40 protein-coding genes and 1 pseudogene (2 of these 41 cut by a window edge) are annotated in these 57,671 nt (G+C 66.4%); 24 read left to right on the top strand and 17 right to left on the bottom strand.

All coding sequences use genetic code 11. The annotated features are described in order from the left end of the window. The 3 genes in view from ACFXKN_RS13240 to ACFXKN_RS13230 are tightly spaced (each overlapping or abutting the next) and all read left to right on the top strand, a layout consistent with a single transcriptional unit that may run on beyond the window. Window positions 1–14,727, top strand: the 3' portion of a protein-coding gene (locus tag ACFXKN_RS13240) for a non-ribosomal peptide synthase/polyketide synthase (protein WP_379433039.1). The gene continues 3,423 nt to the left of window position 1, outside the view; the window shows 14,727 of its 18,150 coding nt (coding positions 3,424–18,150); the start codon falls outside the window, past its left edge; the stop codon is at window positions 14,725–14,727. Beyond that, entirely contained in the window at window positions 14,727–16,853 is a 2,127-nt protein-coding gene (locus tag ACFXKN_RS13235; protein ID WP_379433038.1) for an AMP-binding protein, read from the top strand. Before ACFXKN_RS13240 ends, ACFXKN_RS13235 begins: the two co-directional genes overlap by 1 nt. Next, the gene (locus ACFXKN_RS13230; RefSeq protein ID WP_266293539.1) at window positions 16,850–17,065 is read left to right on the top strand and encodes an MbtH family protein; all 216 of its coding nucleotides are present in this window, start codon (window positions 16,850–16,852) and stop codon (window positions 17,063–17,065) included. Before ACFXKN_RS13235 ends, ACFXKN_RS13230 begins: the two co-directional genes overlap by 4 nt. A gap of 43 nt (window positions 17,066–17,108) precedes the next feature. Here the strand turns inward: ACFXKN_RS13230 and ACFXKN_RS13225 are convergent, their stop codons facing one another. The 8 genes from ACFXKN_RS13225 to ACFXKN_RS13190 form a co-directional block, all read right to left on the bottom strand. Further along, window positions 17,109–18,527, bottom strand: coding sequence for a DUF1254 domain-containing protein (locus tag ACFXKN_RS13225; protein WP_379433037.1), 1,419 nt, complete (start codon window positions 18,525–18,527; stop codon window positions 17,109–17,111). Between the two features lie 80 nt (window positions 18,528–18,607). Next, window positions 18,608–19,822, bottom strand: coding sequence for a TetR/AcrR family transcriptional regulator (locus ACFXKN_RS13220; RefSeq protein ID WP_378940977.1), 1,215 nt, complete (start codon window positions 19,820–19,822; stop codon window positions 18,608–18,610). Between the two features lie 12 nt (window positions 19,823–19,834). Further along, window positions 19,835–21,778, bottom strand: coding sequence for an acetoacetate--CoA ligase (locus ACFXKN_RS13215; RefSeq protein WP_379433036.1), 1,944 nt, complete (start codon window positions 21,776–21,778; stop codon window positions 19,835–19,837). A 57-nt stretch (window positions 21,779–21,835) separates the two neighbouring features. Further along, window positions 21,836–22,654, bottom strand: coding sequence for an HpcH/HpaI aldolase/citrate lyase family protein (locus ACFXKN_RS13210; protein ID WP_379433035.1), 819 nt, complete (start codon window positions 22,652–22,654; stop codon window positions 21,836–21,838). Window positions 22,655–22,751: 97 nt separating this feature from the next. Continuing rightward, the gene (locus ACFXKN_RS13205) at window positions 22,752–23,234 is read right to left on the bottom strand and encodes a MaoC family dehydratase (RefSeq protein WP_378940971.1); all 483 of its coding nucleotides are present in this window, start codon (window positions 23,232–23,234) and stop codon (window positions 22,752–22,754) included. After that, window positions 23,231–24,391, bottom strand: a complete 1,161-nt coding sequence (locus ACFXKN_RS13200; RefSeq protein ID WP_379433034.1) for an acyl-CoA dehydrogenase family protein — start codon at window positions 24,389–24,391, stop codon at window positions 23,231–23,233. The genes ACFXKN_RS13205 and ACFXKN_RS13200 overlap by 4 nt, the downstream gene beginning before the upstream one ends. Next, complete coding sequence (locus ACFXKN_RS13195; RefSeq protein WP_379433033.1) at window positions 24,388–26,493, bottom strand: acetyl/propionyl/methylcrotonyl-CoA carboxylase subunit alpha; 2,106 nt, start codon at window positions 26,491–26,493, stop codon at window positions 24,388–24,390. Before ACFXKN_RS13195 ends, ACFXKN_RS13200 begins: the two co-directional genes overlap by 4 nt. A 5-nt stretch (window positions 26,494–26,498) precedes the next feature. Further along, the gene (locus ACFXKN_RS13190; protein ID WP_379433032.1) at window positions 26,499–28,106 is read right to left on the bottom strand and encodes a carboxyl transferase domain-containing protein; all 1,608 of its coding nucleotides are present in this window, start codon (window positions 28,104–28,106) and stop codon (window positions 26,499–26,501) included. Between the two features lie 84 nt (window positions 28,107–28,190). Here ACFXKN_RS13190 and ACFXKN_RS13185 point away from each other — a divergent pair, with 84 nt between their 5' ends. Then, a complete protein-coding gene (locus ACFXKN_RS13185; RefSeq protein WP_379433031.1) occupies window positions 28,191–28,796 on the top strand; it encodes a TetR/AcrR family transcriptional regulator in 606 nt (201 codons plus the stop codon). Here the strand turns inward: ACFXKN_RS13185 and ACFXKN_RS13180 are convergent. The 3 genes from ACFXKN_RS13180 to ACFXKN_RS13170 all read right to left on the bottom strand — a co-directional run bounded on the left by ACFXKN_RS13180 (window position 28,793) and on the right by ACFXKN_RS13170 (window position 31,055). Next, window positions 28,793–29,182, bottom strand: coding sequence for an NYN domain-containing protein (locus ACFXKN_RS13180; RefSeq protein WP_379433030.1), 390 nt, complete (start codon window positions 29,180–29,182; stop codon window positions 28,793–28,795). The genes ACFXKN_RS13185 and ACFXKN_RS13180 overlap by 4 nt on opposite strands. A 98-nt stretch (window positions 29,183–29,280) precedes the next feature. Next, the gene (locus ACFXKN_RS13175) at window positions 29,281–29,991 is read right to left on the bottom strand and encodes an ABC transporter ATP-binding protein (protein WP_379433029.1); all 711 of its coding nucleotides are present in this window, start codon (window positions 29,989–29,991) and stop codon (window positions 29,281–29,283) included. An 11-nt stretch (window positions 29,992–30,002) separates the two neighbouring features. After that, window positions 30,003–31,055 (bottom strand): ABC transporter permease, encoded by a 1,053-nt coding sequence (locus tag ACFXKN_RS13170; protein WP_379433028.1) that lies wholly within the window; start codon window positions 31,053–31,055, stop codon window positions 30,003–30,005. Window positions 31,056–31,185: 130 nt separating this feature from the next. Between ACFXKN_RS13170 and ACFXKN_RS13165 the strand changes: the two genes are divergently transcribed. The 7 genes from ACFXKN_RS13165 (at window position 31,186) to ACFXKN_RS13135 (ending at window position 37,501) form a co-directional block, all read left to right on the top strand. After that, window positions 31,186–32,559: a sensor histidine kinase gene (locus ACFXKN_RS13165; RefSeq protein WP_379433027.1), complete on the top strand. Its 1,374-nt coding sequence runs from the start codon at window positions 31,186–31,188 to the stop codon at window positions 32,557–32,559. Next, a complete protein-coding gene (locus ACFXKN_RS13160; protein WP_378940953.1) occupies window positions 32,556–33,173 on the top strand; it encodes a LuxR C-terminal-related transcriptional regulator in 618 nt (205 codons plus the stop codon). The genes ACFXKN_RS13165 and ACFXKN_RS13160 overlap by 4 nt, the downstream gene beginning before the upstream one ends. A 253-nt stretch (window positions 33,174–33,426) precedes the next feature. Then, on the top strand, window positions 33,427–33,705 hold the full coding sequence (locus tag ACFXKN_RS13155) for a helix-turn-helix domain-containing protein (protein ID WP_378940951.1): 279 nt from the start codon (window positions 33,427–33,429) through the stop codon (window positions 33,703–33,705). Window positions 33,706–34,195: 490 nt separating this feature from the next. After that, window positions 34,196–35,080, top strand: a complete 885-nt coding sequence (locus ACFXKN_RS13150) for a DUF3558 family protein (RefSeq protein ID WP_378940949.1) — start codon at window positions 34,196–34,198, stop codon at window positions 35,078–35,080. A gap of 45 nt (window positions 35,081–35,125) precedes the next feature. Continuing rightward, window positions 35,126–36,328, top strand: coding sequence for a hypothetical protein (locus ACFXKN_RS13145; protein ID WP_378940947.1), 1,203 nt, complete (start codon window positions 35,126–35,128; stop codon window positions 36,326–36,328). After that, window positions 36,328–36,777 (top strand): hypothetical protein, encoded by a 450-nt coding sequence (locus ACFXKN_RS13140; RefSeq protein WP_378940945.1) that lies wholly within the window; start codon window positions 36,328–36,330, stop codon window positions 36,775–36,777. Before ACFXKN_RS13145 ends, ACFXKN_RS13140 begins: the two co-directional genes overlap by 1 nt. Window positions 36,778–37,033: 256 nt before the next feature. Beyond that, window positions 37,034–37,501 carry a hypothetical protein gene (locus ACFXKN_RS13135; protein ID WP_378940943.1) on the top strand — a complete coding sequence of 156 codons (468 nt, stop codon included), beginning with the start codon at window positions 37,034–37,036 and terminating at the stop codon, window positions 37,499–37,501. Window positions 37,502–37,839: 338 nt separating this feature from the next. On the opposite strand, the gene ACFXKN_RS13130 is transcribed toward ACFXKN_RS13135, so the two are convergent. Continuing rightward, entirely contained in the window at window positions 37,840–38,607 is a 768-nt protein-coding gene (locus ACFXKN_RS13130) for a DUF3558 domain-containing protein (protein WP_378940941.1), read from the bottom strand. Between the two features lie 573 nt (window positions 38,608–39,180). Here ACFXKN_RS13130 and ACFXKN_RS13125 point away from each other — a divergent pair. Together ACFXKN_RS13125 and ACFXKN_RS13120 are read left to right on the top strand one after the other, a co-directional pair. Further along, window positions 39,181–40,407 (top strand): hypothetical protein, encoded by a 1,227-nt coding sequence (locus ACFXKN_RS13125; protein ID WP_378940939.1) that lies wholly within the window; start codon window positions 39,181–39,183, stop codon window positions 40,405–40,407. After that, window positions 40,392–40,862, top strand: coding sequence for a hypothetical protein (locus tag ACFXKN_RS13120; RefSeq protein ID WP_378940937.1), 471 nt, complete (start codon window positions 40,392–40,394; stop codon window positions 40,860–40,862). The genes ACFXKN_RS13125 and ACFXKN_RS13120 overlap by 16 nt, the downstream gene beginning before the upstream one ends. Window positions 40,863–41,504: 642 nt before the next feature. Here the strand turns inward: ACFXKN_RS13120 and ACFXKN_RS13115 are convergent. Genes ACFXKN_RS13115 through ACFXKN_RS13100 form a run of 4 tightly spaced genes read right to left on the bottom strand, consistent with a single transcriptional unit; the run spans window position 41,505 to window position 44,527 of the window. Continuing rightward, window positions 41,505–42,284 carry an ESX secretion-associated protein EspG gene (locus tag ACFXKN_RS13115; protein WP_378940935.1) on the bottom strand — a complete coding sequence of 260 codons (780 nt, stop codon included), beginning with the start codon at window positions 42,282–42,284 and terminating at the stop codon, window positions 41,505–41,507. After that, window positions 42,281–43,486 carry a hypothetical protein gene (locus ACFXKN_RS13110; RefSeq protein WP_378940933.1) on the bottom strand — a complete coding sequence of 402 codons (1,206 nt, stop codon included), beginning with the start codon at window positions 43,484–43,486 and terminating at the stop codon, window positions 42,281–42,283. Before ACFXKN_RS13110 ends, ACFXKN_RS13115 begins: the two co-directional genes overlap by 4 nt. Next, window positions 43,486–43,911, bottom strand: a complete 426-nt coding sequence (locus ACFXKN_RS13105; protein ID WP_378940931.1) for a hypothetical protein — start codon at window positions 43,909–43,911, stop codon at window positions 43,486–43,488. The genes ACFXKN_RS13110 and ACFXKN_RS13105 overlap by 1 nt, the downstream gene beginning before the upstream one ends. Before the next feature lie 34 nt (window positions 43,912–43,945). Beyond that, window positions 43,946–44,527, bottom strand: a complete 582-nt coding sequence (locus tag ACFXKN_RS13100; protein ID WP_379433026.1) for a DUF3558 domain-containing protein — start codon at window positions 44,525–44,527, stop codon at window positions 43,946–43,948. Between the two features lie 204 nt (window positions 44,528–44,731). On the opposite strand from ACFXKN_RS13100, the gene ACFXKN_RS13095 reads away from it, so the two are divergent. From ACFXKN_RS13095 to ACFXKN_RS13065, 7 genes and pseudogenes are all read left to right on the top strand, one after another. Next, window positions 44,732–45,547 carry a DUF6159 family protein gene (locus ACFXKN_RS13095; protein WP_378940927.1) on the top strand — a complete coding sequence of 272 codons (816 nt, stop codon included), beginning with the start codon at window positions 44,732–44,734 and terminating at the stop codon, window positions 45,545–45,547. 221 nt (window positions 45,548–45,768) lie between these two features. Then, window positions 45,769–45,888, top strand: a pseudogene (locus ACFXKN_RS13090) (PPOX class F420-dependent oxidoreductase); the annotation flags it as partial. 419 nt (window positions 45,889–46,307) lie between these two features. After that, on the top strand, window positions 46,308–47,360 hold the full coding sequence (locus tag ACFXKN_RS13085) for a type IV toxin-antitoxin system AbiEi family antitoxin domain-containing protein (protein WP_378940925.1): 1,053 nt from the start codon (window positions 46,308–46,310) through the stop codon (window positions 47,358–47,360). Window positions 47,361–47,470: 110 nt separating this feature from the next. Further along, a complete protein-coding gene (locus ACFXKN_RS13080; RefSeq protein ID WP_378943121.1) occupies window positions 47,471–48,259 on the top strand; it encodes a nucleotidyl transferase AbiEii/AbiGii toxin family protein in 789 nt (262 codons plus the stop codon). A 335-nt stretch (window positions 48,260–48,594) separates the two neighbouring features. After that, window positions 48,595–49,056 (top strand): hypothetical protein, encoded by a 462-nt coding sequence (locus ACFXKN_RS13075; protein ID WP_378940923.1) that lies wholly within the window; start codon window positions 48,595–48,597, stop codon window positions 49,054–49,056. Window positions 49,057–49,113: 57 nt separating this feature from the next. After that, window positions 49,114–49,236, top strand: a complete 123-nt coding sequence (locus tag ACFXKN_RS13070) for an XRE family transcriptional regulator (protein WP_378943116.1) — start codon at window positions 49,114–49,116, stop codon at window positions 49,234–49,236. Between the two features lie 58 nt (window positions 49,237–49,294). Beyond that, window positions 49,295–49,720: a PPOX class F420-dependent oxidoreductase gene (locus tag ACFXKN_RS13065; protein WP_379433025.1), complete on the top strand. Its 426-nt coding sequence runs from the start codon at window positions 49,295–49,297 to the stop codon at window positions 49,718–49,720. Here the strand turns inward: ACFXKN_RS13065 and ACFXKN_RS13060 are convergent. After that, entirely contained in the window at window positions 49,717–50,346 is a 630-nt protein-coding gene (locus ACFXKN_RS13060) for a DUF3105 domain-containing protein (protein WP_379433024.1), read from the bottom strand. The two genes, ACFXKN_RS13065 and ACFXKN_RS13060, sit on opposite strands and share 4 nt — an antisense overlap. 239 nt (window positions 50,347–50,585) lie before the next feature. On the opposite strand from ACFXKN_RS13060, the gene ACFXKN_RS13055 reads away from it, so the two are divergent. From ACFXKN_RS13055 to ACFXKN_RS13040, 4 genes are all read left to right on the top strand, one after another. Next, a complete protein-coding gene (locus ACFXKN_RS13055) occupies window positions 50,586–50,840 on the top strand; it encodes a type II toxin-antitoxin system Phd/YefM family antitoxin (protein ID WP_378940917.1) in 255 nt (84 codons plus the stop codon). Further along, window positions 50,837–51,271: a type II toxin-antitoxin system VapC family toxin gene (locus tag ACFXKN_RS13050; RefSeq protein WP_379433023.1), complete on the top strand. Its 435-nt coding sequence runs from the start codon at window positions 50,837–50,839 to the stop codon at window positions 51,269–51,271. The genes ACFXKN_RS13055 and ACFXKN_RS13050 overlap by 4 nt, the downstream gene beginning before the upstream one ends. 31 nt (window positions 51,272–51,302) lie before the next feature. Next, the gene (cobM, locus tag ACFXKN_RS13045; RefSeq protein ID WP_379433022.1) at window positions 51,303–52,046 is read left to right on the top strand and encodes a precorrin-4 C(11)-methyltransferase; all 744 of its coding nucleotides are present in this window, start codon (window positions 51,303–51,305) and stop codon (window positions 52,044–52,046) included. A 420-nt stretch (window positions 52,047–52,466) separates the two neighbouring features. Continuing rightward, on the top strand, window positions 52,467–57,671 hold the 5' portion of the coding sequence (locus ACFXKN_RS13040) for a non-ribosomal peptide synthase/polyketide synthase (RefSeq protein ID WP_379433021.1). It continues 39,366 nt past the right edge of the window; 5,205 of the gene's 44,571 nt are visible here — the first part of the coding sequence; its start codon is at window positions 52,467–52,469; the stop codon falls past the right edge of the window.

Genomic DNA, 57,671 nt, shown 5'->3' with positions numbered 1-57,671 from the left:
ATCCGTATGCGTGGCACCGCCGATCTCCCCGCCCTGGTCGCCGCCTTGCACGCGGTTGTCGACCGCCACGAAGCCCTGCGCACCGTGTTCCCCGCGGTCGAAGCCCCTGGTGGTGAGGTTGCCCAGCAGGTCATCGGCGACGCGGGACTGGTCCGCATCGGCGATCCCACCGAAGTGCCTGCCGCCGACCTCGACGCCGAGCTGACGCGATTCGCGCGCGCCGGGTTCGATCTCGAACGCGAAGCGCCTTTCCGGGCGGGCATCTTCGTCGTTACCGAGACCGCCGACACGGCTGTGGATAACTCCGCACCACGCCGATCGGACGTCGTCGCTGCGCCCATCGGCAGCGACGGTGTGGCGTTTGTCGCGGACGCGCGGGAGTGCGTCCTCGCTGTCGTGCTGCATCACATCGCGGCAGACGGTGTTTCGCTGCAGGTGCTGGTGCGTGACGTGCTCACCGCCTACCGCGCCGCCACCGACGGCGTCGACCCCGGTTGGTCGCCGCTGAGTGTGCACTACGCCGACTATGCCCTCTGGCAGCGCGAACTCCTCGGCGCCGAAGCCGATCTGCAGTCGCTGGCCGCGCGCGAAATCGCGTTCTGGGAACGGACTCTCGCGGGTCTGCCCGACCAGCTCGAGCTGCCGTCGGCCCGTCAGCGGCCGATCGAGCCGAGCATGCGCGGCGCGCGCACCGCCTTCACCATCGATGCCGACCTGCACCGTCAGCTCGCCGACCTGGCGCAGCAGGCAGGCGCCTCGCTGTTCATGGTCCTGCACACCGCACTGGCCGTGCTCCTCGCGCGCCTGTCCGGGACCACCGACATCGCCATCGGTACCGGTGTCGCGGGCCGCGGCGACCGCGCCATCGACGAGCTGATCGGCATGTTCGTCAACACCCTGGTGCTGCGCACCGAGGTCGACCCGGCCGCGAGCTTCACCGCCGCGCTCGAGCACACCCGCGAGACCGACCTGGCCGCCTTCGCGCACGCCACCGTTCCCTTCGATCGCCTGGTCGACGTCGTCAACCCGGCTCGCTCGCAGTCTCGTCACCCGCTGTTCCAGGTGGCGCTCAACTTCCAGGCCGTGCTCGACACCACTGTCGAACTGGCGGGCGCGCCGGTCACGGTGCATGAGATCGAACTCGACATCACCAAGTTCGACCTACAGCTCACTCTCGCCGAACGACGCGGTGCCGCAGGTGAACCCGACGGCATCGACGCCGTCGTTCTGTATGCCACCGACCTGTTCGGCGAACTCGAGATGCACACTCTCGGTGCGCGCTTCGTACGACTACTGTCCGCGGCGGTCACCGCCCCGAACACCGCGGTCGGCGACCTATCGCTGCTGTCGGCGCCCGAATATTCCCAGCTCACCGGTATGCGCGGAGCACCGGTAACCGCCACCGGTCTGCTTCCCGATCTGCTGGCCACGGCCGTCGCGGCCGGCCCGGATCGCGATGCCGTGACCGACGGCGACCGCACCCTCACCTACCGCGAACTCGACCGGGCGTCCTCACGCCTGGCCAGGGTCCTCATCGACAGTGGCGTCGGTCCCGACGACGTGGTCGCCGTCGCCATCCCTCGCTCCATCGAATCGGTTCTCGCGGTATGGGCTGTCGCCAAATCCGGTGCCGCTTGGCTGCCGGTCGACCCGAGCTATCCGCTCGATCGGATCACCCATATGGTGACCGATTCCGGTGCGCGACTGGGTCTTACCGTGCACGAGTCGCAGCCCGCGCTGCCCGGTCCGATCGACTGGTTGGTCCTCGACGAACTGAAGCTGATGGCCGAATGCGCCTGGCGTTCCAGTGATCCCGTCACCGACGCCGACCGTGCCCGACCGCTGTGCACCCAGCACCTCGCCTACGTCATCTACACCTCCGGCTCCACCGGCCTGCCCAAGGGCGTGCTGGTCACCCAGGCGGGCATCGCCGGTTTCGCCGCCGAGGAAACCGCCCGCATGTTCGGCACCGCCGACGCTCGCGTGCTGCAGGTCGGTTCCCCGTCCTTCGACATCTCGGTGATGGAATTCCTGCTCGCCGTGAACTCCGCCGCGACGCTGGTGATCGCGCCCCTGGGTCGCCACGTGGGAGATGAACTGGCCCAGCTCCTTTCGGAGCAGCGCGTCACCCACGCCCTGATGACGCCGTCCGGTCTGGCCGTGCTCGACCCCACCCGGCTCGACGCCCTTCGGATGGTGATGGTCGGCGGCGAAGCCTGCCCGCCCGACCTGATCGCCCGCTGGACAACCGGACCTGTCCCGCGCGCGTTCGTGAATGCCTACGGACCCTCCGAGACCACCGTCGCCACCAACATCAGCGCCCCACTCACCGCTGATTCCCCGCTGACCCTCGGCACGCCACTGCGCGGCATCACCCAGTGGGTGCTCGACGCGCGCCTGCGACCGGTCCCCACCGGCGTCGCAGGCGAGCTGTACGTCGCGGGCGCCCAGGTCGCCCGTGGCTATCGCTCCCGCGCGGCCCTCACCGCGGCGCGCTTCGTCGCCTGCCCGTGGGCACCGTCCGAGCGCATGTACCGCACCGGCGACCTGGTTCGCTGGACCACCGAAGGCACCATCGAATACCTGGGCCGCAACGATGACCAGGTCAAAATCCGGGGTTTCCGGATCGAACTCGGCGAGATCGAAACCGCCCTGCTCGCGCTGCCGTCGATCCGCCAGGCCGTCGTGCTCGTCCGCGCCGACGCGCACCGAGGCGACCAGCTCATCGCCTACCTCGTGCCCGCTGCGGGCGGAGCAGCGCCTGCGGCGGAGACAGTCGGTACCGATGTCGACGCGATCACCGCTGCCCTGCGTGGCACCCTCGCCCCGCACATGGTGCCGTCCGCGTTCGTCGTGATCGACGCGCTGCCGCTCACCCCCAACGGCAAGCTCGACCGCAGGGCGCTGCCGGAGCCGGTGTTCACCGCGCATGCCTTCCGTGCACCCGCTGTGGGTACCGAGTCCGTGGTGGCTCAGGTGTTCGGCGAGGTGCTCGGGGTCGAGCGGGTCGGTGCCGACGATGACTTCTTCGCGCTCGGTGGTAACTCCCTCGTCGCTACCCAGGTGGTGTCCCGCCTCGGCACCGCGCTCGGCCGCGCGGTGTCGCTGAAGGTGCTGTTCGAGGCGCCGACCGTCACTGCTCTCGCCGCCCTGCTCGGCTCCGCGGATGTGGTCGCGCCCAGGCTCGCGCTGGTGGCAGGTGAACGGCCGCACCGGATTCCGCTGTCCTACGCCCAGCAGCGCATGTGGTTCCTCAATCAGTTCGACGCCGAATCGGTCGCCGACAATATCGCCGCCGCGATCCGTCTGACCGGCGCCATCGACTACGTCGCGATGAATGCGGCCGTTGCCGCGGTCTTCGCCAGGCACGAGGCCCTGCGGACCCGCTACCCCGCCGTCGACGGCGTCCCGTTCCAGCAGGTGCTCGACGCAGGCCGGCTGACCATCACCCTCGAACCGCACTCGATCGCCCCGGTCGACCTCGACAACCGGATCCGCGCACTGGCCGCCATCCCGTTCTCGGTCGACCAGGAACCCCCGGTCCGCCTGCACCTGCTGCACACCGCCACCGATGAGCACGTCCTCGTGCTCGTGCTGCACCACATCGCCGCCGACGGCTGGTCCGTCGCGCCGCTGACTCGCGACGTGATGGTCGCCTACGCCGCCCACCGGGCAGGCGCCGCACCCCAGTGGACACCACTGCCGGTGCAGTACGCCGACTTCGCGTGCTGGCAGCGCGATGCGCTCGGCGACGAGGACGACGCCGATTCCGTCATGTCGCGGCAGATCGATTTCTGGACAACGGAACTGGCCGACCTCCCAGACCTGCTTTCCCTGCCGAGCGACCGCCCCCGCCCGGCCGTGGCCTCGGGTCGCGGTGCGCGCCAGACCTTCACGGTCCCCGCCGCGATCACCGAACGACTGCGCGGCATCGGCGCGCGAGCCAACGCCTCGCTGTTCATGGTGTTGCACACCGCATTCGCCGTCACACTCGCCAAACTTTCCGGCCAGCAGGACATCTCGATCGGCACTCCGGTCGCCGGTCGCGGCGATCAGGCGCTCGACGACCTGGTCGGCATGTTCGTCAACACGCTCGTGCTGCGCACCCAGCTCCGGCCCGAAGCCACCTTCGCCGAACTCCTCGGCACGGTCCGCGACGGCGACCTGCGGGCCCTCGCCAACACCGACGTCACCTTCGACCGACTCGTCGAGGTGCTCAACCCCGAGCGTTCGACCGCCAGGCACCCGCTGTTCCAGGTGATGCTCGACTTCCAGAACAACTCCCGAACCGAACTCGAACTCGCGGGCCTGACCGCCTCGGAAATCGAGATCGACACCCACACCGCCAAATTCGATCTGCAACTGACCCTGCGCGAGACCACCGACCGCCTGCACGGCCGCTTCGAGTACGCCACCGATCTCTTCGACGCGCAGACCATCACAGATTTCGGCACCCGCTTGCTGCGGATGCTGGATACGGTGACCGCCGATCCCAACGTCGTGATCGGCGACATCGACCTGCTCGACACCGCGCAGCGCACCCAGCTGCTCGACACCTGGAACGCCACCGCGTACCCGGTCGACGAGCGGATGACACTGGCCTCGCTGTTCACCGCGCAGGCCCAGCGCACCCCGGATGCGATCGCGGTGACCTTCGAGGGCGAATCGCTCGGCTACGCCGAGTTCGCCGCTGAGGTGAATCGGCTTGCTCGTCTGTTGATCTCGATCGGCGTCCGCCCCGATCGCACCGTGGCTCTCGGCATGCGCCGCTCGACCGACCTGGTCGTCGCGATGTACGCGGTCCTCGCCGCGGGTGGCGCCTATGTGCCGCTCGACCCCGACCATCCGGCCGAGCGCATCGCCCAGGTGATCGCCGCCGCCGACCCGATCTGTGTCCTGACCCGCGCGATCGACGACATCGATCTCTCCGCGGTGAACTCCGAAGCCGCGCCCGCCGTTCGGCCCGCGATTCTCGATCTCGAGCAACTCGACACCACGGACTACCCGTCCGAACCGATCACCGACGCCGACCGCCTCGCCACCCTGACCCCAGCGAACGCCGCCTACCTGATCTTCACCTCCGGCTCCACCGGTCAGCCCAAGGGCGTCGTCGTTTCCCACGCCGCCATCGTCAACCGCCTGGTGTGGATGCAGGACGCCTACCGCCTCACCCCCGACGACGCCGTATTGCAGAAGACCCCCGCTACTTTCGACGTGTCGGTGTGGGAGTTCCTCTGGCCCTTGCAGATCGGGGCCCGCCTCGTCCTGGCCCGCTCCGACGGTCACCGCGACCCGGCCTACCTGGCCCAGTTGATCGACATCGAACAGATCACCGTCGCCCACTTCGTCCCGTCGATGCTCGCGGTCTTCGTCGCCGCGCTCGACCGAGCCGATGCCCGCGGCGACGCGGCGAGCGATGCGATCGTGCGGGCCGTGACCACCGAAACGTCCGCCGGGACCTGCGCATCGCTGCGCCTGGTATTCGCCTCGGGCGAGGCACTGCCGCCCGCGCCTGCCCAACTACTGCGTCAGCGCACCGGTGCGGCTGTGCACAACTTGTACGGCCCCACCGAGGCCGCCGTCGACGTCACCTTCCATGAGGTGATCGACGCCGACACGGTCACTGTCCCGATCGGCGCACCTGTGCACAACACCCAGGTGTTCGTCCTCGACGGTCGACTACACCCGGTCCCCGTCGGTGTTCCCGGCGAGCTGTATCTGGCAGGCACGCAACTCGCACGAGGCTATGCGGGTCGCGTCGATCTGACATCGGACCGTTTCGTCGCCAACCCCTTCACCCCTGGCGAACGCATGTACCGCACCGGCGACCTCGTCACATGGACGAAGGACGGTGAACTGGAGTACCTGGGCCGCACCGACTTCCAGGTGAAGCTGCGTGGTCTGCGGATCGAGCTCGGCGAGATCGAAGCCGTACTGTCCGGACTTCCCGAGGTCACCCAGGCAGCGGTTGTCGTCCGCGACGAGACCCTGGTCGGGTATCTCGTCGCGGCACAACACGTCGACGTGGACGCGGTGAAGTCCACGCTGATCCGCACCCTGCCCGCCTACATGGTTCCCGCGGCATTCGTCGTCCTCGACGAATTTCCGCTCAACACCTCCGGCAAGCTCGACCGGAAGTCGCTGCCCGCACCGAGTTTCGAGACCACGGTCTTCCGGGCGCCGTCCACCGAGGTCGCGCGCATCGTCGCAGCCACCTTCGCCACGGTGCTCGGCTTCCCCGCCGATCGCGAAGTCGGCCTCGACGACGACTTCTTCGCCCTCGGCGGCAACTCCCTCAATGCCACCCAGGTCGCGGCCCGCCTCGGCGCCGCGCTCGACACCCAGATCCCGGTCCGGCTGCTGTTCGACGCACCGACCGTGGCCGACCTGGCCCACCGGTGCACCGCCCTGCGCGGGACCGGCGGCCGCCTCGAACTCACCGCTCGCGAACGACCCCAGCGGATTCCGCTGTCGGCGGCGCAGCGCCGGATGTGGTTCCTCAACCGCTACCTCGCCGACGTCGACGGCATCGGCGACGCTGTCGACAACATCCCCGTCGCGCTCCGGCTCACCGGCGACCTCGATATCGCTGCCATCGAAGCCGCCCTCGCCGACCTGGTCGCCCGGCACGAATCCCTGCGAACCAGCTACCCCGACGGGCCTGCGGGCGCCGAACAGCTGATCTCGGACACCACCGAACTCGCCCTGCGGCCCGAGGCGATCACCGAGGCGGAACTACCCGAACGCCTGCTGGCCTGTGCCGCCGTTCGATTCGACCTCACCACCGAAATCCCGCTGCGCGCGGCCTTGTTCGCGGTGAACGGTGACCACGTGCTCGTCCTGGTGGTCCACCACATCGCCGCGGACGGCTTCTCGCTCGGCCCACTGGCCGCCGACCTGATGGCCGCCTACGCCGCCCGCCGCGATGGCGTCACCCCCACCTGGGCACCGCTGCCGATCCAGTACGCCGACTACGCGCTCTGGCAGCACGAGAACCTGGGTGACCCCACAGATCCCGGCTCACTCGCGCACACGCAATTGGCCTTCTGGCGTCGCGGCCTCGCCGGTGTTCCCGAACAGCTCGAGCTGCCGACCGACCGTCCCCGCCCCGTCGAATCCACCTACCGTGGCGCCGTGCACCGCTTCCAGATCGACTCCGATCTGCACAGCGAACTGCGCGAACTGGCCCGCAAGCACGAGGCCACCCTGTTCAGCACCGTGCACGCGGCACTCGCCGTTCTGCTGGCCCGCCTGTCCGGCGGCAGCGACATCGCCATCGGCACTCCGGTCGCGGGCCGTGGCGAGGCCGCCCTCGACGGCCTGATCGGCATGTTCGTCAACACCCTGGTCCTGCGCACCCAGATCGACCCGCGCGCCGAATTCGAAACCGCCCTCGACGCCGTCCGGGCCGGCGACCTCGACGCCCTCTCGCACGCCGACATCCCGTTCGAGCAGGTCGTGGATGCCGTCGATCCGGCGCGAGCCCGCAACCGCCACCCGCTGTTCCAGGTGGCGCTGGCCCTGCAGAACTTCACCGTCCCCGCGCTGGAGGCCGCGGGACTGCGCGTCGAGCCGGTCGATTTCGATGCCGCCGTGGCGAAGTTCGACCTGCAGTTCACTATCGGAGAATCCGACGACATCGACGGCCGCGCGAACGGCATGGCGATCGAAATCGCCTACGCCACCGACTTGTTCGATGCAGGCAGCGTCGCCGTGCTGGCCCGCCGCTTCACCCAGGTGCTGGCCGCCGTCGTCGCCGACCCGACTGTCGTTGTCGGTGACATCCAACTGCTCAGCGCCGAAGAACAACATCGCACCCTGCACGAGTGGTCGGCCACCGGCGCTTCGGTGGCCGCCACCGACACCATGGTGGACCGGTTCACCCGTGTCGCCGCCCTCGATCCGAACGCCATCGCCGTCAAGACGGGCGAGCTCGCCCTGACCTACGGTGAGCTCGACGCCTGGTCCAACCGGCTGGCCCGGCGTCTCGTCGCCGCGGGCGTCGGCCCGGAATCGCTGGTAGCGGTGGCACTTCCGCGCTCGGTGGAGCTGCCCGTCGCCCTGCTCGCCGTACTGAAGGCCGGCGGCGGCTACCTGCCGATCGACCCCAACTACCCCGCCGATCGCATCGAATACGTCCTCGACGACGCTCGCCCGCACTGCGCCATCACCAACGACGCCACCGGCCTGGCACGCGACTGGTTCGGTGGCCCGGTCATCGACCTCACCGCGGCCGACCTGTCCGACTTCGCCGCCGAACCCCTGACCGACGCGGACCGGCGTATGCCACTTGCCGCCGCCAACGCCGCCTACGTCATCTACACCTCCGGCTCGACCGGCCGCCCCAAGGGCGTCGTTGTGCCGCACTCGAATGTTGTCGCACTGCTGGATAACACCGCGCAGCGCTTCGAGTTCGGCCCCTCGGATGTGTGGACGATGTTCCACTCCTACGCCTTCGACTTCTCGGTGTGGGAGCTGTGGGGCGCCTTGCTCCACGGCGGCTCGGTCGTGCTGGTCGACTACTTCACCTCCCGCTCGCCCGAGCAGTTCCGCGAGCTGCTCCGCACCGAACGTGTCACGGTCCTCAATCAGACGCCGTCAGCGTTCTACCAGCTCATCGCCGCGGACCTGGCCACGCCGACACCCACCGAATACGCCTTGCGCACAGTGATCTTCGGCGGCGAGGCACTCGATCCCCAACGCCTGGCCGGCTGGTTCGCCCGCCACCCGGACTCGCCCCGCATGGTGAACATGTACGGCATCACCGAAACAACCGTCCACGCCTCCTACCGCGAGATCACCTCGAACACCGGCTCCGCCAGCGTGATCGGCGGCGCCATCGCGGGACTGGCAATGCGCGTGCTGGATTCGCGTTTGCGTCCTGTCCCGCTCGGCGTTCCCGGCGAGATCTATGTCTCTGGCCCACAACTGGCCCGTGGTTACCTCGGCCGCCCTGATCTGACCGCGAGCCGCTTCGTCGCCGACCCCTACGGTCCTCCTGGATCCGTCGCCTACCGTTCCGGTGACCTGGCCCGCTGGACGATCGTGCCCGACGACGCCATCGAAGTGCTCGCGTCGTCACGCCCCACGCGGATCGACCTCGAATACCTCGGCCGCGCGGACCAGCAGGTGAACCTGCGTGGCTTCCGCGTCGAACTCGGCGAGATCGAGGCGGCGCTGCTGGACAGTTCGGTAGCCCCGCGCGAAGTCGCGGTGCTGGTCCGTACCGACCTCGTCGACGAGCCACGAATCGTGGCCTACCTGGTCGCGGCGTCCGACCACCTCGACATCGCCGCGCTGCGCAAGGAGCTGGCCCGGACCCTGCCCGAGCACATGCTTCCGGCAGCCGTCGTGCCGGTCGACCGCATCCCGCTCACGGTCAACGGCAAGCTCGACCGTGCCGCACTCCCCGCGCCCGTCTTCGAGGCCACCGCCTACCGCAAGCCCGCCACGATCACCGAGCAGATCATCGCCGACGTCTACGCCGAGGTCCTCGGCCGTGCCGACGACCAGCCGGTCGGCGCCGACGACGACTTCTTCGCCCTCGGTGGCAGTTCGCTGCTGGCGGCCAAGGTCGTGGCCCGTGTCGGTGCGGGCCTGGACCGACGCGTGGGTGTGCGGACCCTGTTCGAGGCGCCGAGCGTCGCCGAGCTGGCTGCCGCGATCGACGCCCAGTCGAAGGTCGACCGACCCGCTCTGGTCGGCCGGGCTCGCCCCGATCTGCTCCCGCTCTCCCCGGCCCAGCAGCGGATGTGGTTCCTCAACCGCTTCGACCGCGCGTCGGTGGCCTACAACATCCCGTTCGCGCTGCGCCTGAGTGGTGCGCTCGACATCATCGCGCTGCAGACGGCGATGGCCGATGTGATCGTGCGCCACGAATCGCTGCGCACGGTGTACCCGGAGGTCGACGGCACACCCGTGCAGGTGATCATCGGCGCTGCCGAGGCGCTGTCGACGATCGCTCCGGTATCGAATGCCGAAGCAGCACTGCCTGAGACGATTCCGACGAGCGTTGCGGCGACTGCCGAAGCCGCGGTGTCGGAGGTAGGGTCGGCGCTCGTTCCGGTAGCGACCAGCGAAGCAGCACTTCCCGCGGCGATTCGCGCGCTGGCCGAGACCACCTTCGATGTCACCACTGAGATCCCGGTGCGCATGCGCCTGTTCCGGCTTGGCGATACCGAATTCGTGCTCGCCGCTGTCCTGCACCACATCGCGGCCGACGGTTCCTCCATCGCACCCTTCGTCGCCGACCTGATGCGGGCATACACCGCCCGGCTCGCCGATACCGCCCCCGGCTGGGCACCGCCGGCCGTGCAGTTCGCCGACTACGCGCTGTGGCAGCGCGACCTGCTCGGCGATGAAGCCGCCCCGGAATCCCTTGCCGCCCAGCAGGTCGGCTACTGGCACACCCAGCTCGCCGGACTGCCCGATCAGCTGGCCCTGCCGACCGACCGGCCGCGACCGGCCCGGCAAAGCCTGCGCGGCGACAAGGTGAGCTTCACCGTCGACGCCGATCTGCACGCCGCGCTGATCGCACTCGGCCGTGGCAACGGCGCCACGCTGTTCATGGTGGTCCACGCGGCCTTCGCGGCCCTGCTGGCCCGGGTCTCCGGCACCGCCGATATCGCTGTCGGCACCCCGAACGCGGGCCGCGGCGAAGCCGAACTCGACGAGGTCATCGGCATGTTCGTCAACACCATCGTGCTGCGTACCCCGGTCACGGGTGACGCCCCGTTCACCGACCTGCTCGCCGCGGCCCGCACCGCCGACATCGCCGCGTTCTCGCATGCCGATGTGCCGTTCGAGCGGTTGGTCGAGGTGCTCAACCCGGCCCGTTCCACCGCGCGGCACCCACTGTTCCAGGTCGGCTATTCGTTCCAGAACCACGAGCGCGGCCACCTGGAACTCCCCGGCCTCACCGTCTCCAGCATCGAATTCGACTCCGGCGTAGCGCAGTTCGACCTGCACCTGTTCGCCCTCGACAACTACACCGCCGAGGGCGCCCCAGCGGGCATCGAGATGGCTCTCGGCTACGCCACCGATCTGTTCGACGCCGGAACTGCCGAACGATTCGCCGATCAGCTGCGCCGCATTCTCGAATCCGTCACCACCACACCGGATGTCGTCGTCGGCGACCTCGACCTGCTCGGCGACGACCGCACCCTGCTCCTCGAGACGTGGAACAACACCGCTCATCCGGTCGAGCAGGCCACCCTCGCTGATTTGGTCGCCCGCCAGGCGAACCGCACCCCGGACGCGCTCGCGCTGGTAGACGACGAGACCGGCGAATCCCTGGACTACGCCACCTTCGATGCCCAGGTCACCCGTGTCGCTCGGCTCCTGATCGCCGAGGGTGTCGGCCCGGAGCGCACGGTCGTGCTGGCCATGCGGCGCGGCATCGACCTCGTGATCGCCATGCACGCCGTCGTCCGGGCGGGTGGCGCGTACGTGCCGATCGACCCCGACCACCCCGTCGACCGCATCGCCTACATCGTCACCACCGCGGCACCGCTGTGCGTACTCACCACCGCCGCCGACGGCTTGCCGGTCTCCGTGGACGTACCTGTCTTCGAACTGGATCACCGGGCTCTGCGAGATCTCTCGACGGACCCGGTGACCGATGCCGAGCGCATCGCCCCACTGCGCCCCGAGCACCCCGCCTACATCATCTTCACGTCCGGTTCCACCGGTCGTCCCAAGGGTGTCACTGTCCCGCACGCCGCGATCGTCAACCAGATCGCCTGGCTGCACGACCGCTTCACCATGACCACCGCCGACCGCGTTCTCCTGAAAACCCCCGCCACCTTCGACCTCTCGGTCTGGGAGTTCTGGTCCCCGCTCACCTCCGGTGGCGCTCTGATCGTCACTCGTCCCGGCGACGAACGCGATCCAGATCGTCTGCGCGCCACCATGACCCGACACGGCGTCACTGTCCTGCACGCGGTGCCGTCACTCGTCGGCATGCTGCTGGCGACCGAAACCGCACCGGCACTGCCTGATTCGCTACGCGCCGTTCTCGCCATCGGCGAAGCACTGCCCGCTGCCACGGCCGCCCAGTTCCGTGCGGGCGGTACGGAAGCTGTCTTGCACAACCTGTACGGCCCGACCGAGGCCGCGGTCTCGATCACCGAATACGAAGTGGCCCAAGACCCGACGCATGTGGTCCCGATCGGCACGCCTGCCTGGAACAGCGCTCTGTACGTCCTCGACGCTCGACTTCGCCCGGTCCCGATCGGCGTAGCAGGCGAGCTCTACCTGTCCGGTGACCAGCTGGCCCGCGGCTACCGGGGTCGCCGGTCGTTGACCGCCGACCACTTCGTCGCCAACCCCTTCACGACCCTTTCCGCCGGGGCAGGACACCGCGGCGTCGGATCGCGGATGTACCGCACCGGTGACATCGTGCGATGGCGAGCCGACGGCACCCTCGAGTACCTCGAACGCGCCGACTTCCAAGTCAAGATCGGTGGCTTCCGCATCGAACTCGGCGAGGTCGAAACAGCCCTGCTGCGCTGTGCCGAGGTGCGCGCCGCGGTCGCCGTGGCCAAGACCGACGAGCGTGCGGGCGCCCGCCTGATCGCCTATGCGGCGGTCGCCGACCTGACTCCGGGCGACGAACAAGCCATCGCGGCCCGACTGCGTGGCGAGCTCGCCGCGGACCTGCCCGCTTACATGGTGCCCGCCGCCCTGGTGGTGCTCGATGCGTTGCCCCTCAACGCCAATGGCAAGGTCGATCGCGCCAACCTGCCGGCACCTGAGTTCGCCGAGGTAGCCTTCCGTGCTCCGGTCAGCGCGGTCGAAATGCTTGTCGCCCAGACCTTTATCGACGTGATCGGCGCCCCGGCCGTCGGCCTGGACGACGACTTCTTCGCCCTCGGCGGCAACTCGCTCATGGCAACTCGTCTGGCCGCCCGCCTCGGCGCCGCACTCGGCGCCCAAGTCCCGGTAGCGGCGGTATTCGACGCCCCAACGGTCGCCGCACTGGCCGAACACCTCGCCGCCGCAGACCCCGCAACCGCCCGCCCTCCACTGACCACACGCACCAGCGAAGGCCCCGCGGTCCTCTCGCCCGCGCAGCAACGCATGTGGGTCCTGCACCAGCTGTCGCCCCAGTCCTCGGCCTATCACATCCCGGCCGCGATCCGCCTCACCGGCGACCTCGACCTACCCGCCCTGCAAGCGGCGATCGCCGACCTCCTGGCTCGGCACGACACCCTCCGCACCCGCTACCCGGATACCGCTTCGGGCCCGGTGCAGCAGGTGATGCCCGCCTGGTCCGCCGCCGTCGATCTCACCCCGATCCCGGTCGCGGCCGCGGATGTCGACACCCGGATCGCGGCCCTCGTCGCGCAGCCGTTCGACATCACCGCCGCACCCCCGGTCCGGGTCGCGCTCTACCGGCTGGGAGCCGACGATCACGTCCTCGTCGTCGTGGTGCATCACATCAGCGCCGACGGCTACTCGATCGACCCGCTCACCCGAGACCTGGTGCGCGCCTATGTGGATCGCAGCGAAGGGCGTGAGCCCGGCTGGAACCCGCTGGAAATCCAGTACGGTGACTTCAGTACCTGGCAACGCGACCTGCTCGGCTCCGACGCCGACCCGGACAGCGTGCTCACCCAGCAGCTCACCTACTGGACCCGCGAACTCGCCGGCGCGCCCGAACTGCTCACCCTGCCGACCGACCGTCCACGCTCATCCCGGCGTGAAATGCAGGGTGCGACCGTCGAATTCGAGATCGATGCCACGCTCACTTACCGCCTCGATCAGGTAGCTCGGACCAACGGAACGACCCTGTTCACGCTGGTCCACAGCGCCCTGGCGGTGCTGCTGGCCAAGCAATCCGGCAGTGCGGACATCATCATCGGCGCCCCGGTATCCGGTCGTGGCGCCCGCGAGCTCGACGACCTCGTCGGCATGTTCGTCAACACCGTGGCCCTGCGCACCGAGATCGACTCACGCGCACCGTTCACCGACCTTCTGGCCCAGGCCAAGCGCCGTGACCTGGCCGCCCTCTCGCACGCCGACGTCCCGTTCGAGCAGGTAGTCGATGCCATGGGCCGCACCCGCACCGGTGCCTACACCCCGCTGTTCCAGGTGATGTTGACCTTCCAGAACATGCCGCCGGGCGGTGTCGACCTACCGGGCCTACACGTTCGAACCCTTGACCCCGGCCTGACGGAAGCCAAGTTCGACCTGCACCTCACTGCCCTGCAGCGTTATGCGGACAACGGCACCCTGGACGGACTCGACGTCCACTTCGGTTACGCCACCGACCTTTTCGACGCGTCGACGGTCGAAGCGCTGGCCGAACGATTCCGCAAGGTCCTCACCGCCGTCGCCGCCGATCCCACTGTCGCGGTGCGCGCCATCGACATGCGCACCGACACCGAGAAGACCCCACTACCGAGCACCCACACCATCGCCGATCTGCCGGGCCTCGTCGGCTCGGCAGCTCGGCTCGCGCCGGCGACCGTGGCATTCGTCCACGGCGAGCACGCCATCTCCTACGGAGCACTCGACGCCAAACTCGCCGCGGTGAGCAGGGCGATGGGAGCGAAGATGAAACCTGAAGCGCTGGTGAACGTCGCGCTGGCCGGGCTGGTGCCCGGCGTGCTCGCCGCACTCGGCGCCGCAGGTCTGTCTTCCACTCTGCAAACACTGGTGACCGATGCTGCCGCGGTAATCGCCGGGGCAGGGTCGGTTGACGACTCGGAAGGACAACTCTGATGTCGCACACGGATTCGGTCACGACCGCCGCCACCCTCGCCGCGCTCCTGCGTGACCTGGACGGCGACCGACCACGTGACCCGGCGACCCTGCTCGCCGCCTTCTCCACCTATGCCGACCGCGAGCCCGATACCCTCGCGGTGCGCGACGGCGAAATAGCGCTCACCTACGGCGAATTGGCCGTGCGAGTCGATGCGCTGGCCGCGGCTCTCGTCGAGCACGGCATCGAACCCGAGACCACCGTCGCGGTCTCGCTGCCACGCTCGGCCGAACTCGTCGTCGCCGTGCACGCGGTGCTCGCCGCGGGTGGTGCCTTCGTCCTGCTCGACCCGGCTACCTCCGGCGACCTGCAGCGACGCGCCGTCGCACTGGCCGCGCCCGCCTTGATCCTCACCAGCGCCGGAACACCGCACCCCACCGGGTTCCCGGTTCTGTACACCGATGCCACCGTCGATATCACCCCCGATGAGCTACCGGGGCCGAGTGCGGACAACCCGGCCTACCTGGTGGTCGATGTTGTCGCGTCGACCGCCGTTGTCGTCGGACATCGTGCGGCACAGGCGAATTCGAATTGGCGCCAACGGCTCTGCGGTATCGGTGCGGGCGACTCCGTGCTCTGGCACGCACCGCTGACCGGACAGGCCGCAGTGGGGGAGATGCTGCTCGCGCTGCAGACCGGCGCCACGCTGGTGGTCTCGCCTTCGGAAGTGCTCGCCGACGCGATTGTCCGAACCGGCGTCACCACAGCATGTTTCGATCATTTCGAGCTTGCCGAACTGGCGGCGCTGCCCGATGCCGAGGAACGCCTCGACTCGCTGCGTGTGGTGCTCGGCTCTGGCGGGTCACTGCTCGCGAAAACCGCCGCCGCCCTGCGCGAGGTGAGCGGAGCGACCCTGTGGCACGTCTACGGCAGGCCCGAAACCGCGGGCGAGTTCGTCGCGCACGAGGTGACCGGCGCCGACCTCGAGGTGGTCCCGTTCGGATCGGCGGCCGACGATGTCGAACTGCTTGTCCTCGACGAGCACCTGTGCCCTGTCGCTGACGGCGAGATCGGCGAACTCTATGTCTCCGGTGTGCAGTTGGCGCGCGGTTACGTCGGCAGGCAGGCCACCGCCGCGACGTTCCTCGCCAACCCCATCGGCCCGGTGGACGACCGGATGTTCGCCACCGGCGACCTGGTGCGCCGCAGGCCGCCGGGCGACGCCTGGACCGCCGAAATCGAATTCGTCGGCCGCATCGACGACGGGCCCTATTCCCGTTCGGTCGGCCTCCCCGGTGAGCTCCTGCTCGACGAGTTCGAAGCGCAAGCCACCACAACCCCTTTCGACCCGGCCGTCGTCCACGCGCCCAGCGACGGCCCGACCTCGATCATCACCTACGGTGACCTCGACCGGCGCACCAACCAACTGGCCAGGTACCTGATCGCACTCGGAATCGGACCGGAATCGGTGGTGCTCGTGGATGTGCCACGTTCCATCGAGTTCGTGGTCGCCGCCTACGCGGTCCTCAAAGCCGGTGGCGCGGTGGTGCCGATAGACACCGCGAACCCGCTGCTCCCACCGGTTGTCAATCCGGCACTGACCCTGACCATCGCCGCCCGCGAACATCTCGGGACATACGACATCCCGACGGTCACGATCGATCGGGTCGCCCTGTCGGGCTACTCCAGCGAACCGATCGCCCGCAGCGAACATCGCGCCCCGATCCTGCCGCAGCACCCCGCCTTCGTGCTGTTTCCCCCCGGTAAAACGCACAGCGTCACCATCAGCCACGCCGCCGTCGTCCACCGGGTAACCGCCATGCAGTCGCGCCACAACCTCACCACCCGCGACACCTACCTGTACCAAGCCCACACCGGCGACGCCACCGCCTGGCACGGCTACCTGCTACCCCTGCGCGTCGGCGCGACCGTGGTTCTCGCCGAACCACCCGACCCGGCCCGGCTAGCCGCCCTCATCACCGCCTACGGCATTACCACCACCGACTTCACCCCCCACTTCACGCCAGCCCGCCGCACCCACGGCGACCGCCTGTTCCGCACCAGCGAGCTGGCCCTCCACGAAATCGAAGGCACCCCAGCAGCATTCACCCACCTCGGCACTCTCATCAGAAAGGCCACCCCATGACCAACCCGTTCGACGACGACAACGCCCAGTTCTACGTCCTGGTCAACACCGAAGGCGAACACTCCCTCTGGCCCACCTTCGCCGCCGTCCCCGGCGGCTGGACAGTAGCCTTCGGCGCCGCCCCCCGAACCTCCTGCCTGCACTACGTCGAATCCCACTGGCTCGACATGCGCCCCAACTCCCTCATCGCGGCCATGTCCAACAAACCCTGACTCCCATACCCGGTGATTACCAGGTCGAACAGCCTGACACCGCTCAGTCGAGTCTGGTCATCGGTGGCGGCTCCCATTTCCCGTCGAGGGCGTCCCCGCGTGGCGCGTAGAGGCGCATTGTGAGGGAGAAATCGCCGGTCGAAGGGATCGGGAGCCAGTTGCCTGCGGGGGTCGATGGGCGTGGGTCTTGCTGTTGGATGGCTAGTTCCACGGAGCCGTCTGGGGCGGGGACCACTGCGGGGAAGTGGCCTACCGAGTAGATCTCGTCGGGGTTGGGGACCAGGAAGCCTTGGGTGTCGTAGGCGGTGAGCGAGGCGAAGGCTTTGACGGGGGGCCATTGGCCTGGTTCGAAGCGGATTCGGTAGCGGAGGGGGTTGCCTCCGTCGTCGGTGGTGGGGGCGTCGCGGTTCGCGTAGATGACGTCGCGAATGGGGGCGAGGGAGGGGGAGCGCTTGGTGGTGGCCGCGCGGCGGAGGTAGTCGGTGCCGAAGGTGCCCAGGTCGATGGGGATCTCCCAGCCGTTGGGGTGGCGGGCGGTCGGGTCGGTCCAGTCGGCGATGCGGCGCTGGGCCTGGCGGACCGCTTCGTCGAGAACGTCGGTGGGTTGGTCGTCGACCACCCCACCGGGCTGTATGCCGATCGCGGCCAGTTGGTCCATCAGCGGCGCGTCGGCGGCGGCGGGCGGACCGCTGAGCATCAGTCGGCACAGGCGATTCAAGTAGGTGCGGCCGTCCATGGCGGCGATCCGTTTCACCGGCGGTTCCGGTCCACGGTCGATCGCGTGGACCCGGCTGATCGTGCTGTCGTACTCACCGCGGTTCCAGGCGCTCAAGGGGATGAGCTTCAGTTCGTGCTGCCAACGGTTGACATTCGGTGCGTCCGCGGCGCCGTTGATCTGGATTCGCGCGACGATCGAGCTCAGGGCGGACGGCATGTGGAGGCGGGTCATCTGCGCGGGCAGCTGACCCGTCCACTTGGGTCCGGTGATGACGTAGGTGTACGGCGGACCACCGGCGTCCACGGTAGTTCGTGGATCTTTGCTGGTGAGGTCGTGCACGGTATCGGCCCACGCGTCGACCAGCTGGAACAGCCAGAACCGGTCGGGTTCCATCCCCGGAATCTGCAGCACCAGCGGGTCGTCGTCGAGGTCGAGCCAGGCTTGCGAATACACCATGTCGTGGCTGAGCCGCGCCACTCCACGGTCAGTCGGATCGGGCAGGACGCTGTGGTCGAGGGTGTTGGTCGGCGCGCTGGCCGCGCGCATTATGTCCAGCATGATCATCGGATAGCCGAAGATGTAGGCGTCAGTCGCCAAGGCCAGCACGTCCGGGGGCCCGGTGGTGGTGTGTATCGGCCCGAACGTCGGTTCGTCACCGCACCCGGGCAACACCGCCCCCACCGCGACCGCGGCCCCGAGACCGAGCAATGAACGCCTGGTCAGCGCACTCGCGCGAGGATCCATGCACGCTCCGTTCGATGGCCTGACCGCCGAGCGTAGGCCGCGCCGAGAGCGGCCCGCCTCATCCACAACGGGTGAAGTGATCAGCCGAGCAGCACCCGGCGCATCAGGAATCCCACCCTGGCCCGGCTCGCGATCGGGTTGTCGCCGAACCGCTGGCCGAGGTCGATGACCATCGCGAACGCCGCGTGCACCAGGAACCGGGCCTCGGCCGCGGAGAGCTCCGGCCGCATATCGCGCACCAGCCGCGCCCATTCCTGCACGCTCAACCGCTGGATATTGCGCAGCACGGCGCGTTCCTCGGCGGCCACATGCCCGAACTCGGCGTAGTAGACGACGGCCAGCGCCCGCTCGTCGAACGTGTCGGCGACGAACTGCTCGACCAGCACCCCCAGCGCCGCGGCACTGTCGGGCGTGCTCGCGACCGCGGGTCCGATCGCCCCGGACACCCGATCCGCCGCCCGCCGGAACGCGGCGGCGAGGATATCGCTCTTGCCGCGATAGAACCGGTACACCGCCGACGCCGCCGACAACCCCGCAGCCGAGGCGATGTCCTCCACGCTCACATTCGGATAGCCGCGTTTGTGGAACAGCTCCACCGCTTTGCGCAGCAGTAGTTCATGTTTGAACGATTCTGGGATCTCGGCACGGGCGCCCTGCTCCGAAACAGTCGCGGCAGGAGGCAATTCGGTGTCGGTCAGCGCCATACACGACGAACCGAGCAACTTGTTCAGCGTGCGAACGGGCAGTGCGGCGTGGTGATCGGCGATGCTGGTGACCACCCCGAGAATCGCTGTGGAGACCATTCGCAGCTCAGCCGTGGTCAATTCGGGGCGCAAGATGGCCAACTGCTCGTCGAGTGCGACCAGCACCGAACTCTGCTGCTCGTCGAGCACCACCCGATCCGCCGGTTCGAGGTAGCGGCCCTCCCAGCGCACCAGCCGCACCGTCGCGCGATTCTCCACGGTCGCGCCGATCAGCCCGGTCAGCATGTGCCGCAACCGTTGTGCCGCGGGCAGCGCGTCTTCGGCCGACACCACGATCGACGCGGTGAACGACTGCCCGACTCGAAGTAACTCCTCCCGGAATAACGCGTACTTGCTGGGGTAGTGCCGATACAGCGCGGCCGAGCTGATTCCCAGCCCGGACGCGATGTCCTCCATGCTCACGCCGTGATACCCGGCCGCCCCGAACGCCACCGCCGACGACGCCGCGATCTGCGCCCGACGATTCTTCGGCCTACGCCGGATTTCAGTCCCAGCTACCCCACGCGCCCCACGAGTCTCGCCGACATTCATGCCGGAAGTGTATTATCCCTTGTCGGGCGGGGTGATCTGGGCATACCAGTCGAGCAGTGCGGGGTCGTCGACGGCGCTGCGTTCGACCACCCGGGCGGGGTCGGCGCCCTGGAAGAGCTTCTTGATGGGGACTTCCAGCTTCTTGCCGGTGCGGGTGTGGGGGATGCCGGGGGCTACGCGGATCTCGTCGGGGACGTGGCGGGGGGAGACCTCGGTGCGGATCGCCGTGGCGAGGCGGGTTTTCAGGTCTTCGGTGAGTTCCGCGCCGGGGGCGAGCACGACGAACAGTGGCATCCAGTAGCCGCCGTCGGGTTGTTCGGCGCCGATCACCAGCGCCTCGGCGATCTCGGGAAACTGTTCGACGACCTGGTAGATGTCGGCGCTGCCCATGCGGATGCCGTGGCGGTTGAGGGTGGAATCGGAGCGGCCGTGCACGACGATGCTGCCGTGTTCGGTCCGGGTGATCCAGTCGCCGTGGCGCCACACGCCGGGGTAGGTGTCGAAATAGGCCGCGTGGTAGCGCTTTCCGTCGTCATCGCGCCAGAAGCTGACCGGCATCGACGGCATGGGTGCGGTGACCACCAGCTCACCGACCTCGCCACGCACGGGCTCGCCCTGCTCGTCGAAGGCGGCTAGGGCGACGCCGAGATACGGCGCCGACAGCTCACCCGGCCATACCGGCACGGTCGGTACGCCACCGACGAACGCCGACACCACGTCGGTACCGCCGCTGATCGAATTCACCTGAACATGCTCGCCCGCATTCTCGTTCAACCACTGTGCGCTCGACACCGGCAGCGACGAACCGGTGATGCCGACCGAGCGCAGGGCTGACAGGTCGTGATCGGCGCGTGGCACGGAACCGGCTTTGATGCAGCCGAGAACGTAGCCGGGGCTGGTCCCGAAAACGCTGGCACCTACCTGAGCGGCGATGCGCCACAGGGCATCCGGTCCGCCCGCGGTCGGGCTGCCGTCGTAGGTGACGATGGTGGCGCCGGTCAGCAGCCCCGCCACCTGGAAGTTCCACATCATCCAGCTCGGGCTGGTGTACCAGAAGAACGTATCGTCGGGGCCCATGTTCGATTGCAGCGCTACGGCTTTCAAATGCTCGAGCAGCACACCGCCGTGGCCGTGGACGATGCCCTTGGGCAGTCCGGTAGTGCCGGAGGAGAACACGATCCACAACGGGTGATCGAAATCGACAGGGGCGGTTTCGATCACGCCGAGTCCGGCATCGGCGACCGCGTCCGTCCACGGCAGCGCGTCGGCCACGTCGAGTCCGAGCTGCGAGACAACGACGGTGGCGCGCAAGCCGGGCAGCCCATCCCGCAATGCCGCGATGTCGGCTCGCTTGTCGTGTTCCTTGCCGCCGAATCGGTAGCCGTCGGCGGTGACCAGCACCGTCGGGTCGAGCTGGCCGAGCCGGTCCAGCGCGGCCTTGGCGGAATAGTCCTGACCGCAGGCACTCCACACCGCACCGATACTGGCGGTGGCGAGGAACGCGACGATCGCCTCCGGGATATTGGGCAGGTAGCCGATCACCCGGTCGCCCGCTTCGACACCCTGCTCACGCAAGGTGCGCGCGAAAACCGTGACCTGCTCGATCAATTCGCCCCAGGAAACCTCCTGGGGCTCGGCGTCCTCGTGCAGTGCGATGACCGCCGGGCGTCCGAACTGAGCCATCCGGATGATCTGGTCGACATAGTTCAGCCGGGTACCGGCAAACCACTGCGCGCCCGGCATCTCGCGCGAGCCGAGTACCTCACCGGCGGTCTCACCGAGTTCGAAGTAGTCCCACACGGCCTGCCAGAAGCCGGCGATGTCATCCACCGACCATTGCCACAGTGCCTGGTAGTCGGGGTATACATCGCCTGTTCGTGCGGTGACGAAGGCAGCGAAGTCGGTGATTCGGGCCGACGCGATGTCGTGTGCGGTCGGCACCCATTGCGGTTGCACTTCGATGTCCTCCTCGAACTGGACTACTTCGGATATCGGGAGATGATTACCCGATGTTCAGCCGGGCACGCCCGCGCGCCGGACGATCTGTTCGGCGTGCCGGAGCACCGGAGCGTCGACCATCCGGCCCTCGAACGCGAAGACGCCGCGATGGTTGGGCACCTCCGCCAGCACCCGGTGCGCCCAGTCGAGCTCGGCGGGGTCGGGCGCGTAGCCGGCGCGGATCACCGCGACCTGGCTCGGGTGGATGGCGACCTTGACGTCGAAGCCGACGGCGACCGCATCGCTGGTCTCCGCGGCGAGGCCATCGAGATCCTTGATGTCCAAGTACACCGAGTCCAGGGCGAAGCGCCCGAATGCCTTGGCCGCCAGCAAGCTCGACGAGCGCACATGGCGGGCGACCTCACGGTAGCCGCCGTCGGCATGCCTGCTCGAGTTACCGCCGAGCCCGGCGACCAGATCCTCGGCACCCCACATCACGCCGATGGCATTGTCGGCCTGCACCGAATCGGTGACCCGCACCGCGCCGAGCGGCGATTCGACCAGCACGATCACCTCATAGCCGGCGAGGCTCCGAACCTGTTCGGCCGACTCGCATTTGGGCAGCATGACCCGGCGATAGGAAGTCCGCGCCAGCGTCGCGAGGTCGGCCGGGTAGTCGGCGGTATCTGCCGCGTTGACCCGAATTACGGTGTGCTGCGGGTCGAGCGGTGTGTCGATCAATGCCTGCCGGGCCGCCGCCTTATCGGCCGCCGCCACCCCGTCCTCGAGATCGAGAATCACTACATCGGCCACCGCGGCGGCCTTGGCGAAACGCTCGGGGCGATCCGCCGGGCAGAACAGCCACGCGGGACCACTCGGCTGCCAGGTATTCATGCTGACTCCATTCGGCGGGTTGCGCTGGTGGCCTCGTCCCCGTGCTGCCGGACGTGGCCGCCCACGCCGCCCGCAGCTTGGGTGGGGCGCCGGTCGCTCACGCGGCGGGTGCCTTTCGGACGAGCGTCTGACGAACGGCGGTCGCCACCACCACTCCATGCTGGTTCCGTGCGGTGTGGGCCAAGCTGACGATGCCCTCACCCGGACGGCTCTTGGATTCCCGCTTGTCGGTGACCAGGGTTTCCGCGTACATGGTGTCACCGTGGAACAACGGCGCGGGCACGGTCATCTCGGAGAAGCCGAGGTTGGCCACCAGCGTCCCCTGGGTGAGCTGGGCGACCGAAAGCCCGACCAGCGTCGACAGCGTGAACATCGAGTTCACCAGGCGCTGGTTGAACGGCGGCTGCGCGTCGGCGAACGCCGCGTCCAGGTGCAGGGCCTGGGTGTTCATGGTCAGCGTGGTGAACAGGACATTGTCGGCCTCGGTGATGGTGCGGCCGGGCCGGTGCTCGTAGATCGTGCCGATCTCGAACTCCTCGAACCACAGCCCACGCTGCACGATCCGGCGGGTATCGCTCACAGACCGAGCTCCCTTGCGATCAGCATCAGCTGTACCTCCGTGGTGCCCTCGCCGATTTCCAGGATCTTGCTGTCACGGTAGTGCCTGGACACCGGGTATTCGTTCATGAAGCCGTTGCCGCCGAAGATCTGGGTGGCGTCACGGGCATTGTCCATCGCGGCCTCGCTGGCGACCATCTTCGCGATCGACGCGGCCTTCTTGAACGGCTTGCCCGCCAGCATCAACGCGGCGGCGTCGTAGTAGGCGGTGCGCGCGACGTGGGCCCGCGCCTCCATCCGGGCGATCTTGAAGGCGATGGCCTGATTACGGCCGATGGCCTGCCCGAATGCCTGGCGTTCGCCCGCGTACCGCACGCTCTCGTCGACACAGCCCTGAGCGGCGCCGACCGCCAGCGCGGCGATGGCGATGCGGCCTTCGTCGAGGATGCGCAGGAAGTTGGCGTAGCCGCGACCGCGCTCGCCGAGCAGGTTCTCCTGCGGTACCCGCACATCGGTGAAGCTCAACGGATGGGTGTCGGAGGCGTTCCATCCGACCTTGTTATAGGCGGGCTCGGCCACGAAACCCGGCGTGGAGGTCGGCACCAGGATGGTGGAGATCTCCTTCTTGCCACCGGTCTGCCCGGTGACCGCGGTGACGGTGACCAGCCGGGTGATGTCGGTGCCGGAGTTGGTGATGAACTGTTTGCTGCCGTTGATCACCCAGCTCTCGCCGTCCTGCACGGCGGTGGTCCTGGTACCGCCCGCGTCGCTGCCCGCGTCGGGCTCGGTGAGCCCGAAGCCCGCCAGTGTCTGTCCGCTGGTGAGCTGGGGCAGCCATTCGTCGCGCTGCTTGTCGTTGCCGAAGCGGTAGATCGGCATGGCGCCGAGCGACACACCCGCCTCGAGGGTGATCGCCACGCTCTGGTCGACCTTGCCGAGTTCCTCGAGCGCCAGGCACAGGGCGAAGTAGTCGCCGCCCATGCCGCCGAACTCCTCGGGGAACGGCAGGCCGAACAGTCCCATCTCGCCCATGCCTGCCACGACTTCGTACGGAAAGCTGTGTTCGGCATCGTGTTTCGCCGATACCGGGGCAACGACCTGTTGTGCGAAGTCGCGGACGGTCAGCGCTAGCTGGCGATACTCGTCGGGCAGCGAACCGGTGGACAGGTAGTCGGTCATGCGAGGGTTCCTTCGCGCTCGGGTTTTGCCGCGGCGGTAGCGGCGATGGCGGGGTCAGCTTCTGCTGCGGTGGGTTCTGCGGGGTGGGCGACGACGCGGGCCAGCACCTGGTCCAGCTTCACCTGGGCGCCCGGGACGACGAGCACCTCCACCGTGCCTGCCACCGGCGCGGTGAGCGCGTGCTCCATCTTCATGGCCTCGATGACGATCACCGGATCGCCGACGGCAACGGTCGTGCCGTTCGCGACCGGGGTCGCGATCACCGAACCGGGCATGGGGCTGCGGATCTCGGCGTCACCGACGTGGGCGACATCGCCACGCACGCTCGCCTCGGCGACCTCGCGCAGCACGGCGAGGGCGCCGCCGTGGCTCACCCACAGCTGACCGTCGGCCTCGGCGATGCGGTAGGTGCGGCGCAGTCCGTCGAGCGTCGATGCGAGACCGTCGGCCGTGATGGTGGCGGTGAGCGTGTGTGGCTCGAGCTCACTCGATGCCGAAACATCGGCGGCAGGCTCGTCGAGCCACACCGTCGCCGAATCCGGTGTGCCAGTGATGAAAACGTGGCGCACCTGGTCGCCCGCGGACAGCCTGATCGGGGTCGCGGCCGGTGCGCCGAGGCGCCATCCGGAGGGGGTCGACCATGGGTCGCCACCGGTGGCAGGCCAGCGTCGCAACCAGTGATGTGTTGCGGCGGCCATGAATTCGGCGTCGGTGACCTCGGCGGACACGAAGTCGGTGACGCGCCGATCCAGCAGTGCGGTGTCGAGGCGGCCCGCCTGCACGTCGTCGTCGGCGAGCAGGAACCGCAGGAATTCGATATTGCTCGTCACGCCGAGCAGCACCGTCTGTTCCAGTGCGCGATCCAGCGCGGCGAGTGCCTCGGCACGGGTAGTGCCCCGCGCGATCACCTTCGACAGCATCGGGTCGTAGTCGCTACCGACCACGGTGCCCACCGAGATCCCCGAATCCACGCGCACCCCTGCGCCTTCCGGCTCTGCCAGGGCGAGCACCGTGCCGCCGGTCGGCAGGAACCCGCGGCTCGGGTCTTCCGCGTAGACGCGCGCCTCGATGGCGTGCCCGACGAGGTGGATCTCGTCCTGGGTGCGTGCCAGTTTCTGACCAGCGGCAACACGCACCTGGCATTCCACCAGGTCGACACCGGTGACCATCTCGGTCACCGGATGCTCCACCTGCAGACGGGTGTTCATCTCCATGAAGAAGAATTCGTCCGGCTGGTCGGCCGAGACGATGAACTCCACGGTGCCCGCGCCGACGTAGTCCACGCTGCGGGCGGTATTACAGGCGGCGGTGCCGATCCGGGCCCGAGTCTGCGGGTCGAGCAGCGGTGAGGGAGCCTCCTCGATCACCTTCTGGTGCCTGCGCTGCAAGCTGCATTCGCGCTCGCCGAGATGCACCACATTGCCGAATTTGTCGGCCAGGATCTGCACCTCGATGTGGCGGGGCCGGTTGACGAACCGTTCCAGAAACAGCGTGTCGTCGCCGAACGACGCACCGGCTTCGCGCCGGGCGCTCACCAGCGCGGCAGGCAGATCGGCGGGGTCGGCGACCCGGCGCATGCCCTTGCCGCCACCACCGGCGGAGGGCTTCACGAGTACCGGGTAGCCGACTTCTGCTGCGGCGGCGATCAATTGGTCATCGGTCAGGCCCGGTTCGGCGATGCCGGGCACCACCGGAACCCCGAACGCCGTCACCGTCTTCTTCGCGGTGATCTTGTCGCCCATCACCTCGATGGCCTTCGCCGGCGGCCCGAGGAACACGATGCCCGCATCGGCGAGTGCCGCCGCGAAGGCCGAATTCTCCGACAGGAAGCCATAACCCGGATGCACCGCCTGTGCGCCGGAACGAACAGCGGCGTCGACGACCTTCTCGATCGACAGGTAGCTCTCGCGCGCGGGCGCGGGCCCGAGCCGCACCGCGATATCGGCCTCACGCACATGGCGTGCGCCGGCGTCGGCGTCGCTGTACACCGCGACCGAGCGAATACCCATGGCGCGCAGGGTCTTGATCACACGCACCGCGATCTCGCCGCGGTTGGCGACCAGGACGGTGTCGAATTCGACGGGGTGGTTCTTGTTCAGCATGTCTCTCACATCCGGAAGACGCCGTAGGAAACGGGTTCGAGCGGCGCTTGCGCGCACACCGAAAGGGCAAGGCCGAGCGCGGTTCTGGTGTCGGTCGGCGCGATGACGCCGTCGTCCCAGATCCGCGCCGTCGAATAGTAGGGGTTGCCCTGGGTCTCGTACTGGTCCCGGATCGGCGCCTTGAAGGCCTCCTGATCCGCCTCCGACCACGGCTTGCCCGCGCTGTCGAGCTGTTCGCCACGCACCGTCGACAGCACCGAGGCGGCCTGCTCGCCACCCATCACCGAGATGCGCGCGTTCGGCCACATCCACAGGAAGCGCGGCGAATACGCGCGCCCGCACATGGAATAGTTGCCCGCGCCGTAGGAGCCGCCGATCACCACGGTGAGCTTCGGCACCCGCGCGCACGCCACCGCGGTGACCATCTTCGCGCCGTGCTTGGCGATGCCGCCCGCCTCGTAGTCGCGCCCGACCATGAAGCCGGTGATGTTCTGCAGGAACAGCAGCGGGATCTTGCGCTTGTCGCACAGTTCGATGAAATGCGCGCCCTTCATGGCGGACTCGGCGAACAGCACGCCATTGTTGGCGACGATGCCGACCGGATGGCCGTGGACGCGGGCGAACCCGGTGACCAGGGTCTTGCCGTATTCGGCCTTGAACTCGTGGAATCCGGCCTCGCCGTCGACGATCCGGTCGATCACCTCGCGCACGTCATACGGCGTGCGCGGGTCCACCGGAACCACGTCGTAGAGCTCGTCCTCGTCTTTGGCGGGCGGGGTGCTCGCCAGCACCTCCCACGGGGCCTCGGGCTTCGGGCCGAGCGTCCCGACGATCTTGCGGACGATGCGCAGCGCGTCGCGATCGTCGTCGGCCAGGTGGTCGGTGACGCCGGAGGTCCGCGAATGCAGCAGGCCGCCGCCGAGCTCCTCGGCGGTGACGACCTCGCCGGTTGCGGCCTTCACCAGCGGCGGGCCGCCGAGGAAGATGGTGCCCTGATCGCGCACGATGACGGCCTCGTCGGCCATGGCGGGCACATACGCGCCGCCCGCGGTGCACGAACCCATCACCGCCGCGATCTGGGCGATGCCCTTGGCGCTCATGTTCGCCTGGTTGTAGAAGATGCGGCCGAAGTGCTCGCGGTCGGGGAACACCTCGTCCTGACGCGGCAGGAAGGCGCCGCCGGAGTCCACCAGATACACGCACGGCAGGTTGTTCTGCGCGGCCACTTCTTGCGCGCGCAGGTGCTTCTTCACCGAGATCGGGTAGTACGTGCCGCCCTTGACCGTCGCGTCGTTGGCCAGGACCAGGCACTCGCGGCCCGAGATGCGGCCGATGCCCGCGATCATGCCCGCGCCGGGGCACTCGTCGTCGTACATGCCGTTGCCCGCCAGCGGCGCCAGCTCGAGGAACGGGCTGCCCGGGTCGAGCAACTGCTCGACCCGCTCGCGGGGGAGCAGCTTGCCCCTGGCGACATGCCGTTCGCGGGACTTCTGCGGACCACCGAGGGCGGCCGTGGCCAGCCGCTGCCGCAGATCAGCCACCAGGGCACCGTGTGCGTCCCGGTTGCTCGTCGCGGCCAGGGTGCCGTCTTCGGTCTCGTGCGTAACCGTCATCGCGCCATTCTCTCACTCGGTTAATCGCCAATAACTGAAATTCAGGTTAATCTTGACTAACCAAGTTGTCCAGAGGGGCCCCAGATGTCGACTACCGAGCATGTTCAGGTGACCCGCCGCGAGCAGCTCAAAGCCCAGCGTCGCGAGCAATTGCTGGCCGCTGGCGCCCGCCTGATCGCCGACCGCGGCTTCTTCGGCGTGCGTCTCGACGACCTCGGCGCGGCGGTCGGCATCAGCGGCCCCGCCGTCTACCGCCACTTCGCGAACAAAGAGGCGCTGCTGGTCGAACTCCTGGTCGGCATCAGCGAGCGCCTGCTCTCGGGCGGTCGCGCCGTCGTCGACGAATCGCCGTCGGCCGCGAGGGCACTGCCCGCCCTGGTCGACTTCCACCTCGACTTCGCCTTCGGCAACCCCGAACTCATCCGCATCCAGGACCGCGACCTCGACAACGTCCCCGCCAACGACCGCCGCATCCTGCGCCGCACCCAGCGTCAATACGTCGAAATCTGGGTAGGCGTCCTTCGCGAACTGAACCCCGCCCTCCCCGAGGAGGCCGCTCGCATCCAGGCGCACGGCGCCTTCGGCCTGATCAACTCCACCCCCCACAGCGCGTCGGCGGCGAGCGCTTCGAGGGCGCGGCCCGTGTTGAGACAGATGGCCTTGGCCGCCCTGTTGGCGGGCAGTTCCTAGTCGAGCTGGCGCCAGAGCCAGCCCGGCCCGACAGTTTCGGCGCCGTGGGCTTCGACGCGGGCGCGGAGTTCGCGGTCGGCGGTGACGACGGTGATTTGTTCGCGGTCGGTCTCGGCGACCACATCGACGATCTTGTCGTCACCCGATCGTTCGGCGAGGGCCACCTGCATGCGCGGTACGGAAGGTTCGGCGCCGTCGACGGCAGCTTTGGCCGCGCCTTCGAGGACGACGGTGATCTCGGTGGATTCGGGCAGGTGGGTGGTCAGATTCGCCACGTCGGAGAGGAGTCTGCGAGCAGCGCCCGCCCGGTCCTTCCACCATCCGTTGGCGCGCGAGCCGATCACATTGGCCGCATCCACCACGATGAGATGCCTCAGATCGCTCATCTGTCCAGTCTGCCCGGCATCCCGAGCCGAACAGGCGCTGGTCTCGTCGCCCGGCGGTCGACGTTGCCCGAGACAATTCGACTCACCGGGGTGGGACGTCAGGCAGGCGTGGGGACGCCGATGCTGGTGAGGTGGCCGTCGGTCATGCGGTAGACGGCGTCCATGCGGTGGAGGTGGGTGGGGGCGTGGGTGACGAGGATGGTGGCCGCCTGGTGGGTGCGGGCGATGGTGGTGATGAGGTCGATGATGGCGGCGCCGCGTTCGGAGTCGAGGGCGCTGGTCGGTTCGTCGACGACGAGTAGGGCTGGGTTGTTCATCAGGGCTCGGGCGATGTTGACGCGTTGGCGCTGGCCACCGGAGAGTTGGGCCGGCCGTTTGTGGGCGTGTTCGGTCAGGCCCACAGCTGCGATGAGTTCCTGTGCGCGAGTGCTGGTTTCGCTCCGTGATGCCCGTTTCGGGCCGCCGAGGTGGGCGGTGACTTCCAGTTGCTCGATGGCGGTGAGGGAGGGGATGAGATTCGCCTGTTGGAAGACGATGCCCATCGAGGTCCGGCGAGCAGTCGCGGCCGCCCGTCGGCTCAGGGTGGCGAGATCTGTGGTGCCCGAATCGGTTTCGAGCACGACCGTGCCCGAATCGGGTCGGATCAGGGTCGCGGCGACGGCGAGCAGACTCGATTTGCCAGAGCCGGACGGGCCGGTAACGGCGGCGATAGTGCCGCCGGGGACGTGTAGATTCACCTGGTCGAGGGCGGTGAGACGGCCCGCGCCGTCGGGGTAGGTGAGGGTCACATCGGTGAGGGTGAGGGCCATGGGGAAGTCCTTCAGCGAGTCGCGCCGAGCGCGGTCAGCGGGTCGGTGGTGAACAGGAAGCGCAGGGCGACAGCGGCGCCGGCAAGGCCGAGCACGATCAGAGCCAGTGCGGGCACCAGCGTGGTCGAGAGGCTGAGCACGAAAGGCATTGCCTCGCCGAGGAACAGCGAGGTCACGGCCGTGATCGACAGACCTGCGGCGACGCCTGCGATCAGGACGATCGCGGCCTGGGCGAGCGCATCGCGGACCAGTGATCCGGTGGTCGCGCCGAGGGCCTTCAAGGTGGCGATGTCGGGTTGGCGCTGCACGGTCCAGACGGTGAAGAAGGCGCCGATCACCAGGGCGGAGATGGCGAACAGCAACAAGGTCATCAGGGTGAGTGAGCTGTTCTCGGCCTGGTAGGAACCGATCGCCTGCACGGCGTCCTTCGCCGGTAGCTGTCGCGTTCCCGCCTCGGCGTCGAGACTGCCGTTGTCGGCGCTGCCGGTGACCGCGAGCACTGTCGCGGCTCCCGCGCGAGGGCTGGCGGCTTGCCAGTCCTGCATGCTCGTCCAGATCACGGGCGTGTGGCTGTACCACTCGTCACCGGCGACGTCGGCGACGGTGAACTCATGTCCCGCCAGCAACACGATGTCGCCGGTGCCCGCGGACAGTTCACGCGCCGCCGCCGCACTCAGCACCACCGCGCCGGGCGCGGTAGCAGGGCGATTGCTGAACGCCGACGGGTCGCCGCCGAACAACGCGACCTGCGTCGGGCTCGCACCCGCGTGCTCGGCCCGAGTCCGCGAGATGCCGATCGGCGTGGCATCGATCTCGCCCGCCGACTGCCACTGCGCGACCTGCTGCTCGGTGAGCACCGAGGAATCGAAGGACGGATCGGCACCGGTCTCGGCGAAAACCACCTGGTCGGCGTCGATACTCTGGACCGCGGAGATGTTCTGGTGCGCCAGCCCGGCGGTGAGACCGCTGAGGAAACTCACCAGCACCGCGACCAGTAGTACGACGGTGGTGATGAGCAGGAAGCGGCCGCGAGCGGCCCGCAGATCTCGGAGTGCGACGAACATGACTCCACTCTGTCCGCACCGGCCGTCGACGCCATCGCACCGGCGCACGAAACGCCGTCCATCCAAGGTCTGTCGGCGTTTACACCTTTCGATGGATGCCCGGCTGGTTGCCGCACATAAGCTGGTCGGCGTGCACTCGTCCCCTTTGACCCCGGTGGTCACCACGCTGCGGCTAGGCCTGCATGTGCTGGTGACGGCACTGGCGGCAGTGGTCGCGGTGCGTGCGTTACTGCCAGACGGTGGCGGCCACGGTGTCACGGTGGTCGCGCTGACGGTGGTGTGGTTGCTCGTCTACTTCGCCGGGGCCGAGCTTCCTCGCCGCCGGGCTGAGCGCGCGGAATCCGGTGGTGCCGGAGCAGGGCGGGGCGATGGCCCGGTTGCCGGTGGTGTGTCGGCGAAGCCGGGTGATGACGCGGCCGCTGGTGGCGCTTCAGTCGTGCCGGGTGATCGTGCAGTGGCTCGCGGTATCGGAGCGGCGTCGGTTGATCGTGCCGAGCCCAGTGCCCCTCGATGGTCGGGTGCGATGTGGGTCTGGATGGCTGCGCTCACCGTGCTGTGGCTGACCTTGCTCGCGCTCACGCCCGATGCCGTCTATCTCGCGTTCGGATTGTTCTTCGTCTATCTGCATCTGCTGCCTCGACCGTGGAATCTGATCGCGGTGGTGCTCGCGACCGGGGTCGGGGTGCTGGGTTTCGCGGCGCATCGCGGCTGGTCGGCCGGTGCGGTGGTCGGGCCGGTGCTCGGTGCGTTGGTAGCGATCGGGATCGGGCTCGGATATCAGGCGCTGCGTCGCGAGGCGGTCGAACGGGAGCGGCTGATCGACGAATTGATCGGCACCAGAGCGACTCTCGCGGAACAGGAACGCACAGCGGGCAAGCTCGCCGAGCGTGAACGCCTGGCCAAGGAAATCCACGACACCGTCGCCCAGGGATTGAGCAGTATCCAGTTACTCCTGCATGCCGCCGAGCAGGCGGCACCGGATCACCCTGCGCTGGACCGTATTCGGCTCGCTCGCGAGACCGCCGCCGAGGATCTGGCCGAAACCCGAAGGCTCATAGACGAGTTGTCGCCCGCCGCGCTGGACGGGCAGTCGCTCGCCGAAGCGCTGGAACGTATTTGCCTTCGCGCGCAGTCGCCGGCACTGACCACGCAGCTGCTCGTCGAGGGTGAACCGGAGCGGCTGCCGATGCCGGTCGAGGCGGCGCTGGTGCGGATCGCGCAGAGCGCGGTGGCCAATGTGGTTCAGCACGCGCGGGCCGCGCGCATGCGAGTCACCCTCACCTACGACGACACCGACGCGCACCTCGATATCGTCGACGACGGCATCGGCATCGACCCAGATGTATTGCGCCACCCACGTTCCGGCGCGTTCGGGCTTGCCGCCATGCGCAGCCGCGTCGAACAACAGGGTGGCGTGATGACCGTCGAATCCGAACCCGGCCACACAGCCGTGACAGTGTCCTTCCCACTCGGCACAGCTTTCCCGCAAGGAACAGCCTCATGATCCGCCTACTTCTCGCCGACGACCACGCCATCGTCCGCGCCGGCCTCCGTGCGCTCCTCGACGCGGCCGACGACATCACAGTGGTCGGCGACGTAGCGGATGCCGATGCGGCAGTAGCCTTTTGCGCCGCCACCCCCGTCGACCTGGTCCTGATGGACCTGCGCTTCGGCGACGGCCGCTCCGGCGCCTCCGCCACCGCGGGCCTACGCGCCCTCCCCACCCCACCGAACGTCCTCGTCGTCACCAACTACGACACCGACGCCGACATCCTCGGCGCCATCGAAGCGGGCGCCGTCGGCTACCTCCTCAAGGACACCCCACCCACCGAACTCCTCGCCGCCGTCCGCGCCGCCGCCGCAGGCGAAAGCGTCCTCTCCCCAACTGTCGCCTCCCGCCTGATGACCCGAGTCCGCCGAGCCGACACCACCCTGAGCCCCCGCGAAGTAGAAGTCCTCCGCCTGGTCGCCGCAGGCCTATCCAACCGCGACATCGCCAAACAACTGTTCCTCAGCGAGACAACAGTCAAGTCCCACCTCGTCCACATCTACGCCAAACTGGGCGTGAAATCCCGAACCTCCGCCGTCGCGACGGCCCGCACCCAGGGTGCGATCTGACCGGGAAGCGTCCGGTGTAGATGGCAAAGCGATCCGCGAGGGCCGGTGCCGCACGTTCCCGGAGGGCCGAACCTGCGCCGCATTGAACTCTGGGTCGTCTATCACTGCGATAGCAGTGTTTAGGGAGCTGAGGGGCGGTTTTCGGCGCCATGTGATGGTCTAACGTTGTCATGGCAGTGACAGGGGTGCTGGTGATAGGGCGAAACCAGGGGTTCGTGCTCGTCCGGTGTTGCAATGGGAAGGGAGAGCGCTGATGGCGGACGAGACGTTCGACAGCGTGTGGGATGCGATCGAGGACACCCCACAGGAAGCAGAGAATATGCGGTTGCGGTCGCGGCTGATGATCGCGCTGACCGAGCACATCGAGAGTTCCGGCTGGACGCAGGTGTCGGCTGCCGAGCGGCTCGGCGTGACACAGCCTCGGGTGTCGGATCTGATGCGGGGAAAGATCAGCCTGTTCAGCTTGGACGCGCTGGTGAATATGGTTGCCGCGGCCGGAATGCGCGTGGAAATGAGTGTTCGTGCGGCGTAAGTAACCGACACTCAGCTTTGGTATTTAGGGTGCTTGCTCGGTCGCCTCGGTAGCCGTGATTGCCGTGTTGGGGGTGTTTCCCGGGCGTGGCGCCGCGCCCTGACACCGTTTCTGGATCCGGTGGTCGGGTCTTGGCCCGGCCGTGTGGGTTTCGTGCGCTGGCCGGAAGACCGATGATCGGGCCGATGTTGCGAAACCCAGCCGGGCCGAGCCAACGGCAGCCGACCGGGTTGCTGGGCGCGTTCCCCGGATCATCGGATGTCTTCGACGAGAAAGACCGTCACGGATTTGGGACCGCCCACTACCGTACAGTCGGACCATCTCCACGTATACGCCAAACACGGCGTCAAGTCCCGAACCTCGGTCGTCGCCACGGCCGCCGGCGGACTCGCGGCATCAGATTCTCGCGTGAGTATCATTGTTATAGCCGTGTTTGGCGAGCGGGAGTAGCGTTTTCGGCGTCGCGCGATGGCCTAACGTTGCCATCGCAGTGATTGCCCACCGGTTGACCGGCTGCGCCGGTCAGTGGGCTACTGAACTGTGTGGCGCGCCGTGCACATCAACAAGGTTTTCGCGCGGGCTCCAGAGGGATCGCCAGCGTGGGGGACGCAATCGAGGACGTTCCACAGGAACAGAGAACCTGCGGCCAGTGTCGCGACTTGATGATCGCGTTGACCGAACACGCTCGGCGTCGCTAGTGTGTGGGAGCCACGGCAAGGTCGCGTTGACAGCGAGTTGTACGCTGCCCCAACCGACTAGGCTGGTGAGAAATTTTCAGTCCGTTCCTGATAGGGGAAATCCAGTGACCCGTACCGCGTCCGCTGTCTACGGACTAGCCATAGTGGTGTCGGTTGCGGGTCTGTCTGCTGGCTGTAGCTCTGACGAATCCGACGGTGGTCCACAGGTATCGACTCCGACCGCCACTGTCGAAGGCGAGCCTGTGTCTGCTATTCCAGCCGCGTTCGAGGGCTTGGACCCGTGCACGCTGTTGACCAGCGAGGAAGCGCGTAATGCCACCGGCGCACCGAGCATCGGATCTCCCAGACGGATAGTGGCGCCTGGACAAGCGGGTTCGATGGCCGCCTGCTCATGGAGACCTCCCAAAGATTTGGGAGTGCAACTCTCGTTCACCACACCACCTACGTTGCCTTCTACCAACCAGGAGAAGGCATGGACGGACGAGATCGGACATCCGGCCAAGGTAAGCACGATTTCTGGTGCGTGCCACGCGTACGCCTGGTACAGCAGCGATCGCATGGTTGATTTGAAGATCTACCCGCCCGAGCAGCAACGGTCGTCATCCCTGGAGGACGACGTGTGTGCTCGGTCGAGGGCTTTTATCAAACAGGTATTCAGTAAAATTCCATGGAAATAGCATAAACGTTGGACGTTAGGTCCAATCCTGTGGAGGGGAAGAGCAGTGGGGACACCGTTCAAGGTCGAGGCTGGCGAAGTTGCTGGACTCGGCAAGCTGATTGACGAGATTGGCGCTAATGCCGACCTTCTCACGCGAACGTCCGGGGTCATGGGCAGCCCTGCTAGCGATGGCTATACCGGTATTATGCAGTTGCTCGTCACGCCGCTGAATTCGCTTCGAGATGCGACGAGCGATCGCCAGCGAAAGATGACGACCGTTCTCCAGAATACTGGCGTGGAGCTTAACAAGGCCGCGTGGATGTACGTCGATCAGGATGCTAAAAACTATGCCGCGCTGAATGCTCATACGAATGGGATCGAGACCGGTGATTCCAACGTTGAGGAGCAGGGGGCCACTGAAGCCTTTGTGAATGCCGTGCCGTACAGCGGTCCGGAGTTTCTCTCGGTCCCGCCCTGCACAATATCGGTGCCTCCAAATCTGAATGAAATCCTGGCGCAAGGCAATGAATGGGTACAGGATATCCTGGACTACTTCTCCGAGATTGGTTATAACCCACTCACTGATGTCCTTGAGAAGATTGCCGGGAACTGGAACGATCTGAGGCGTGTCGGCGGAGTTCACCAGGATGTCGGCGAGACTTTCGAAAAGGGCGGACTGAATCTGGAATGGGGGAGAACCACAGTCGACTCGCATTGGGACGGGCAAGCGGCCACCAGCTTCCAGGACTTTGCCGGTCGACTGTCCGCCGGAATGCAATGGGAAGGGCCGATTGGCAGATTGATCTGCACTGCACTCGAACGAGTTGCCGACGAGATTGAAAGGGCTGTCACCGAAGCCGTCAATAAGATAATTGACGTACTGAAAAGTCAGGTCGAGGTCAAAGGTGTCAAGTCTGCACTCAAGTTCGCCTTGAAGAAGGTGCCGGTTGCTGGATGGGCATACCAGCTCGCCGACATCGCACTGCAGCTCAAAGCAGTAATGGACCATGTCTTGACGTTGGTTGAATCCATTCAAAACACAGTCAATTCGGTGAAGGATTTTATCGAGTTTGTCAAGGACCCGGTCGGCAATGTCGAAGAGGGGCTTGAAGCCAAGCTGAAGCCGATCACCGACAAGATCGAAGACGCTCAGCAGAAGGCGGAGATGGCCCAGGATATTGTCGCAGCGGGGAATATTGAAACGATTAGGAACAAGCCAGATTCGGCCTATGAGGTCGGCAGCGGGACACAACCATGGGGTTCCTGATGAACAATTCGGTAGGCGATTCAGATCCGCAACATTTACGAGCATTCCATCGCTTGATGGGAGCGGTAGACGCTCTGGCGACCCTGCGAATCCGCAGCGAAAATACCACCATAGATGAGCTGTGCGCTGTTCCGGTCACCGATGAGTTCATGAATCGTTTGGCGGCAGCTCCCGCGGCGTCCGCGGCGTTGCAGATCTATGCCCAGCGAGTGGTGCGTGGCGAAGCACGCTGGAACGACATCGAGCTATGGGCCAACCCGGTGCCGCCGGAGGTCGCGGAACTGAAGGCGTCACCGCGCCACGAGTGGCTGTACTGTCCCGTTGCTAAGCCAACGCCGCCCAATGAACCTGGTCGAGCTTTGACCTATGGCTCAGTCTTCCGCCGCGGCGAAATCGTGGGACCGAGCGACGGTGACGATGACGACACACCTCAATCTTGGCTCGTATAGGGTGGCTGTTCGGCTGTCCAGCAGAGGGTTTGAGGGGTCTGCCAGTTTGATCGGTGGGTGTGATAGGGCCGGATGGCGTCCGATGCGCCGACCTATGGGGCGCTCGCTGCGGGGGGTGCTCGCGGGTAGGCTGATTGGATCGCAGAGTCGGAGCGGCAGATTCGTCGAACTCGGTGAAGCCCCCGGGCTCGGACCGGCCGTGGGATAAGTACCGATGCGATCCGGGCGCGCGAGCACTCCGTTTATTGTCCTGCCGATGATTGCTGTCGTTGCGACTCTTGTCGCAAGTTGTGGTGACGATGCAGCGGAGCCGTTGGATTGGCACGCCATCGACCCGTGTGCGCTGGTGGAACCGAACGAGGTTGCCCAGGTCGATAACTGCAGATCGATCGATGCGGTGACGCAGCCGAAGCGGTCGAACAACGATTCCAGTAGCGAGTGCAAATGGCAGGGGTTTCTGTCGGTCGTGCTGTCGGGGCCTACGCCCCGGACGCGCGCATACGTTATCCGTGATCTCGACTTCGGCGGGCGGCAAGCTGCCGTCGTCGACGAGAAGGGCGGCGATTGCAGAGTCTGGGTTGTTTATCGAGATGCGGAGGCTGTGATCAGTATCAATCCAGCCAGGGACAAAACAAACGTCGATCTCGATGATCGGTCTACGGTCAGTTGCGACGTACAGCGGCCGCTCCTTACTTCGATTCTCGATCGTGTGGACTTGCCCTGATTCTCATCTGCGGGCCGCATGCCGAGCGACGAGTAGCCGCGATGCGAGGTGGGGTGCCGAATACGGCACCCCACCAACGGCTTGCACCGCGACGGTGGCGGGTTCGGTCTCGGCGGTGATCCGTTGCGGATTCGGTCGACCTGATCGAACAGTGGCCGAATCAAGTGAATCCCACCCCGCCCACGCCCATACAAAGCGGGCGTGAAATCCCGCACCTCCGCCGTCGCCAGGGCACGCGCTCAGGGCGATCTGATCGGGTAGCGCAGTCGCGTTACGATCGTTCCGGTCCAACGCCCGTAAATTCCCGCTCGGGGCGCTCGATAGGCGCTGAGATTCTCCTAGTTGCTGTCGAGCGATCCTGCGACGATATTTGCTACATCGTGAACCTGGTCGCAAGGCTCGGGCGCGTCGACTGAGGCAGTCCGTGGAGTCGTCAATGACAGCAGCAAGGTTCCGTCCGGTGATTCAATGGCAGCGTCGCATGTGGGGATCCCCAATGGCGGGCGGTAGATTACCGCTGGTCGGCCGTCGATGGGGTCCGTGCTGACAACCTCATTACGCGGGTTTTGTCTGATCTCTGCAACTTTTTCGCTGTTGGTGAGGATGGAGAGGAAGCCAGTCAGGGACTCCTCGCCATTCACCAGCTCGGATCTGCGGAAACTGCAGCCGATCTTCGTCCACAACGACGAGGTCACCTCGGATGCGTATCGCTGTCGACTGTTCGGATCAAACCCGGTCTGGGAGATGAGGGAATCCACGACTCGGAAGCAGGGATCAAACGCCACGACACGAGGGACGACTTGATCTGGAGCAGGAGGGAGAGGCACTTTGATGCCCGGCGCAGTGCTACCTTCCGCCGCCTTGCTCGTGCTAGCAGCAGCAGTGCTGGAGCTAGCAGCATTAGTTGTGCTCGGCAGGGCACCGCTACCTTCATCGGAGGCGCACGCGGCGAGGGTCCAGACTGCCGCCAGAGCGCATGCTCTACCCCCGACAATCCATCGCGATCGGCGTTTTGAAGTCCCGTCCAATTCTTGAATCCCGTTTCGTCTGAGCGTGGCCCGCCGGGCGGCCGACGCGTCGAAGGTTGATGGCGTGTGTGTTGCCACCTGCGATGTGTCGGTCGCAGTGTATCTGAGGCGTGGCTTCCGTTCAGATCCGGTTCCTGCAGTGGAACCGCCTGTCTCCTACAGCATTAGGCTCGATCCTTCGCACGGTCAGTGGGTTGGCCGTTGGTTGCCCGTCACAAGGGCACGCTGAAATCACAGCTCACAGTCAATTTTCCCGACTCCGCTGACACCCTGCCTGTGGGTGGTGAAGCGGAACTCGCTGCGACACAGCGACATACGCCTCGGCTATCGGTTTGCCAGCTGTGACGTTCGGGCTTACGATCATGCAAAGTTCGAAAACTGCACTCTGGGGGCCGTGAGTTTGTTCGATTGTGCACAACAGGAATCGAATTCGCGGGAGGCCAGGATCGTCTGAGCCGGTGATCTCGCGCTGGCGGGGCATGGCCACGAGTTCCGCGGACTCGCCACTGATGCTTTCAAGGAGGGGGAGATCTCGATGTCGAAGGTTCGGCCCAAAATCGCTTCTGCAATTGATATATAGAATCAACGTCGGGTAGAGAGTGAAGTTAATTGAGTCAACAGTTTGCTGCTAATCCTTCCGAAATAGCTGGGATGGGCGAGCTTCTGAGCGAGATAGGTCGTGATGCCTGGAATGCTGCCGAGTTTATCGGACAGCACGGAGTTGGGGCCGAATGGGTAAGTGGGCCGATCATCGACGACATAGTTTCGTATGTGGATTCGTGTGCCACGATGTGGAAGAGTCGCATGGCCGGCATCGGGACGACAACTGCCGATTCCGGTCTGGAGTTGAGGGAAGCGGCTTGGCTCTATCACGATCAAGATCAGCAGAACTACGAGGCCCTCAACAAGCACAAGTCAAATATCATGGTCACCGGGGATCAGTCGGTGCCTGTCTATGCTGACAGGGCGGCGGTCGGTGCCGTGCAGGCCTACGAAGGCGCCGCGAAGTATTCCAAGCCGGCGGAGGTGAAACTAGACATACCAACTGCCAACAAAGAAGAACTGGTGGAGCTTATCGGATCGGCGTTTGAACCGATCGGGGCCGTCAATGACACCGTCAAGCGAATCACGAAAGATGTTGGTAGAGAGTTCGACCCGCTCGGTGAAGTGTTGAAGCAAGTGCCGGGGAACTGGAGCGAAATTCGCCGAATCGGCGAGTCCTACAAAGTTGCCGGACAGGCAATGGAGGCTTGTGGGAAGAACCTCGAATCTGGGCTGAAGCGCTTGGCGGGATCTGCGGCAGGTGGTACGCCGAACTGGGATGGAAAGGCGGCGATCGCCTTCGAGGACTGGGCAAATCGCCAGATTGCCGCCATGAAATGGGAGGGCCCTACCGGGAGGTTGATCGCCGAGGCGCTGGGGGAGGTTACCAATCAACTTCGCGACGCGATTCACAAGGCTCTTCAGTGGCTTTGGGACCTACTCGAGATCCCGCTCAAGGTCACGGCTGACAGCGTCGCGGAGGCATTCAAGGTGTGCTTCCGAAAGATCCCAGTCGTCGGATGGGCTGCCACCGTCACTGAAATGGCAATCAAGGTGGTTAATATTGTCAATGATGTGATCCAGCTCATCGACAAAATTCGAGCCCTGGTCGATAAGGTCAAGCAATTCCTTGAAATAGTAAAAGACCCTGTCAAGTCAGTTCAGGAGGGTGCGACTCAGAGGTTCGAAGAACTCGTCCAGCCGTTCGCGAAGGGCGTTAAAGCCGGTGATATTTTGGAGGACGCAGCTAAATCTGCGCAGCTAAATGACACAATTAACAGGCCAGATGAAAGGTTCGACTCGGGCGACGGTCAGAACCCTTGGGCGAACGCGTGAGGCCGCAGTGGGGCTCCGCGCGTGAGCCTGACGCCGATCCTGTAATCGAGGCGGCCGTCAGAGATTTGATGGGTGCCGTCGACGATCTCCGCACGGCTTGTATTCGCATTGACAACTTCGACATGGAAGCGTATTTCGCCGAACCGACCGAGGTTACGGACGACTTCATGTGGATATTGGCGGAGCGACCCGGGGCATCAGCGGAGCTGGTCTCCTATGCGCTTCTCGTACGAGACCGCGGGTACCGATGGTCCGATGTCGAGAAATTCGCTTGGCCTTTGCCGCCGGAAATTGCAGAACTGAAATCCTCGGACAGATTCCTTTGGATGTGGAGTTCGGAATATGCGGCGTCGCAATCCGATCCATCGCAGGAAGTGCGGCGAGACAGCAATGCCGTCGGTCCGTCCGACTGGGATGACGAGTTTGATCAGTCCCCTGATTCCTGGTTGGAGTAATGGCCCGTCGCTGGTTTCCGCTCTCTCAGGCGAAACCGGTGACCTACCAGATATCCACCCAGCCGGGCCGTTCCGGGATATCGAAGGCTCCGGAACGGCCTCGCACCAACATTGGCATAGTGGCCCCCTCTGGGAAACGGGCATGCAATGCCCCGGCCCTTCGTCGGCGGAACGGAGTGAACATATACTCCTTCTGCAGTCGATGATCCATCCCAGTGTCCGGATGCACGAAATCTACCTCGATTCTCACCCGATGCTCATCGAGACCTGTCGCTCTGCTTACTCTGCGATAGCGTGACTCCACAACGGACCCGGCGACTATCCTCGCCCTCCGCTGCAGATACGCCCGGCGGCCGCGCCAAACCAGACCCAGGACCTGCGCCCATAGCGCGATCCCGAACACGATGCTCAGCGGAAACGATAACGCCGTCACGGCTCTATTCCCTGACCACTGCCCCAGTCCCAGGCCGACTTTCAAGACTCCTGCAGTAAAGGGGATGATGCCTGCTCCCGAGATCAGCATCCACAACAAAGTCGTTGGGTTGACTAACTTGCGTCTGCGACCCACTTAGAACTCCTTAACCTGGCCTCGCCCCGTTCACGCTAGTCGGGGTCAGGGGTCTTGCGTCGGGATCCGAGTAGTCACCACGGATTGCCGTATGTGTCATCCATATCAGGTTGGTTGAGGCGGACGGCGGCGTCGATCCATTGGCCGAGCTGGCTTGCCTGGCCTTGCGGCGTGGCGGGTTTGACGTTCAAGTCGTTGTGGAGGCGGGTGATGGTGTATCGGCCGTCGTCGGTGAAGTCGTGCCATTCGGTGCTGTGATGCGGTTCCGGGCGCTCGAGGACGGTGCCGAGATAGAGAGCAGCGCGGCCGCGGCCGTCGGTGGGACGGTTGAAGAATCGGCGGGCACGTTCCGACGGCGAGTTGTGGGCGACATCCTCGAAGTAGGTGTCGCGTCGGGGCGACAGGTCGCTGGTGTGGAACGTCGTAGCTGGGTGGGTGCCAGGCGAGGCTTTGGGAAGACAGTTGATCAGCTCGTGGGGGAGGTCGTCGGGGCGACCGAGGTGGACGGTGATTGGGCCGTCAGTACCGTCCCGGTTTATCTGGCTGATTACGACGGCCTGGAAGTCGTTGCGGGTGGCGTGGACTCGGTAGGCGGCTGTCGTATTGTCTCGGGTTTTGGTTGTGCTGCCTGATATTTGGATGCGGAAGGTAGCGCTGGTGGCGGTGTCGATCGCGCGGCGGATCATGATGAGTTCGTCGCGTGGGTAGCTGTCGAGGAGTTTCGCGCGGTGGTTGTCGAACTCTTCTTGGTAAGGGAAACGGGAGGTGTAGTGCAGGGGGCGGGGGAAGCGGTCGACCGCGTCGCTGTACCAGTGGATCGCGAAGTCGTCGGGGTCGAAGGTCCAGTCAGTCACTTCGACTCGCCTTCCTGGTCGGCGGGGAGGGTTTGTGCTGAGAGGAATCGTGCGCCGATCGCTTGGGGTGTGGCCTTGGCGATCTCGCCGATCAGTTCTCGGGTGTTCTCTTCGTTGATCAAGTAGTCGGGGGTCTCGTGGGTGTTTTCGTCGTCTTTTCCGCCACCACGGCCCGCGCCGGCGCCCATCATGCCGGGGGCGCCCGTCGTCCCGCGTCCTGCGCCACCTGCTGCGGATGCGGCCGCGGCCGTGCCGGTGACAGCGGCCGCGGGGATGCCGGGTATCGCACGGCCTGGTGTCGGTACGGCGGCGCCGGGGACTCCTGCTGATGGGGAACCACCTGACGGGCTGCTTGGGCTGCCCGATGAGCCCGGTGCGTTCGGTGTCGTAGTTCCCGGTGTGGTCGCCGGTGATTCCGTGGATGCGGCGGCGGTGTCGTCGTCGGAAGTTGTGTCGTCCTCGGTGTCGTCTTCGGCCGTGTCGTCGCCGGTGGTGTCGTCCTCGGTGTCGTCACCGGTGTTGTCGTCGTCTCCCGTGTTTTCGTCCCCGGTGTCCGGGTCGTCGCCGGTGCCGTTGTCCTCGTCTTCATCGTCGCTGCCGCCGCCATCATCGCCACCGCCATCGCCGTTGCCATCATCGCCGTCGCCACCGGGGACGAAGGAATCGGTAACAAGGCTGGTGGGGTGATCGAGCACGGGCAGGCCTGCGTCGACGACTCCGAAGGCCTCGACGTATTTGGCCTTCATGATGGCGCGGGCGTCTTCCTCGTCATCGTTGCGGCCGTCTTCGAACTCGTCGTTGTTGATCCAGCGGTCGTTGATATCCCAGATGTCGGGGTCTTCCTTGCGCGCAGGGAGCGAGGATTTGGTGTCGGAGGAGGAAAGGGCGGACGAGGAGATCAGTCTGGCGACTGTCTCGAAGGTGGGCGTGAGTTCTTCGGCCTTGGTGGTGTAGGACGAGATCGCGTTCTTCGAGGCCTCGGCGGCGTTGCCTTCCCAGGCTTCGGCGATCGCCGCGTGCATCCGCTGCCGGAATGTCGCCAGTCCGACTTCCCAATCTGTCTTTGCTTGCCAGAAGACGGCGACGGCACCGAATGACGGATCGACGCCGACGGGGTCGAAGCTGTCGATGATCTTGGCGTGGGACAGCTCCTGCGGGCGCTCGGTGCGGGGTGGGATCTTCGGGTTTTCGGTACCGGCCATCAACGCCCGCCGGGGATCTGGTCCAGGCGCTCGGTCTCAGCGTTGAAGCGAGCGGCGAACGCTTCGTCCTCGGCTACGAAACGATCGCGGACGGCGACGTGGAGCAGGCGAATGTCTTCCACGGCGTCCCAATGTTCCTTCAGCACGGTGTGGTAGTCGTTACCGCCGTCGCTGCCACTGGCGATCTTGCGGAACCGGTCAGCCATCGTCTGAGCTGAGGTCAGAATCGAACCACCGTGGTCACCGAACCCCCAGGTCTGGATCTTGGCGACGTCGTCGATATTGGTTTGAATCGCCAGAATCGTCGCCTGGAATGATGCGCACTCGTATTCGATCTTGGCGAACTCTTCCGGTTCCATCCGGACTGTCAGATTGCCGTTCTTGGCTTCGGTGATCAGCGGGGCCAGCGGTGTCGTGCCGGTCATCAGGGTTCCTCCCCAGGTCCATTCAGTTGTGTGCTCAAGCCCCGGCCGGGATGCTCGGAGCGATCTTCTCCGCGAGCGTCCGAGCGATCGTGCACGCCGGAATATGCCCGGTGTCGGGGACATATTCCGGGTTGCTGATGAAGATGTCGAGGCTGCCGTCCTGCATCTCGACATTCGCGGTGCAGACACGGTCCGGGCCGGGCGCGTCAGCGTCCTGCTGACGCGAGACGATCACTTGCCGTCCGCTCACGACGAACTCCTCCGCATCGGTGAAGTTCCGTGCCCGGATCATCTCCAGTGTCAGATTCGTGGTTCTGATCTTGGTCCCGTACCCTCGCCCCCTTTTATTTCCCCAACCGCACCCGCGCCACTTCACCCCGTTCGGCGCATCGAGATTGGACTCGGGGTTGCGGTCCGGGCGCAGATTCTCGGACTCGAACACCTCGGCGGGTACCTGGGTGCAGGGATCGAACCCGGTCGGCACCTCAGCGGCGAATGTGGGGGCCGTATTGGCGGGCTGTTCAGACGGTGAATCCGGTCCGCAGGCGCTGATTGCGAGCACAGCACCCACAACAGCGATTGCCCCACGCCAGCGCTTGCCCTGTACCCCCGCCATCGTCCCCGCCGATCCCCTCGACCGTGTGCCGCCGCAGCCGGTCCACCAAGTTGATATCGGGCGAAGGCTATCAATTCGGTGTCGGCCGGGCAACCGCGCAGGCGACCGCCGACCCACGCGCAGTCAAGCCTCGTCAAGTTGACGGCACAGGACGACCGGATACGCTGACCGCGTTGTTCGATCGTTGAATGAGGGGGATCACGGGTGGCGTTCGCGAATTCGTGGCAGATGTTCAAAACTTCGGCCGCCGTGCTGAAATCGCGCAAGGAGCTGGCGGTCTTTCCCGTGATCTCCGGTGTGGCAAGTGTAGCGGTGACCGCCACGTTCATCGTGCCGATCGTGGCGACGGACCTGTGGGACACATCCTCGGCAGCAACCTACGTGTTGTTCGGATTGATGTATCTGGCATCGGCTTTCGTCACAGTGTTCTTCAATGCCGCGCTCATCTCGCAGGCTGATGTCGCGTTGCGGGGAGGCGATCCCAGCGTGGCAGGTGGGATCAGCATCGCGGCAGGAAAGTGGCCGCGCATCTTGGTGTGGGCGGCGATCTCGGCGACGGTGTCGCAGTTGCTGCGGGTTCTGCAGGACCGGGTCGGATTCCTCGGAACGATCCTGGCCGCGATCGCAGGAACCGCCTGGCAGGTCATCTCGTATCTCGTGCTGCCCAAGATGGTGCTCGCCGACCGTGGAGTCGTTGACGCCGTGAAGGATTCGGCCGCGGCGATGAAGCGGACCTGGGGTGAGAACGTCGTCGGCAACGCCGGACTCGGCATTTTCGGCTTCCTTCTCGCTGTCCCGGGCGTACTTCTGATCATCGCGAGCGTCTCGATACTCGGATCCAATGTCGTTGCAGCACTGATGGTTCTACTCGTTGGCATCGCTTGGCTGATCGTGGCTGCCGTCGCAGTGTCAGCGCTGTCTGGGATCTACCAGACCGCGCTGTACCGGTTCAGTGTCGACGGAATCGTGCCCGGTGCTTTTGCTGAGGCACGCCTGGCCGAGGCGTTCCGGCAGCGCTGACCCGCGCCTCTTGCGATCGAGGGTAGCGCCGAGCCCATCGCGCCCACAGAGTAGTGCGCGCGAACGCTGATCGTCGATCATGGGCGGAGCGCTGCCGCACCAAGACCTATCTGGGAGCGGTCCGTGGGCAAACTGGTTCGATGGTTGCCTGCTCATGGAAATAGCCTGGTGCTGGCCGGTCGGTACCGCGAGGTGGCGTCTTGTTGGCCTAACCTGGGCCCATGACTTCCCTGTCTGATCCCAAGGTGCGCGAATTTCTCTCCCACGGCACGCGAACAGGCAAGGTCGCGGTCACGGCCGCGGATGGGCGTCCGCTGGTAGCGCCCGTTTGGACGCTGGTCAATATGGTCGTCGCGGCAGGGATGCGACCAATACTCACCGCCGAGAGGATCGACTCGGTTCGGTCTTCGGCAGGGCCGGAGCGGTAGCGGTAGGCGAACCACGCGGCGATCGCCACGCGCAGGACAACGGCGAGGACAACGAGCAGGGGAAACGCTGTCGTTTTTGGGGCCGTCAGTCAGGGGTTGGGTGGCATTGATCGCGGTAACCATGCGCTCAGGATCGAGGAAGGGTTCTCCACCTACGTTCGAGGCGATGGTTGATTGGCCGTTGTGGGCGGCGCGGACGACTTCATGCGGCGATACCGTGCCGTCGCCGTGGCGAGGGGGATCTCGGGCGGCGGAGGTACCGCCGTCCCTGAATTTGGCGCAATAATTGCGGCCGGGTCGACATAATCGACAGTAACGTATATTTTCGTGGCATGAGAGCGGATAGTCGTGCTGCTGAAGTGGTGGCGCTGGCTGCTGAGCAGAACGGTGTGGTCACCAGCCGGCAAGCCCACGCAGTAGCTGGTGCCACCTCGCACCAGCTCAAACGCATGGCCGATTCGGGGCAGCTCGAGCGCCTGCATCATGGCATTTATCGGGTCGCTCATTTCCAGTCCGACCTGCATCAACCCCAGCGCGTCGCGTGGCTGGCTATCGATCCCGGGCTACCGGCGTGGGAGCGCCTGGATCAGGACGTGCCCGGTGGTGTGCTTTCCCACGCCACGGCCGCGCGGATGCACGATCTCGGCGACATGGATGCCGATACCGTCGAGCTGACTGCGCCGCGCCGGATTCGGCTCTCGCTGCCCGATGTCATCGTTCACCGTGGTGAACTCACCCGCGACGATTGGGAGATCGTCGACGGTGTTCCCGTGACGACGGTCGCGCGCACGATCGGCGACCTGGCCGCGGTGACCGTCGACGCGGGTCACCTGGGCTCGGTGGTGCGTGACGCGGTCGCCGGTGACCGGATCTCCGCGGCACAGGCCGCCGACGCCCTGGCTCCCCACGCGTTCAGCTACGGGCACCAGCCGTTCGACGGCGCGGGGTTCCGCGATGCGCTCATCGATGAGGCCGGGATTCCCGCCAGCGCGCTCGCGCTGGCCCGCATCGCCTCACAGTCGGAGCTCGTGCAGCAGCGGGACAAAGTTCTCGATCAGCTGCTAGAGGCGAACGATGGCAGATCCAGCATCATCGACGTGCTCGAAACGATCGGACGCGCCACCGACCCGCATGTGCGACGCCTCACCCGCCTGCTCGCCGCCGACTCCTCCTCGAACGACGATCCGGCCGGTGCGGGCAAGCGGCGAGCGCTGCTCGAGTCGATCGTTGCTGATATGCAGTCCGTGGCCGAGATCGAGCGTTTCGGTGATCAGCTCGCCGCGATCGCTGCGGCCGCCGACCGTCTGGACCCTGAACGCAGGAGCCCGCGCGTCACCGAGGCCGTTTCACTCGCGGCCGAGCACGTGCAGCGGGAGCGGCGGTGAGCGCGGCGGCGCGTTCACCGCGCGAGACCCGAACCAGCGTCACCCACCATCTGCAACGCCACGCCGCCGAGGGGCCGCAGAACTTCGGCGAGCTGCAGCGGCGGTTCGTGATGTCGCGGTTCCTGGCCAGAGTTTTCAGCGCTGATCCACAAGGCTGGATCCTCAAGGGCGGTGTCGCGATGATGGTGCGCCTGCCTCGGGCCCGTCATAGCACCGACATTGACCTGCAAGCACGTGACGGGGATGATCCGATCGCCGAGCTCGAACGGATCGTGCGCGACAACAATATTGACGCATTCCGGTTCCAGGTGAAAAAGCGCTCCGCACTCGCGGGCGGCAAGGGCGTGCGTATCACCGTGGAGGCACGGCTTGGGCCCACGGTGTTCGACACGTTCAAGATCGATGTCGTGCGGCCGCGTCGGGAACTGGTCGGCGCGGTCGAGCTCAAACGTCTTCCACGCCTGGTTGATACCGCCGACTTCCCGGAAGATCCCGAGGTGCAGCTCTATCCGGTCGCTGACCAGATCGCCGACAAAATTTGTGGCATCTACGAGACCCACCCTTCAGGCGCTTCCGGCCGATTCCGTGACCTTGTCGATCTGCTGCTGATCGCCGAGTATCTGCCGATCGACCTGGGCACGGCGGTCGACGCCCTCGAACAGGAGCGAGTGCTGCGCGCCATCACCGACCTACCCGCCACGATCACGGCGCCGAGCACCGATTGGATCGCGGGGTGGAGCCGCCAGGTAGCGACGAGCCCACTCGGAAATCATCACCACAACCTCGACGCGGCGCTGGTCGCGGCCGGGTGCTGCTACAACCGGGTGCTGATCTCGTTGCCAGTCGTCGACCGTACGGCCAGGTGGAACCCGGAAACGGCCACCTGGCAAGAAACGTGACCGCTGTCGGTGTGTCAGCGCTGTCTGGGATCTACCAGGCCTCGTAGTACCGGTTCAGTGTCGACGGAATCGTGCCCGTTGTTTTTGCTGAGGCACGCCTGGCCGAGGCATTCCGGCAGCGCTGACCCGCGCCTCTTGCGACCGAGGGTAACGCCGAGCCCATCGCGCCCACAGAGTCGAGCGCGCGAACGCCGATCAGGAGAAGGCATGGACGGATGAGATCGGACATCCGGCCCGGGCACTCCCGATGTCGGGCGCGTGCCACGGTACTCCTGATCATCGCGAGCTAACTGCCGCACCGAGAACTCCTCCAAGAAGTAGCCGAAAGGATGTACGTGGACGACGACGAACGCGAGGTATGGGAGTTCGCGGTGGGACTCGGGCTCCCGGACGAGACTGGGCCGGGCGCACTCGACGGGGAGGGGATCCACCCGATTGCCCTGGCGCTCGAAGAGAGTGTTCATCGGATCGAGGGGGTGAACCGAATCCCGTGCTACACAAGCTTCGGTCCGGTCACCGCATTCGATGAGTTCGCGCAGCGCGCATGGGGCGACGCGCACGACGCGGCACGCGTTCCAGCGGAATGCTGCCTCGCTGTCTACGTCACCGATGACGAACTGGACGTGTTGGTGACTGCGGTTGTCGAGGACCTCGGTATCGCCGCGGGCGGGTACTCGACGGCAGCAGACCGGAATGTCACTGTAGGCCTGCGAGCCATCTCGATGGATTCGCCGGAGAACGGTTTCTATCAGCATCTCGTCGACCAGTATCGCGATCAAACCAGTGCAACGAGTTGAGTTCGTCCCGATTGTGCCCGTTCAGGAAGCCGCCGGGTTGCTGACTGCCCCGCCTCGATACAGAGGCGGGGCAGATCGGCTCTGATGCGGGGAAAGATCAGCCTGTTCAGCTTGGACGCGCTGGTGAATATGGTTGTCGCGGCCGGGATGCATGTAGAGATGAGTGTTCGTGCGGCGTGAGTGACTGGCCGGGCGCGCGCTCACGCGAGGTGTCACCTTGTTGGTCTACCCTGCGCTCATGGCTTCCCTGTCGGATCCTCAGGTGCGCGAATTTCTTTCACACGGCACACGAACGGGCAAGGTGGCGTTCGCTGGTGCGGATGGGCGTCCGTTGGTGACGCCGGTGTGGTTCATCGTCGAAGGTGATGAGCTGGTTTTCAATACGGGCAAGGGCACCGCCAAGGGGCGGGCTTTCGCGCGTGATCCTCGCGTCGCATTGAGTGTTGATCTCGAGGAGCCGCCGTATGCGCTGGTCGCGGTGCAGGGGACGGTCGCGCTGTCCGAGGACCTCGATGAGCTTGTGCGTACCGCTACCGCTATCGGTGCCCGATACATGGGTCCGGACAGGGCGGCGGAGTTCGGTAAGCGCAACGGCGTCCCCGGTGAACTCGTGGTGCGGCTGCGGCCGACGAAGGTCATCGCGCACTTCGATATGACGGGCTAGCGGGCGCCGTCCATCGGTACCGCGTCAGGGCCGGCCGGGGTCGGGTCGTAGGGCGGGGGATCGTTGCGGTCGAAGAGGGGAGACGAGCAGGTCGCTCCGACTTCTGGTGTGGTGTATGGGTTTTCGCGGAGGGCGACGATGAACTGGTCGATGCGTTCGTCGGTGGCGGAGTCGAGGGTGAGTTGGTGGCCCCATGACTGCAGAGAGATCGGGTGCTCCATGTCGGGGATGGGTGACATCAGGGTGTACTGCCGGTCGGTCACCTTCGCGCTCAGCGTCGCCTGATCCTGCGGGCTCACCTTCGCGGGGTTGTAGGCGATCCATACCGCGCCGTGTTCGAGCGAGTGCACCGCGTTCTCGGAGCGCAGGGCCTTCGAATAGACGACGCCGGTGCAGGCTGCCCATTGGGAATCGTGCGGTCCGCCGACCGGGGGAATCGACGGGTAGGCGACTCGCTGGGTCGGCAGCACGTGCGGCTGTCCAGGCTTGATCTCGGTGACGACGACGCCGGAAATCTGGAGCGAGGGGTCGTGATTGTCCGCTGATGGGGCGAAGCTGTCCGCGGCGACGGTTGCCTGGCCGACGATCGTGTCGGTCGAGCATCCTGCCGCCAAGGTCGCGGCCACGACCACAACCGCGCGAGCACCTGCGCCGCGCACTCCACCGGTCCTACTCGAAACCCGCATCGCGGACCCCCGTTTCATCGTCGCCGACGCCTGCCGTCCGATACAGAACCTACTTGTCTCCGTCTCTCGGCCCACAACCAGCGGGGACGGCTGACGGCTGCTGTCGGCGCGGCATCTGTCGAGGATCGACATAAGTGGCTACAATGAGGGAAATATTTATGGCCACAATAAGGAGCGTCATGGAGATCGGTGTGCGCGAGCTGCGGGACCATCTCAGCAGCCATTTGGCCGACGTGCGCGCGGGCCGGGCTGTGACAGTGACCGACCACGGTAAGCCGATCGCCCGCATCGTCCCCGTTGATCGGCTGACCGCCTTGGAGCAGTTGCGGGCCGAAGGCCGAGTTCAGCCGGCCCGAAAGCGCAAGCAGCCTGCGGCAGAGCCGGTTCAGGGCAGCGGAATCGTTTCTGACCTGATCGATGATCAGCGCCGGTGATCGGCTATCTCGATACCTCGGCGTTCATCCCGCTGTTGGTCGCCGAGCCGAGCAGTGCCGCGTGTAAACGATTCTGGGACCTCGCCGATGATGTCGTCTCGTGTCGGCTGCTCTATGTCGAATCAGCGGCGGCGCTGGCTCAGGCACACCGGATGGGCCGACTCGACGAATCTCAGTTCCGTGCGGCCTCGCGCCTGCGGGACGATTTCTGGCAACAGATCAACGTGACTGAGGTGGACGAGAAACTGGCAGAGTCGGCGGCTGCCCTCGCGGAGCGGTATGCGCTGCGCGGCTACGATGCCGTCCATTGTGCAGCTGCCGCACAACTCGAGGACCCTGATCTGGTTGCCGCGTCGGGTGACGGGAAGTTGCTCACCGCTTGGAAGGCGCTCGGGATCGCCGCGTTCGATTCGAACGCACCGGGGCTGTGACGGGCTGGAAGCGGTCCTTACACTCCTGTGCATGACCGTGCACTTCATCGGGGCAGGCCCCGGCGCCGCCGACCTGCTCACGGTGCGAGCGGTCAACCTCTTGCGCGATAGCCCGGTCTGCCTCTATGCGGGTACCTATCTCGATCCCGAGGTCCTCGCGCACTGCGCGCCCGGTACCGAACTGATCGACACCCAGCACCTGGACCTGGACCAGATCATCGACCACCTCGTGCGTGCCGACCGAGCGGGGCGGGATGTGGCACGGCTGTGCTCGGGCGATCCCTCGATCTATTCGGCCCTTACCGAGCAGACTCGCAGGCTCGACGCCAAAAACGTCGCATGGGACATCACTCCGGGCGTCCCCGCCTACGCGGCTGCAGCAGCCGCTCTTGGCACTGAGCTGACCGTCCCTGAGGTCGTCCAGTCGGTAGTCCTCACCCGAACCCAGGCCCGCTCCACGGCGATGCCCGAAGGTGAGGCCCTGGCGAACTTCGCCGCGACCGGCGCGACCCTCGTCCTCCATCTGGCGATCACACGGATCAGCGTGCTGGCCGAGGAGTTGGTCGCCGAGTACGGCGCGGACTGCCCGGTCGCCGTCGTCTATCGCGCCAGCCAACCCGAACAACTCGTCCTGCGCGGCACCCTGGCCGACATCGCCGATCACGTGGAGGCGGCGGGCCTGCGTCAAGCCGCGGTGATCCTGGTCGGTCGCGCCCTGTCCACGTCCATCGACTGCGCCCAGTCGCACCTCTACGACCCCGCCAGGGCCCGGTAAAACCCACTGCCACAACAGCAGACCGGTCGGTGTGATCCATCACTCAGTTGTCGAGGTGCACAGGGCATCCGGCAGGGATGTGAGAAGGCGGACAAGCGTCAGCAAACGCGGGTCGCGGGCTTCACCTGGGACGATGCTCGCCAGCTATGGAGGTGGTTGGTTGCGGGGCGGGCACACCGGTAGATTGGTGCGATGGTTTGCGACGAGTAGACCGGCGCTGGCGGCCGGGCGGTCAGGTGCATGGTCTCGGCTGTGTAACGAGACCCGCCCGGGTGACAGATAGTGCCAATGGACATTTTTGCCTGATTGATTCGAGAACTGAACCCGAGACGCGGGCGCCCCGCTGGAGATTAGGTGGGCGCTCGCGTTCCGGTGTCGTCGGGGAGCGCCTACCCAGGTGTTCCGGAAGCGAGGTTTGGGTTGGACCGGCTGGATTTCGGCGGAAACGGCGAAACTGGTGACGGACGTGGAGGCTCTTCGGAGTACTTCCCGCTCTCGCCCGCACAGCTGGGTATCTGGTACGCGCAGCACGTCGACCCACAGGTGCCGATCAATATCGCCCAGTACGTCGACCTGCGTGGACGCCTCGATGTCGCCGTGCTCGAGCGCGCGAGCGCCGACGCGGCCACCGACCTCGAATCGGGCTGGCTGCGCATCGTCGAGATCGACGGTGAGCCGATGCAGACCATCGATCCCACCCAGGACGCGACGCTGATCCATGTCGATGTGCGTGGCGAGGCCGACCCCGAAGCGGCCGCCGCCGCGTGGATGCGCGCCGAGTACAGCCGCCCGCTCGACATCGTTCGCGACCGCCTCGTCCAGGCCGCCGCGATCCAGCTCAGCGATGACCGCTGGTACTGGTACGCCCGCGTCCACCACATCATGCTCGACGGTTTCGGCGCCAATAACTTCGTCAACCGCACGGCGGAGTACTACACCGCGGCGGTGACCGGCACCCCGGTCTCGCCGAACAAGGCCACCGACCTGCGCGCGCTCTACGAGTCCGAGCTCGTCTACCGCGACAGCACCCGCTTCCAGTCCGACAAAGAACACTGGGCCCAGCGCGTGGCGGGTCTGGAGGAGGGCAGCAGCCTCACCGGCCGCTCGGCCCCGCCCTCGCCGGTCAACGACGTCACCAGCGCGGCGCTGAGCCCCGCCCAGGACGAGCGGCTCACCGCCGCGATCGCCCGCCACGACAGCACCGCGGCCCCGCTGCTGATCGCCGGCTTCGCCGCCTACCTGGCCCAGATCACCGGCACCGAAGACGTCATCCTCAGTCTCCCGGTCACCGCCCGCACCACCGCGGTGATGCGTCGCTCCGGCGGCGTGACCTCCAACATCGTCCCGCTGCGCCTGCGCGTAGGCCACGACACCACCGTCGCGCAGCTGCTGCGTTCGGTGACCACCGAGGTCTCCGGCGCCCTGCGCCACCAGCGCTACCGCCACGAGGACATCCGCCGTGATTCGGCGGGCGATGGCATGGTCTCCACGGAGTTCTTCGGCCCGTGGGTCAACATCATGCTGTTCGACAACCACCTGAGCTTCGGTGACATGGAGGGCACGCTCAACGTGCTGTCCACGGGCAGCATCGAGGACCTGGGCGTCAACTTCTATCAGTCGCACGGTGGCACCCGCTCCCACATCGACTTCGAGACCAACCCGAACCTGTACTCGGCGGCCGACGCGCACACCCATCACGGCCGGTTCCTCGAGTTCTTCGACCGGTTCCTGGCCGCCGATGCCGAGCTACCGGTGTGGAATCTGCCGGTTACCGGCACCGCGGAACTGGAACGCTCGCTGACCGAGTGGAACGACGCGGCACACGAGGTCCCCGCGACCACCCTGCCCGCGCTGCTCGACGCGCAGATCCCGCTCACCCCGGACAACATCGCGCTCGACTTCGAGGGCGAAACCCTCACCTACGCCGAATTCGGCGCGAAGGTGAACCGTCTTGCCCGCTTCCTGATCGCCGACGGCGTCGGCCCGGAATCGCTCGTCGCGCTCGGCATGCGCCGCTCGCTCGACCTGGTCATCGGCATGCACGCTGTGCTCAGGGCCGGTGGCGCGTATGTGCCGATCGACCCGGATCATCCGGCCGACCGCACCGCCTACATCCTCGAGTCCGCGGCACCGGTCTGCGTGCTGACGACCTCCGGCGACGACCTCGACCTGCCCGATACCGTCGCCCGCGTCGAGATCGATCGACTCGACACGACCGGTTTCGACGCCACAGCTCTCACCGATGCCGATCGCCTGTCTCCGCTGCGCCCGGACAACACGGCTTACGTCATCTACACCTCGGGTTCCACCGGTCGCCCCAAGGGCGTCGCGGTCACCCACCACGCGATCGTCAACCAAGAGCTGTGGATGCTCGACGAGTACCGGTTGACCGCCGATGACGTGTACTTGCAGAAGACCGCCACCACCTTCGACGTGTCGCTGTGGGGCTACTTCCTGCCGCTGATGGTCGGCGCGAAACTGGTTATCGCCAGCCCCGACGGCCACCGCGACCCGCTGTATGTCGCGGACATGATCGCCCGCCACGGCGTCACCGTGACGGACTTCGTCCCGTCCATGCTGACCGTGTTCGTCTCCCACGCGACGCAGGCCCAATGCGCAACGCTGCGTGCGGTTTTCGTCATCGGTGAAGCACTGCCCCCCGAGACCGCCGCGGGTCTGCGCGCGATCTCCGACGCCGGCCTGCACAACCTCTACGGCCCCACCGAGGCGGCGGTCTCGGTCACCTACTGGGAGGCCACCGAAGCCGACACCACCCAGGTGCCGATCGGTATCCCCGAGTGGAATGTCGAAGTCTACGTACTGGATTCGCGGCTGCGCCCGGCCGCGATCGGCGCACCGGGTGAGCTGTATCTGGCCGGTCGTCAGCTGGCCCGCTGCTACCGCGGCCGCCCCGACCTGACCTCGGACCGCTTCGTCGCCAACCCCGTCGGTGCCCCCGGCGAGCGCATGTACCGCACCGGCGACCTCGTGCGCTGGAACGCCGACGGCGTTCTGGAATACATCGGCCGCACCGACTTCCAGGTGAAGTTCCGCGGTCAGCGCATCGAGCTCGGCGAGATCGAGACCGACCTGCTCGCGCACCCGAGTGTCAGTCAGGCCGCGGTCCTCGTGGTCGATACCGCGACCGGCCAGCAGCTGGTGGCCTACATCGTGCCCGCACCCGGTCAGTCCGCCGACCCGGCGACGCTGACCCGCTTCGTGTCCGAGAAGCTGCCCGCCTACATGGTGCCCGCGTCGATCATGGTGCTCGACGCGTTCCCGCTCAATACCTCGGGCAAGCTGGACCGCAAGGCGCTGCCCGAGCCCGTCTTCACCGCTGCCGCAGGTGATTTCCGCGCACCGCGCACCCCGGCCGAGCAGATCGTGGCCGGCATCTTCGCCGACGTGCTGAGCCAGGTTCGGGTCGGCGCCGACGACAACTTCTTCGAACTCGGTGGCAACTCCCTGGTCGCCACCCAGGTCGTCGCCCGCATCGGTGCCGCCTTCGGCATCCAGCTGGGTGTGCGCGCGCTGTTCGAGACCCCGACCGTGGCCGGACTCGCCTCGCGCGCCGAATCCGCTACGCCCGCGGATATTTCAGCAGCCGTTCGCCCGCCGCTGGCCGCGCAGGCGCATCCCGAACAGGTGCCGCTGTCGCTGGCCCAGCAGCGGATGTGGTTCATCAACCAGTTCGACCCGACCGCGCCCACCTACAACCTGCCCTTCGTAGTGCAGATGAAGGGTCGCGTCGATGTCGACGCCCTGATCGCCGCGCTCAATGATGTTGTGGTGCGCCAGGAATCGCTGCGCACGATCTTCCCCGACGCCGACGGCGGCTTCCAGCATGTGCTCGGCGCCGACGAATTCGATCTCGGCATCGCGGTGACGCCGATCGACCAGTCGCGGCTGCGCGACGAGCTGATCGACTTCGCCTCCACCGGCTTCGACGTGACCCTCGAACTGCCGATCCGGGTGCAGATCTTCAAGGTCGTCGGCGGAACCACCAACGGCACACCGGAATACGCGGTCGCCTTCGTGGTCCACCACATCGCGGCCGACGGTTTCTCCTTCGGTCCGCTGGCGCGCGACGTTGCCACCGCCTACCTGGCCCGTGCCGCGGGCCAGGCCCCGGCCTGGATGCCGCTGCCGGTCCAGTACCGCGACTACACCCTGTGGCAGCACGAACTGCTCGGCGCCGAATCCGACCCGACCTCGATGGCCGCGCGGCAGCTCGACTACTGGCAGCGGGCCCTCGATGGCCTGCCCGACCAGCTCGACCTGCCCAGCGACCGCCCGCGCCCGCAGCAGCAGAGCTTCCGTGGCGCGCGCGTCGGTTTCGAGATCGACGCCGACACCCACGAACAGCTCGCCGCGGTGGCCCGCGCCAACGGGGTCACCCTGTTCATGGTGGTGCACGCCTCCCTCGCGGTCCTGCTCGCGCGTCTGTCGGGCACCACCGACATCGCCGTCGGCACGCCCATCGCGGGCCGCGGTGAGCAGGCGCTCGATGACCTGATCGGCATGTTCGTCAACACCCTGGTGTTGCGTTCCGACGTCGACCCGACGCAGCCGTTCACCGAATTCCTCACCCGCACACGCGAAACCGACCTGAGCGCGTTCGCCAACGCGGATGTGCCGTTCGAGCGGCTCGTCGACGTGCTCAACCCGGCGCGCTCGCAGGCACGCCACCCGCTGTTCCAGGTGGTGCTCTCGTTCCAGGAGATGTCGCACGGCACCCTGGAGCTGCCCGGTCTCACGGTCACGGCCGACGAGGTCGAGGTCGACATGGCCAAGTTCGACCTGCAGTGGACGCTCACCGAGGAACGCACCGGCACCGGCTCGCTGTCGGGCATGACCGGCGTGCTCACCTACGCCATCGACCTGTTCGATCAGTCGACCGTCGAAGAGCTGCTGCTGCGCTGGCGCCGCGTGCTCGACGCGATCCTGGCCGACCCGGCCGTCACCGTCGGCGCGATCGACGTGCTCGACGATGCCGAACGTGCCGACCTGGTCACCCGTTTCGGCGCCCCCGCCGCGGTGGCCCGCACGCTGCCGCAGCTGATCGCCCAGGCCGCCCGCGACACCGAGTCGACCGCCGTGGTGTTCGAGGGGACCGCGGTGTCCTATGGCGAACTCGATCGTCGCTCGAACCAGTTGGCGCGCTTGCTGATCCAGCAGGGTCTCGGCGCCGAGGACTTCGTCGCCGTCGCCGTACCGCGTTCGCTGGAGTCGGTGCTCGCGGTGTGGTCGGTCGCCAAGACCGGTGCCGCGTTCGTGCCCGTGGACCCGAACTACCCGGCCGACCGCATCGCCCACATGATCACCGATGCCGGTGTGTCCGTAGGTATCACGGTCACCGGTGAAGCCGGCGAGCTGCCCGATTCGGTGAGCTGGGTGGTGGTCGACGACCTCGACCTCGACCACATCTCCGACGCGCCGCTGGCCCCGCGCGAACTGGTTCGCCAGACCGATCCCGCGCAGCCCGCGTACCTGATCTACACCTCCGGTTCCACCGGTGTGCCCAAGGGCGTCGTGGTCACCCACGCCAGCGTCGCCAACTTCTGCGCCGAGCAGATCGACCTCTACTCGCTCGATTCCACCACGCGCGCACTGCATTTCGCCTCG

The sequence above is a fragment of the Nocardia sp. NPDC059195 genome (assembly GCF_042754695.1).
GTDB lineage: Bacteria > Actinomycetota > Actinomycetes > Mycobacteriales > Mycobacteriaceae > Nocardia.
This window is presented reverse-complemented; position numbering and strand designations above follow the sequence as displayed.

What these genes read in the sequence shown, in the direction of transcription:
- ACFXKN_RS13235 (WP_379433038.1), top strand. Translation starts at nt 14,727, where the DNA reads ATGTCGCACACGGATTCGGTCACGACCGCCGCCACCCTCGCCGCGCTC.
- ACFXKN_RS13230 (WP_266293539.1), top strand. Translation starts at nt 16,850, where the DNA reads ATGACCAACCCGTTCGACGACGACAACGCCCAGTTCTACGTCCTGGTC.
- ACFXKN_RS13225 (WP_379433037.1), bottom strand. Translation starts at nt 18,527, where the DNA reads ATGGATCCTCGCGCGAGTGCGCTGACCAGGCGTTCATTGCTCGGTCTC.
- ACFXKN_RS13220 (WP_378940977.1), bottom strand. Translation starts at nt 19,822, where the DNA reads ATGAATGTCGGCGAGACTCGTGGGGCGCGTGGGGTAGCTGGGACTGAA.
- ACFXKN_RS13210 (WP_379433035.1), bottom strand. Translation starts at nt 22,654, where the DNA reads ATGAATACCTGGCAGCCGAGTGGTCCCGCGTGGCTGTTCTGCCCGGCG.
- ACFXKN_RS13200 (WP_379433034.1), bottom strand. Translation starts at nt 24,391, where the DNA reads ATGACCGACTACCTGTCCACCGGTTCGCTGCCCGACGAGTATCGCCAG.
- ACFXKN_RS13195 (WP_379433033.1), bottom strand. Translation starts at nt 26,493, where the DNA reads ATGCTGAACAAGAACCACCCCGTCGAATTCGACACCGTCCTGGTCGCC.
- ACFXKN_RS13190 (WP_379433032.1), bottom strand. Translation starts at nt 28,106, where the DNA reads ATGACGGTTACGCACGAGACCGAAGACGGCACCCTGGCCGCGACGAGC.
- ACFXKN_RS13185 (WP_379433031.1), top strand. Translation starts at nt 28,191, where the DNA reads ATGTCGACTACCGAGCATGTTCAGGTGACCCGCCGCGAGCAGCTCAAA.
- ACFXKN_RS13180 (WP_379433030.1), bottom strand. Translation starts at nt 29,182, where the DNA reads ATGAGCGATCTGAGGCATCTCATCGTGGTGGATGCGGCCAATGTGATC.
- ACFXKN_RS13175 (WP_379433029.1), bottom strand. Translation starts at nt 29,991, where the DNA reads ATGGCCCTCACCCTCACCGATGTGACCCTCACCTACCCCGACGGCGCG.
- ACFXKN_RS13170 (WP_379433028.1), bottom strand. Translation starts at nt 31,055, where the DNA reads ATGTTCGTCGCACTCCGAGATCTGCGGGCCGCTCGCGGCCGCTTCCTG.
- ACFXKN_RS13160 (WP_378940953.1), top strand. Translation starts at nt 32,556, where the DNA reads ATGATCCGCCTACTTCTCGCCGACGACCACGCCATCGTCCGCGCCGGC.
- ACFXKN_RS13155 (WP_378940951.1), top strand. Translation starts at nt 33,427, where the DNA reads ATGGCGGACGAGACGTTCGACAGCGTGTGGGATGCGATCGAGGACACC.
- ACFXKN_RS13140 (WP_378940945.1), top strand. Translation starts at nt 36,328, where the DNA reads ATGAACAATTCGGTAGGCGATTCAGATCCGCAACATTTACGAGCATTC.
- ACFXKN_RS13135 (WP_378940943.1), top strand. Translation starts at nt 37,034, where the DNA reads ATGATTGCTGTCGTTGCGACTCTTGTCGCAAGTTGTGGTGACGATGCA.
- ACFXKN_RS13125 (WP_378940939.1), top strand. Translation starts at nt 39,181, where the DNA reads ATGGGCGAGCTTCTGAGCGAGATAGGTCGTGATGCCTGGAATGCTGCC.
- ACFXKN_RS13110 (WP_378940933.1), bottom strand. Translation starts at nt 43,486, where the DNA reads ATGGCCGGTACCGAAAACCCGAAGATCCCACCCCGCACCGAGCGCCCG.
- ACFXKN_RS13105 (WP_378940931.1), bottom strand. Translation starts at nt 43,911, where the DNA reads ATGACCGGCACGACACCGCTGGCCCCGCTGATCACCGAAGCCAAGAAC.
- ACFXKN_RS13100 (WP_379433026.1), bottom strand. Translation starts at nt 44,527, where the DNA reads ATGGCGGGGGTACAGGGCAAGCGCTGGCGTGGGGCAATCGCTGTTGTG.
- ACFXKN_RS13085 (WP_378940925.1), top strand. Translation starts at nt 46,308, where the DNA reads ATGAGAGCGGATAGTCGTGCTGCTGAAGTGGTGGCGCTGGCTGCTGAG.
- ACFXKN_RS13080 (WP_378943121.1), top strand. Translation starts at nt 47,471, where the DNA reads ATGTCGCGGTTCCTGGCCAGAGTTTTCAGCGCTGATCCACAAGGCTGG.
- ACFXKN_RS13065 (WP_379433025.1), top strand. Translation starts at nt 49,295, where the DNA reads ATGGCTTCCCTGTCGGATCCTCAGGTGCGCGAATTTCTTTCACACGGC.
- ACFXKN_RS13055 (WP_378940917.1), top strand. Translation starts at nt 50,586, where the DNA reads ATGGAGATCGGTGTGCGCGAGCTGCGGGACCATCTCAGCAGCCATTTG.
- cobM (WP_379433022.1), top strand. Translation starts at nt 51,303, where the DNA reads ATGACCGTGCACTTCATCGGGGCAGGCCCCGGCGCCGCCGACCTGCTC.